This is a genomic window from Mycobacterium cookii (assembly GCF_010727945.1).
GTDB lineage: Bacteria > Actinomycetota > Actinomycetes > Mycobacteriales > Mycobacteriaceae > Mycobacterium > Mycobacterium cookii.
In genome coordinates this window covers 3,887,033-3,944,703 of record NZ_AP022569.1, presented here as the reverse complement: position 1 = coordinate 3,944,703, position 57,671 = coordinate 3,887,033, and the positions used below count along the sequence as shown (strand labels likewise).

Genomic DNA, 57,671 nt, shown 5'->3' with positions numbered 1-57,671 from the left:
CGAGATCTGCTGCGACGCCAACGGATAGAGAACGTCGTGCTCGTACTCGTCGAGCTCCAACAGCACCTTGCGAAGCCGGTCCGCTTCCTTCTGCGCTGCTGCCTGCTGCCGGGGCGTCCCACCGGCGCTGACGAGGCGTTCGTGATGTTGGAGGCTGGACTCCAGCTTCGCTTTGAACTCCCGCAGGTACTCGTTCAGCACGGTCGAAACCGTCGACGGCGTATAACGATGCATGTAGATGAGTGCGTTGAACGAGCCCTTGGGGCTTGAGAAGAGCCAGTAGATCGGCCGCTTCTTGTAGCGCTGAACGTGGTCCTTGTAGAAGGACTTCACGAAGTAGTCACGAAGATCCTTCACCCCGAGTGACTCGGTCAGGAAACGGAGGTTCTCTTCGAATTTCTCCTCGCCGAAGGCAACACGGAGGAACTGGCGGAACCGCGCCACGATATCGTCCTCAAACCAGTCGCCGTCAACGACGGGGATCACGTTGTCATGATCTGGCTGGTAAGACATTTGGGGTAGCTTCGCCAAGTAATCGTCAAGCGCACCTCGTTGACTCGCCAGGACGAGACCCGCTTGGTCAAGGCTATACCGGCCCAGCATGCAGCCAACTGCATACGAGACCAGGTCTTTTGCCGCATCCAAAGCCGCCAACTTGGCATATTCCGCCGGGAGTTTCTCGTCGCCATACCGAAACGCATTGTTGTTTAGAAGCGAGACACGAGAGATCGGCACATCAATAGGGACCTCGTCAGACAGACCATACAGACCCGCCACCAATCCGTTTAATTCAATTTCAAGACTGCGCAGCTCCTCGGCTTCTTCGTACGCCAGTTTTTGATGTTGAAGCCACACCTCATCAAGAGGCCCTGACCTCTTTCTGTACTGCAGAACAAGCGCATTTTCGCGAAAATCAAATGATGTCTCACTGCTGCACCAATCCTGACTAGATATTTCTACACATCTAGCAGCCAATTCATATATGTTGGTTGCGAATATGCCGTCAATGACCGGGAGGCGCCCGATTGCACCTTCGCCATAATCCATCGTCGGTGATGTGGCTTCTAGTAGAGCTGCGGTGACAGATGAGTTGAGTAAGCCCAAAATGCAAAGCAACTGGCGCCTATCCGGCACGTAGCAGATCGCACCCTTCGATTCTGAAATAAAGCCTATAGGCGATAAACGGAAAGATACCGGTCCAGACGAGACTGTTCCCCACGTAACTCCCCCGCCAAACAGCCAGTCCAAATTCTGCGGTCGAGATAGCAACTTACCATTATCATCGCGAAAGTTTCGTATTTCACTGCCATCGGCAGCCCAATTGACAATCTGCTCATCGTTCCCGTACCACCGTCTAAAGCGTCCACCCTTTTGGCAGGGGAACCATTTCCGTCTCGAGTCTAACGCGGATGCTCGATTCTCGATACCTGTGCCAATTGAGGTGTTGTCCACCTCATACCAAAATCGCAAGAAGCGCTCGTTATTTCCAGTTTTTATCCCTTGCCTCGGAGAAGCAACCGCATCTAACGACCTACCGAGAGCGAATGCATCTAATACTCGTTTTGGTAACCAATAAGCCATAACGGAGCCGGGCAAGACTGTAAGGTCTGAATTCCGTATCGTATATACGTCTTTCTGCGCCGATTTCATATTTGCCGCGACGTGGCGTAGCTGGTTCATTTTCTCAGACTCGTTCTTGGAATGAACCAGGCGCAAGTATGTCGACGGCCTAAGATCGTTCGATCTCCCTACCCGCAGTACAAAAGCAGTCGTCGATAGCACCTTGCTATTGATGCTGTCAAACGCGTTAATGCCGAGATGCGCCATTGATAAGAGTTCGTATCGGGCGATTATCCTCTGCCTCAAGTCCGCAAACGAAGAAAGAAACATCCAAGATTGCATGGTAACCATGGCTACGAACCCTTTTGGTACAGCCATCTCCAGGTTACGCTCGATAAATGCAGCGCATATGTCTGCCCGCGATCGAGGGTATTCCTCCCTGAGGAATTCACTCAAAGTCGCATCCATATTACCGGCGCCCATGTAGGGCGGATTGGCGACGACCACGTGGTACCGAGTCGAAAGGTATTCAGCCTGGGTGATTACTTGGTAAATGCGGTCAAACAGATCGCGGCTAAACAGATCATTCGGGCGAGGGTGCGATTTTGCAACATCACGACGGACGGTCTCGATAATCGAGCTGTCAACCCTGAGAAGCGCGCCAAAGGTGTCTGAGTTTTGGAACTGGTTCCAAAACTCTTGGCCCACACCGCTCTCCCAAGCGATCGAAGCGAATTCATTCGTTTCAGCCGAGGCGAACGAGATCGGTTTCAATACGCAAATCTTCGGTTCGACCTTCTTATTGAAGAACATGCGTTGTCGCTTGCGTGCCTTCATGGCCAGCGCAAATGCGGCAAGTGCTCCTGCCCGGGCGTCGATCTCCGTGCCAAACAGATTGTTGGCGAGAATCAGGGCGGGGATGTCGGAAGGCGCGTACCCCTCTTCTTGGTAGATCGCATGTAGGAGGTCGAATGCATAGGTGAGCATGTGTCCCGACCCACATGCGGGGTCGATCAGCTTGATTTCCTCGGGGTTGTTGATCTTGAGGAAGTCGCTCTCCTCGTCGACGGGCGCGATGTAGTACTCCATCTGGTCGACTAGACGCGACGTCGGGTGGTTGAGCATCCAGAGCCGCCCGAGTGAGTTCTCGACGAGGTAGCGGACGATCCAGTGCGGGGTGAAGAGCTGGGTGGCCGCGGGGATCTCTTCTGCGCCAGCCTTCTTGTTCATCTTGAAGCCGGCGAAGACTTCGTCTTTCCGCTCCGAGATGTAGAACTGGTAGAGCCAGCCGATCACCTCGACGTCCTGGCAGGCGTCCTCGGTCAGAACCTTGACCGCTCGGTTAAGCACGGAGTAGTCAGCGAGCAGGTTGGCCGGGATGAGCAGCTCGGTGAAGTCGCCCTCACGCTCGAACATAAACGGCATGGAGCGATTCCAATGACGGCAGTACTCAGCGAGCAATAGCGCGTAGGCCTCGCCCTGCGGGTCATCACTGCGGCGGGTTCCGTTGAGCAGCCCCGCGACGGTCTCACGGACCTTCTGGCTGACCACGTCAGGTTCGACATTGCCTCGCTTGGCTTCAGAAAGGATCTCGGGCTGGCCGACGTCAACTCCAGCTTGGGGGGAGACGACTCCAATGCCGGTGTAGCCGTTGGAATCCATGAAGCGCAGAGCGATGATCCGGTTGAACCAGGTGTAGGCGACCCGCTCGGCCATCGTCGCACGGCCCTTGTCACCGCCGCCTGCGGCGTTGACCGCCTTCTCCAGGGCGGCAACAGCTTTGGGCTGTTCGACGCGCTCCGGCGAGGCCGGCGCCAGCACGACGGCGATTCGCGCGGTGACCTCACGGATGAGTGCAGTGCGTGCCAGCGTCGCGAAGGATTTCAGCGGTGCAGTCTCCATCAGAGTGAGATCCTTTTATCTTTCAGGGTCTGGAGCAGCGCAGCGCGGAGGGCGGTGAGGTAGTTCTCGACGTCAGTGGGTGTTTCGAGGACGCCCGAGGCTCCGGGGACAGTGACGGTCTTTATCGAGACTGTCTGCTTCTGCGGCGGAGGATTTCCACCACTACCCGGTTGGGAGGCGGTGAGCTGATCGAGCAGCGACGGGTAGACGCTGGCCTCGAAGTCCGCTCCTATATGCAGGATAAGGGCGACCTGGCTCTCTGCGCCGACTCGCAAGAGCGTGTGGTCAACCCTCTCGAAGACGCTCTGCTGGGCGGCAGCCGTGGCCTTCTCGTAGAAGTCGCTGGCGGCAAGCTCAGCCTTGCGGCCTTCGATCGACGTGGTGACGCTCGCCCGGTTCGCGGTGACAACGTCGTCGATTTGGCTGCGGAGTTCGTCGGTGGCCTGCTTAAGTTGCGCCATCCGGTTGCCCCGGAAGGCATTCGGGTCAGCGAGCGCGGCTCGGACGGTTTCGTCACTGCCCTTTGGCAGATAGCTGAGATTGCTGCCGTGTGTGGCGATCAGTGCCACGGCCTCGTCGTAGATCGTCCGTTGCGCACCGCTGAGGAACGACTGGATCGGATCGATGACGCTCTCCTTGGCGTCGAGTAGATCGTCGCCAACGTTGAAGTCGGTGAGGTACCACTCGTCGCTCTTGCCCACCGCCTGTTCAAGCAAGCCGATGGGTTGGCTTAGCTGCTCAACGAACGGGTACTTCGAGCCGGTGACGGTGGCCTTGAGTTCGTCGAGCTTGCCCTTGAGTTTGTCAGCGCCGTAGCGGGCCAGCTCCAGCGGATCCTTGGGCGCGTTGGCGTCGTCGAAGAAGTCCGTGCAGAATTTCCGGAATGCAGTGACTTTGCGTTCGTCGAACGTTTTCTGCGGAGCGACGACCGCGTGGGAGTGCTTCTGCGTGTTGCGTAGCGCGGTGGCCACTTCGCTTCGCTTGAGCACGTTGCCGTCGACTGTCAGGGTCACCTTCGACGCACCGATCAGAAAGGCGACGAACACCTCAATCGAGGCAAGGTCCCAGCCGTAGGGCTTTGCCTGGAAGGCATCGACAATCGTCTTGACGGTGACTTGCTCGCCAAGTGCTTGCTTGCGGAGAATGAACGACAGCACCTCCTCGCCGGGAGTGGAGAGCTTCGTCCATGCTGCGGCATCGAACAGACCGCTGTCGGGGTTGGCTGCCCCGGCTACCTGTTGCTCGCTGTAGGTGACGCCATCCAGCAGCTTGAGCTGGGTGTAGGTGCGGCTGATGAGATCCTGGAAACCGTCCGTCACACGCGCGAGCGCGTCTGACGAGCTGGAAGACACGTCGGTGGCGTTGATGATCAGTGCCGCTTTGCCCACGGCGCGGCGGATGCGCTCGATGAGTTCTTTCTCGCGGTCGACGTTCTGCGCGGCCTTGGACCGCAGGATCTGATCTTCGATCGCCGAGAGCGAGGTGGTCTGCTTGCGTTTCGTGTACTTCGCCGTCTTGATGAGCAGGCGAAGATCCGGCAGCACGCGCTCATCGGGTTCGAGGATGACGCGCAGTTCGTCCTTCCCGGCGCTGTGCATCCGCGTCTCGTCTGGCGTGTACGGGTACTCCGGGGTGATGAAATGGATCGACAGTTCGCGCTGGGGGCCGTGTACCTGGTCGTCGAGCTTGAAGCCGAACGGGAAGTCCTGGCCGTTCTTGGCGTAGCGCAGTTTGTTGGTCTTGATGACGTCGCCGGAGAGGATCTTGAACAGTCGCCCACCCACTTCGGAGGCGTCGATGTCAACGTTCTTGATCTCTTCTTCGATGACCTGCTCTTCGTTAGTCAGGTACTCATAGACGTTGCCATTGCGCTGGACGTAGGTCTGCGTCTCCAGAAGCGTCAGCGCTTCCTTGACCTCTTCTGACAAAGCGGGCAGGTCGAGGCCGAAGCGGTCGTAGACAAGCACAGTGAGGTTGCGTGGCGTGGCCTGGAAGCTCTCGACGTACTTGACGAGAAAAAGTGCCTTGAGCAACCGGATTGCCAGCGGGTTGTCGAGATTGCGCTCGGCGACGTCGACGGAGCGTTGGGCGGCGGACTTCAGCGATGCCCGGATGCCGGCAAACATGTGGTCGAAAGTCGCTAGGCGCCCAACCTCCACGTTGCCGATGTCCTTAGCAACCTGCTGAACGACACCGAGCATCGACCGCTCGCCGACGGAGCGATTGCGACCCTCGAAGACGTTGTGGTCGGAGATGCCTTCGATTGCCGCTTGGAATAACGGGAACTGGTAGCTAACAAAGGGATAGGTGCCGACGAAGTGAGCTTCGTCGATGTAGTTGCGGTAGGACTTGGCACCGTCGACGAAGTCAAACAGTGTCTTGAAGTTCGCAGACTCCTTGGCATAAATCGCGCCGAGCGCAGCGGCGCCGGCCTCGTTCTTCTCTAGCAGGCGCTTGCGGATGACTTCTTCGACGTCTGCGCTGGTGAGCTTCACACGGGTGTTGAAACGGGCTTGGATCTTGGAGAAGTCGCTGCTCTGCTGCTTGGTACGGTCTCCGACGACCTTGTCCATGTCCTCCTGCGAGGTCACGAATACCCATGCGCGGCCGTGGCACTTCGTGTTCAAGCTTTCGGCGATCGTCTGGAGGTTGAGCATCAAGTGCGTGTTCGAGCCGATGAACTGGCCCACCTCGTCGACGAAGAAATTCAGCCGGAAACCTTTGGGCCGCTTGTCCAGCCAAGCTTTGACCGCGTCCGCGAAGTCTTCGATGGAGACGGAGTACTCGTTGCGATACTTGGTGAGGATATTGGTGGGGGTGCCTCCACTTTGACCGCTGACCTCGGCGTAGGCCTTCGCCACGTTGGGCTCTTCGAGGACGCCCTCCTCACGGCCTTCGGTCCAGTCACGGCCGGAGATCCGCTTGTAAGCCACCTTGAAAGCTTCGAACTGGCCCCGGTTGTCGAGGTCGCGCTCGAAGCGGGCGACGTGGCCTTGGTTTCCGTAGTAGCCACGGCTTTCGTCGAATACCTTGACGAACACCTTCAGCAAGGCGTCGGTCTGGTCCTTCGTGATTAGCGTGGCCTTCTGGTCGATGTTGAACAGCAGGCTCTTCGCTGGGATGCGCTCGGCCTTCGTCAGCAGGGCGGGCAAAAAGGCGCCAGTTGCCTTGGAGCGAAAGCTATCCGTGACGTCGGCACGATCGAACTCCTGGCCCTCGACGTCGCCGAGGAGATGGGCGAGCATCTTCAACAGGTGCGACTTACCGGAACCGAAGAAGCCCGAGATCCACACACCGTTCGCGTTGGTGTAGTTCGTGTAGGCCTCAAGGAGAAGCTCAAGGCCTTTGGCCACCTCATTGGTCAGGACGTACTCGTCCACCTCGGTGCCCAGGTGCGCAGTGTCGTCCGCCTTGATGACGCCCTCGATCGGGCGCTGCACGTTCTTGGCGAAGATCTCGTTCAGCAACATGTGAGTCACGCTTCCTGTTCCAAGATGTTCTTGGCTCGGTAGTACTGGTCGTCTTTCAACCGCCCGAAGAGAACGAGCGAGGAGCCGAGGGTGTCGGACTGCTCGTAGCGGCCAGGGAAGAACATGAGCATGGGCTTGGCGGTCACGACGCTCTGGAGGTTGTTCAGCACGTTGTGCGACCGGACATAGGGGAACACCTCGCCGATGCCAGTGAGGAAAAAGATGTCGAATGCGCCGTCGTCGATCTTGGAGCGGATCGCCGGCGCGATGTGCAGTTGCGGATCGAGCATGCCTTGGAGGAGCTCGCGGAAGTCTTCCTTGTCTTGGTCGGGCTCCGCGGTGAGTATTCGTTCCCAGACGCCGCGTTCTTTGAGGATCTCGACGGAAAGGTCGTAGAGGTTGACTTCGCGAACACTGATGCCTTTCTGGCTCAGCTTGTTCTTGATCCGCTTCTTGGCCTGCGCGACGGCAAGGGCGTCCTCCGGCGCATACGGGTAGATGAAAAAAGGCACCTCGTTGCTCAGACCCTCCATCTGGAGGAATCGCTTCCCGCTGAGCACCCTAAACAGGTGCTCCTCTTGCTTGGTCAGGTCAACGCGGTTCATCGCACCCCACCTCCCATCGGGAAGAAGCGGATGTCGCTCGGCGTGCGGGCGGACAGCGCGTCGGAGACGCGGGCCGACAGGACTGCCTGGAGGATGCGGCCATCCTCGCTCAGGAGCCCTGCCTCGACGAGCATGCGAAAGACATTGGAGCGAAGCTTGCGCAGGGTGGAGTCCTTGAGATCAGCGACTTCTTCGTGCCAGAGTGCCTTGCTCCGGATGAAGCTGTCGAAGTCGTCGTGACTGAGCGTGGGTGTCAGCAGGAGAAAGCGCTCGCGAAGCACCTCCTCGGCGAACTCACCGATCAGGTCATACCGGCGGCAGGCGGCAGCCCACAGCAGGTGATCGCGCTCTGATGTCGTTGAGTCGACCAGCAACTCAAGTTCGTCGTCGGTCAGGACGGCCAGACGCTGGGCGACCTCACGTGCGCGCCGGTGTCGGGTAGAGACGGTGCGGGCCTGAAGGAGGTTATCGTCTTCGATGACCTGGCGGACCTTGGCCCAGTCGTGTTCGCGAAGGTAGATGGGCGCGGCGATGAGAGCCTCCCGCATGAGAAGGGCGCCGCTGGTGAAGGACAGCGCGTAGCGCGATGTGCGCGGCCTGTCCGTCATCGTGTGTACCCCCTCCAGGCCATGAGCAAAGTCGGTCACGATATCCCCACCGTCAGATACTCCCGTCTACCTGTGACCAGCTGCGGGTGCATCTGGCGGGAGCGGCTCCTCAGAGATGGCTGCTCCGCCGTTGCGGACCCACTCGTCGATCTCGCTCGCCTGGAACTTCCATAGGCGACCGATCTTGTGGGCAGGCATCGCCTTATCGGCGATCCACGAGTAGACCGTGTCCTTCGTGACGCCCAAGTGGGTAGCGATATCGTCGGCAGACAGCCACGGTTCGGACATAGCGATGCAGACCCCTCCGCTGCGGCTGACCCAATTAATCCGGGTTTGACCGAGCGTAATGGAGTGTGTGCCGGTTTTGTGGCGTACGGATGTTCAGACTCCGCGCCCGAAGCGAGCAACGCAACACACGGCCCCGGCCCGCCATTTGGGAGCGGGCTTACTTTTGCTGCGCTTGACCGTGGTTTGACCGGCATCAGGGGTCTACATAGCTAAGTTGAAACCCTTCAGAACTCTCCGGAAACTGATCGCATCCATAGCTGAGCTGCACACACATTCCCGATCGTGGGAGACTATCGGTGACTAGCGAACGAGCCCAGATGTGACAGATCAGCTTCCCAAGCTGAATACGCGGGTTCGATTCCCGTCATCGGCTCCACAACTGAGCTGCGGCAACACCGCTGTCCGATTCTTCGATGAAGGCCGCTGTTTCGGGCTAGATTTCCCGCAAGCCTTCCCGTGCTGCCGAATAGGGGCGCATCGTGACTCGGATTCTGGTGACCGGCGGATACGGCCGGGTTGGCAGGGCAGTGGTGGAGCGCCTCGTCGCTGACAAGTTTCAGGTGGTCGTCACGACGCATAAGACCGTGAAACCGTCACTGCCGGTCGGTGTGGATGTCCGTCCCGTGGATCTGAGCCAACCCGATCAGGTCAAAGCCCTCGTCGACGATCTATCGCCGTCTGTGATAGTCCACTTGGCCGCGGTCATCCCGCCACGGTGTTACACCGATCGCACGTTTGCTCGCGCGGTCAACGTCGACGCCACCGCCGCCCTGGTACGTGCCGCGACGGAACTCCCGTCGCCTCCTCGTTTCGTGCACGCATCCACCGGGGCAGTGCACGGTATTCGAAACCCACACCGGGTCACCAATCCGGTGACACCCGACTCACCGCTGGCGCCGGTCGACCTGTACGGCTGCCACAAAGCCTTGGCCGAGAACATCGTTCGATCATCGGGTTTGGAGTGGTCGATCCTTCGGCTCTGCAGCGTCATTGCGCTTGATCAACTTACCCACTTCCGGAATACCGACGCGCTCTATTTCCGTGCGCTGGTACCCGAGGACACCCGAGTCCACACCGTCGACCCTCGCGACGTCGCGGCGGCGTTCGCGGCAGCGATCACCACCAACGCAGTGCGGGAAGTTTTCATGATCGGCGGAGACGACTCCCATAAGCGAGTATGGGGCGAATTAGCCTGGGAGAACGCCGAAGTGATGGGACTCGCCGCAGCGATGTTTCCGGGCCGATCGGGCAACCCGGACAGCGACGCGGACTGGTACCCGTTGGGCTGGTTCGACACCGCCCGCGCACAGCAAGTCCTGTCTTTTCAACGCCACTCCAGCGCGGACGCGCACGCCGAGATTCGCGCCAGAGTGGGCTGGAAGTCGCGCCCGCTACGCATCGCGGCGCCGGCGTTGCGCGTACTCATGCGGCGCCAAGCGCCTTACTTTGAGGCACCTGGTCGTTACGCCGACCCCTGGGGCGCGATCCGGAAGAAGTGGGGCGATCCAGCACCGGACGCGTTGACGGTTTAATCGGGTCGCTCTCGTTACCGATATCGCTGCGCGGTTGCGCAGCCAGCCTTGTGGCCTGCGCCGGTTCAGAACATTCCCGCTAGGTTGAAGAGCTGGTTACCGACGTCGTCCCAGCCGATCGACTGCGCGATAGCCTGTCCCGTCTCGAGCAGGGAGGCGATCGGCCCGACCATCCCGGCCGGATCTCTCAAGAACGCCGAGGCAGTCAAGCTGATATCGCCGAGTATTCCGAGGTCGTAACTAGAGGTGCCACCAACCTCAAAGTCGAAGCCGAGGGCATTAAAAAACGAGCCGGCCGGGCTGAGTAACCCACCCAGGTCGAGCTCGGGTGTGGTACCGAGGATGGGGCCGATCCCTAATTCCTCCAGCAAGTTGTAGGCATTGCCGTACCCCTCGAAGAACGCGTTGGTGGTGTTGATCGGCATATCCAGCAAATCGTTGAATGCGGTGGTGTAGTCACCGGCCTGGAGCGCGTCGGCGAGGTGGATGCCGTCATCGAGGAACTGCGCTATCGGGCTAACGACGGTGCTGACACTGCCCCACAGGACGCCGCTCGCAGGTGAGCCCACGAACTCGAGCAACGGCCGGATTTCGGCTTCCAGTTGGTCGTTGCCGCCGACAAGAATATTGAGGAGATCAAGGGTGCCGAAGTTGATGGAGCCGAGGTCGATTGAGCCGAGGAACCCGAGGTCGATTGAGCCCAGGTTCAGCACCAGCGGGAAGCCGTGTATCAGCCAGTTGAGGATGTCGGAATGGCCCCCCAACGTAATGGACGGGTTGATGTCGAGACAGCCGATAGGGCTATAGCAAGCTCCAACGTCGAAGCCCGCGGTAACGGGCGTGTTGCTAAGGGACGGAAGGAGATACGGTGCCGAGCCGGTCGGATAGAACGGCTGGAACGGCGCGTTGAGCGCGTTGTTCAGATTGTTCTGGATTTCGGTCGGAATGTTGCCGATTTGCGAAGGGTCGGTGAAGACGCTGCTGAGGTACCCCAAGAAGTTTTCAGCCACCTGCTGACCCACCGGGAACGGGGCACCTTCAAATGGATGCAAGATGTTGTTGGTGAAACTGGTCGACACGTTGCTCAGGAGCTGGCCCAACGAGACGTCGTCGAAGCCGCCCGCCGTCAGCTGCACCGCCGCGGTCTCGGTCTGGATGTCGGGCACGGCCCCGGCCACCGGGGTGACGGTGATGAGGCCAGCTGCAACCAGGGCGACCGTTGTGGTGACCCTGGCGCGCCAAGTGAGTTTCATGACCGCCTCCTCAGACACACGTCTAATTAAGACCTAGACATTAACTGAGGAAAAGCTGAGAATCTATAAGATTCGCAAAAGGAATTTCGGCGGAGCGTCTGATCCGGAGCGTGGTCGATATCGGACCAAATAATGGTCCGATAAAAGACACATGTCAGATGCGCGATGACACGATAGCGACGTGAGCAACGGCGGGCTGGCGGCGATATGACGGCTGCAGCTTTGGTGTGCCAGCCGTGCGGTGCTGAACTCCCGCCGAACTCGAAGTTCTGTAACGAGTGCGGCGCGCCAGTCGCCGCCGCCAGACCGGCCGAGTACAAACAGGTCACCGTCTTGTTCGCCGATGTGGTGCGCTCAATGGACATCGCTGCGGCGGTGGGTGCCGAGCGGTTGCGCGAGATCATGGCCGAGTTGATCGGCCTCGGCGCGGCGGTGGTGCGCCGCTTCGGCGGCACGATGGAAAAGTTCACCGGTGATGGCCTGATGGCATTGTTCGGGGCGCCGGTCGCGTTGGAGGACCATGCGATCCGGGCGTGCCTGGCTGCGCTGGCCATCCAAGAGGAAACCAATCGCCTGGCGGTTGATGTGCGACGCCGTGACGGCGTGGATCTGCGATTGCGGGTGGGTCTGAATTCAGGCCGAGTTGTTGCCGGCGAGATTGGTTCGGGTGTATCGAGTTACGCCGCGATCGGGGAGCAGGTGGGGTTTGCGCAGCGAATGGAGTCGGTGGCACCGCCGGGAGGAGTGATGCTCAGCGAGGCCACCGGTCATTTGGTCGAGCAAGCCGCGGTGCTCGCGGACACTGAGCTGGTGTCGATCAAAGGCAGGGTCGACCCGGTGCCGGCGCGCCGACTGCTGGCGATCGAGCCACGCCATGCCATGGGGGGTGGCACCGAATCGCGTTTAGTCGGTCGGCGTTGGGAGATGACCGCTGTGGAGGCCATTGTCGACCAGGCGGTCGGCGGTCGGGGTGGCGTGGTGAATGTGGTGGGACCGCCTGGCATCGGCAAGAGCCGGGCGGCGCGTGACACCGCAGCCCTGGCGGCCGCTCATGGGGTCGAGGTGTTTTGGACGTTCTGCGAATCCCACGCCCGCGATATCCCTTTTCAGGTGGTGGCGCGGCTGCTGCGGGCAAGCATGGGCGTGACTGATCTTGAGGGCGGAGCGGCCCGCGCTCGGGTCCGGGAACAAGTTGCGGATGCCGACCCGCAGGATCTGCTGTTGCTCGATGATCTGCTCGGCATCGCCGACCCTGATGTGCCACTGCCACAGATCGATCCGGAGGCGCGGCGCCGTCGGCTGACTGCACTGATCAACACCGCATCGCTGGGACGTACCCAACCCGCGGTCTACATCGTCGAGGATGCGCATTGGATCGATGCGGTCAGCGAGTCGATGCTGGCCGACTTCTTCACGGTTATCCCGCAGACCAAGTTGATGGTATTGATCACCACTCGCCCGGAGTATGCGGGAGCACTGATGCGGGTGCACGACGCGCAGACGATAGCGCTTGCCCCACTGGCCGATTCGGACACCGCGGCGTTGATCGGTGAGCTGCTGGGTAAGCATCCCTCGGTCGGCGGGTTGGCGGCGGTCATCGCCGAGCGGGCCGCGGGCAACCCGTTTTTCGCCGAGGAGATGGTGCGCGAGTTGGTCCAGCGCGGGGTTCTTACCGGTGAACGCGGTAAGTATGCCTGTCGGACGGATGTCGCCGAAGTGAGCGTGCCGGCAACGGTGCAAGCGGCCATCGAGGCACGCATCGACCGGCTCAACGCCGCAGCCAAGAAGACGTTGAACGCGGCATCGGTCATCGGGGCCCGCTTCGAGGGGGAGCTGCTTGCTGCGCTGGGGATCGATGCGGCGGTCGATGAACTACTCAGCGCCGAGCTCATCGATCAGGTGCGGTTCACCCCGAGTGTCGAGTACGCCTTCCGGCATCCGCTGATCCGCGCGGTCGCTTACGAATCGCAGTTAAGCGTCAGCCGCAAGGAGACCCACCGCAAGCTGGCGGCCGCCATTGAGTCCCTCGACCGCGGCGCCGCCGACGAGAACGCAGCTCTGATCGCCACCCATCTGGAGGCGGCTGGGGAATTGGCCGAGTCTTGCCGCTGGTACCTGCGTGCTGCGGAATGGCTTCGGCCTCGTGAGCTTCGTGCCGCACGCGCACAATGGGAGAACGCACAACGCATCGCCGATCAATTGCCCGATGACCACGACGACATCATCGCCATGCGAATCGCGCCACGCACCATGCTGATCTCGACAGCGCTCTACACAGGCAGTGATGCGGACATCGACGCGCGTTACCGCGAGTTTCGTGATTTGGCATCGCAGACCGATGATCTGACGTCGCTCGCGATTGCGACAGCCGGACTCATCTTTTCGTTCGCCGTCAACGAAAACCGCGTTCCCGAGGCGGCGGCACTGGTGTCGGAGCTCGAGGATATGGTCAGCCGCATTGACTGCGATGCCGAAACGAGGAGCATCATCCTCAATGCGGTGGCATTCGTACGGTTCGCGAATTGCGAATTCGATGCCGCGCTCAAGGCTATCGACGCGATACACGCACTATCGACGGAAGTATCGGCAGGCGAGCTTTTCTCGGCGAACGCCCTTCTTGGTGCCATCGAGACGTGCGCCGGCCGCTACGAGCAGGGCAGGCGTTGCCTCCGAGAGGAACTCGAGCACGCGCGCGCGATCCGATCCGAGCGCTACGCGGTGATTCTGATCTACGTGGCGCTAACGACCACGCTGGGTATTGACCATGCTGATGAGATGGTCGACCACGTCCGCGAGGCGTTGCGGCGTGCTGAATCAGTCGGTGCGATCGCCGGACTCATCACCGCGCAATTGGCTTGCGGCACAGTGCTGCTGCGGGTCAAGGACGCGGCGCCCAACGAGGCGATCGACCTGCTTGATAAAGCCCACGCGAACATGCGCAAGCACAAAGGCGTGACCATCGCGCTGCCGTCCGTCTGCGCCGACCTGGCGATCGACGCTGCCCGCCACGGGCGAATTGACGAAGCGATCGATGACCTTCGTGCCACGTTTGGGTCACACATTGCTGGTGGCTCTCGCGTCTTCGTGGGTTGCGCCGCTGAGGCGCTGGTCGGCCTTCTCATCGAACGGGGATCCACCGACGACCTCACTGAGGCGCACCGAATCGTTGATCAGTGGCAGGACAGTCGGCCGGGCATTCCGGCACTGGACCTGTGGTGGCTGAAATCCCAGGCGCTGTTGGCGAAGGTGGAGGGCGACTCGGAGGGGTACGCCGAGTTCGCCACGCACTACCTTGAGCTGTGCCAGAGGCTCGACGCCCGTGGGCGAATCGATGAGGCGCGCCAGATGATCAGCCAAATTGCCTGAGCGACTGTGCAGAAGATGGCGACGATACTGGCCTACACCTCCCCCGCGCTTGGTCACCTATTGCCAACTGGCGCACTGCTATCAGAGCTGGCCCGTCGCGGCCACGCCATTCATCTGCGCACGCTTTCCACCGGTGTCGAGATTGGCCAACGGCTCGGATTCACCACTGAGGCGATCGACCCGCGGATCGAGGAGATCGAGCTCGACGACTGGACGGCAACCAATCCTGTTGCGTCGCTCAAAATTTCAGTTGAGGTTTTCGGCTCCCGCGCCATGCACGAAGTCGCCGATCTGGCCGAATCGGTGGCGCATACACGCCCTGACGCACTACTTGTCGATGTGAATTGCTGGGGTGCTCAGTCAGCGGCTGATGCCGGTCCCATCCCGTGGGCTTGCTTCTCCCCGTTCACACCGCCGTTGCGGTCGCCGGGAGTGCCACCGTTCGGACTTGGTCTCAGACCGATGTCAGGTGCGGTGGGCCGGATGCGTGATGCCGCCGTGCGGACAGCGGTGGTGAAACGTCTCGAAAAGGTAATGCTGTTGCCGATCAACATGATTCGCGCGAAGGTCAATGCAGGGCCGGTCGGGTCGATGGACGAGTTCTTGCGCCGGTCGCCCCTGTTACTCGTCGCCAGCGGCAAGCCGTTTCAGTACTCACAGACCGATTGGGGCGCTGGGGTGCAGATGATCGGACCCTGCGTGCTTGACTCCGATCCGAACCCGGATCCCGACTGGCTGGCCTCGATCGACCGGCCAATCGTGCTCGTCACCACATCGTCGGAGAAACAGGCCGACGATAACCTTGTCCGGACGGCAATGACTGCATTGGCCGACGAGCCGGTGCACGTGGTCGCAACCCTGCCGGCTGGGCTGCCAGACGGAATTGTGACGTCGCCCAACGCGACGGTGTGCCAGTTCGTCTCGCACGGCGCCGTTCTCGACCGCGCGGTGTGCGCGGTGACCCATGGTGGGATGGGCGCGACTCAAAAGGCGCTCGCCCATGGTGTACCCGTGTGTGTCGTGCCCTACGGCCGTGACCAATTCGAGGTCGCCCGGCGCGTGGAGGTAGCCCGATGCGGTACCCGTCTACCGGCCAAGAAACTTTCGCCGTCGCGGCTACGAGCGCAGGTGCGAAAAGCGATGACTATGACTGACGGTGCAAAACGGGTCGCGGCAGGTTTCGCGGCCACCGGCGGGGTGGCCCACGGCGCTGATCTCTTCGAGCACCGAGTCCTTGGCATCAGCAAAGGCTGAATCTCTGTGTCCGACGGTGTCACAAACCCAGCCTCGGAGGCGAAGGCGAGGCTACGCCCAAGGACCGGTTCTCCTCGATGACGGCTCGCGGCAATCACCCAGGGATGCGGGCTGGCTCGGTCGATCGAGTTCGTCGGCGGCAGCCATCTCCGCCCAGGCTCGATCCCGCACGGCGGCGGCGCTGACCGGCTCCGCGGATACCGTGACGACGATATGACGGTCGGTGACGGTGCCATCGGCTTGTTGATAACCGCGAATCGATACCTCCCCGCCCGTAGTTCTCCACACGCGGCCAATGAAATAGCGCTGGACCACACCGCCATCGTTTTCCCACGCGTGGCACGCGGTGGCTTCGTCGGGCAGCGCTACGCCGCGGTAAATCGTGTTCAACAGATTGTGCCGGGCGAACCTTCGCGCGGCGGCCAGCACGCCTGCGTAATGTCCGGCGCTTGGGTCCTCGCCTTCCAGTCCGGTCAGTTCAGCGAACTGCTTGGCACTGAGTTCGTCCGCGAAGTCCCGCCAGTCGAGGGCGTTCTCAGTCACCGGCCGACTCCTTTCGATTCCGCGGCGGCTTTGGTTGCTCACGCACCAACGCTGGAGTTTCGAAAGCTTAGGTTCGCCGCTTAGCGGCGGCCTAGGGCAATCGTTCTCAGCAATCGAGGGACTTTCGGCCCTCGATTGCTGAGAACGGCTTTGATTTAGAAGCGATCTCGATCGCTCATCGTGCGCCGATCAGCTCAGGGACCATCGAGGCGGCAACGGGTGCTCCGAAGTAGTAGCCCTGCCCGATGTCGCAGCCGTGCTCGCGCAGCCAATCGGCGGTGCCAGCGTCTTCGATGCCCTCGGCGACCACGGTGACGTCCAGCTCGTGGGTGAGGTCGATCACGGCACGCACCACCGCGGCGGCACGCGTGTCTTCCGTGATCGACGAGATGAATTGGCGGTCCAGCTTCACCTCGTCGATGGGCAGGTCGCGTAGGTAGGACAGCGCCGAAAAGCCGCTGCCGAAGTCGTCGATCGCAACGCGAATGCCTTGTTCGCGCAACCGGTGCAGCACAGCCGTCACCCGGTCGATGTCGCTGAGGATCACATCCTCGGTGATCTCGACAGTTAGCAATGAAGGTCGAAGACCGCGGCTCCGCAGCGCCCCGCACAGCGCATCGGGCAATCCAGCATCCTGCAGGTCCGGGGCAAACACATTCACCGCGACCGCCACATCCACCCCCGCGATCTCCCAACGCACCGCATCGTCAAGAGCCCTGGTCACCACGAATTCGGTCACTTGTCGCATCAGTCCGTGCTGGCGCACGAGCGCCATGAACTCGTCCGGTCGCAACACACCCAGCTGCGGGTGCGGCCAACGTAATAAGGCCTCCAGCCCGACGACCCGGCCAGAACGCAGATGCATTTTCGGTTGGTACACCAGATCCAGTTCGGCGTGATCGATCGCTCGGCGCAACTCACCAAGCAGACGAATCTGCGCAGCCCCGTCACCGGCAGGACGATCGGTGGGGCGCCGCGCCAGTGCCGTCACGTCGAGCCCGGCCAGCGCCATGTCCGGGCTGAATGAATGCAGGCCCAAAGAGCGCGAGCGCTTGGCGGCGTACATGGCCACGTCGGCGCGCTTCATCAGTGCCTCTGGCACGAGATCCGGCTCGTCCGACGACGCCACCGCTATACCGACGCTGGGATGCAAGAGCATCTTTTCACCTTCGACGACGAACGGCTGGTCGAAGGCTTCAACGACGCGGCCGGCCACCACATAGGACTGGTCCTCCTCGCCCTCGAGCAATAGGGCGAATTCGTCGCCACCCATTCTCGCGACGGTGTCACCCGGCCGCACGCTGCCGACGATGCGCTCGCCGACGCGGACCAGAATGGTGTCGGCAACCGGGTGACCCAGGCTGTCATTGACCATTTTGAAGTCGTCGATATCGACCGATACGACGGCCACCGAGCGGGCGTCGCGCTGTCGAAGCATCATCGCGTGGGTGAGCCGATCGTGGAAAAGTGTGCGGTTGGCCAGCCCGGTCAGGGGATCCCGGAGCGCTTGGTCGGCAGTGGCGGCCAGCAGTCGCCGGTTCTCCCAAGCGGCCACCGACTGCCGCACACACACAGCGGTCATGATGAATGGCACGATGATCGCCTCCAGACCCGACATGACGATCGCCGGTCCTATGGTGCCGGCCAGCAACAGAGGAACGTACGGCAGCCATAGCGACGAATTCGACGGGACAGAGGCCGGTCGACGCGCTGCCGGCGGACGACAACTCAGATGTGCCGCGGCAGCGAACGCGATTGATCCAGCAGCCCAGCCGAGATCAACCAGACTGCCGGTGTGAAAGCGGCCAGTCCCGATGAGATGGCCGTAGCCGGCGTCGGTGGCCGTCACCAAAGCTGTCGCCGTAGTGATTAGCCACAGCGCGCTCCGATACCGCGGCTCGGCGCGCCCGATGACCAATAGGGCCGTGGTCAACACCACGAGGTCGCCCATCGCGAAGAGCAGCCGCAGGACGGGTACGCCTTGATGCGAGATGTAGCTGTTGTATAGACCGTGTAGCGCGGTCATCCACATCAGCAGAAAAAGGCACAACGTCGCCGTGACGCCGTCAAGGACGGTGCGCAGCCGTGACCCCTGTAGCGGCCCACTCGGGAACAGGATCATCGCCACCGCTGTCAGCAGAGTGAATGCGACGTACCAGAGGTCCGGCGGCGATGGAATAGTGTTGGGCCTCAGGGCGATTACGCGAAAAGCCCAAATCATGCTTCCGACGGTCCGGACGGTAAGTGCCAGCGCCATCATCGTCCACGCCCTGCGGCCGGGCCCAGGGTCAGACCGAGCAGCCTGTACCGCGCAGACCGTCGCATACATCGACAACGCCACCAGGGTCAGGCTGTCGACGGTACGTACCGCACCCTCGCCTCCCCACCGGAAGATCGGCAACAACGCCAATGCAACGCCGACGGCAACCGACAGGGCCAGCAGTGGCGCCATGCGCTGCAGCGGTCGACGAATGCTCACGGACCCCACGACCTCCCAACATTGCCGATCGATCCTCGCAGAGTGCCAGATCCGGCTTGGATTAACGGGGCATTGGTATGCCGGCGCGGGTCGGCTGCGGGCAAACTGAGGCCGCACCGAAGGTGCGTGCTAGCCGTCAGTCCGTCGCCGACAAGTTACCGACGTGTCGCGTCGGCAAGGAGCTTAGCTAAGAGCTGGCGAGCCGGTTCGGCAGCTGAACGCCTCCTTGATCCAGTCTTGACTTCTACGATTCTCTGTCTAACGGCCGACCGTGCTGAAGGGAGGTTGCACTGAAGCGCAGGAAGCTGTCGGCCATCGGACAGCGATTCGAGCACTCGCGAGTCGGCGAGTTCGCGATCAGCGCCGTGGTCGTGCTGGCACTGACAATCGGCGTGGTGTGGAGCATGCCGGACGCCGAATTCAAGCGACGGCTTCTACCGGTGCTGCAACCGGTCGCTGTGGCGACGGGGTTGGAGCAGGACTGGCGGATGTACGCCCCCGAACCGCTTGGGCGGCTGGAATTTGTCGAGGTGCGGGTCATCATGGCCAATGGCGTCCAGCGGGTGTGGACCCCTCCGCGCGGCGACCGGGTGCTGGGAGCGTTCACCTGGTATCACTGGCAGAAGTTGAAAGAAAACCTCGTTCGGGAGCCGACGATCCGAGTTGATATGGCGCACTGGGTAGTTCGTCAGGTCACCGAACTTACTGAGCGTGCCGCACGGGTCCAGATGGTCCTGCGCACCGAGTTACTGCCGGCCCCGGGAACCGACGGCCCCCGCACGGTCACCGAGGAAATCCTGTACGACGAGATCCTGGCCGGCGGGCAATGACCGAGCCACCAAGCCGGCGTTGGCCGGCGACCGCGGTGGCCACCTGGCGGACGTTTTGGTTTCGACCGCAGCCGGCATACACCCTCGGCCTGATCAGGATGGCGTTCGGAGCGGTGGCGATCGGCTGGACACTCTCTCTGCTCCCTGATCTATATGCGTTGTTCGGCCGGCACGGAGTCGAGCCGCAGCAGCCTGAGAGTGCCTATCAGTGGAGTGTTTTCGCGATCTGGACCAGTGACCGTGTGCTGCTTATCGGATGGATCCTGCTGCTGCTGTCTTCGGTGGCGCTGACGATCGGTTGGCACAGCCGACTGGCCGCTCTGGCGGTATTTGTGCTGATTCTGTCGTTCCAGCACCGCGACGTGTGGGTGTTCAATTCCGGCGATCTCGCTGTGCGCATCGAGGCCTTGTTCCTTGCGATCTCGCCGTGCGGGGCGGCGCTTTCGCTCGACCAAGCGCGCAGCACCGGCAAGTTCTGGTCGGCGCAGCAGCGCCCGCAATGGCCGGTGCGGTTGATGCAAGTGCAGCTGTCGTTGATCTATCTCGCCTCGGCGCAGGCCAAGTTGAATGGCAATGCGTGGCCGCAGGGCACCGCCGTGTCCTACGCTCTGCGGCTGCCGGACATGCTGCTGCTGCCTATACCGCACTGGTTTACGACCAGCGCGCTCCTGATAAACGTCGTCACCTGGGCCGCGCTGGCCATCGAGCTGTCAATTGGGATTCTGTTGTGGAACAAGCGATTACGGCCTTGGGTGCTGGCGGCGGGCGTCGTGATGCACACCATGATCATGGTTACCATCGCGGTTGGATTCTTTACCCTGGCCGTGTTCGTCCTCTATCTCGCGTTCGTCCCACCCGACTTAGTGGAGCGTCTTCCGCGAAGCGCCAAAGATATGGCGAGGAAGCTGGTGGCGCTTGCTCGGCCTGGGCCGAAATCCAGGAATCAGAAGGAGATTTCGGACGCGGCAGCAGACGACGGAGCTGCCGCCGAATTCCGGGCCGAAAGTCCGAGTGCCGCTGGGACTATCGCCGAAGACTAGGCGAGCGGCGACACCGAGGTCGGCTGGACTATACGTGACCGCCACCGGTGGTCAATGCATGGCCGGTGGTCAACCCATGGCCGGTTCCGCCACCTGTCGTGCCACCGCCGGTCGTGCCGCCACTCGTCGTGCCGCCACCGGTGGTGGTTCCGCCGGTCGTGGCAGTGCCCGTTGTTCCGCCGGTCGTGGCGGTGCCCGTCGTTCCGCCGGTCGTAGTTCCACCCGTCGTGCCGCCGGTCGTACCACCGGTCGTCGTTCCGCCGGTTGTCGCACCGGTCGTTCCGCCGGTCGTAGTTCCACCCGTCGTGCCGCCGGTCGTTCCACCGGTCGTACCCGAGGTGGTCCCACCGGTCGTTCCGCCCGTGGTTCCACCCGTCGTCGTCCCGGTCGTTCCACCCGTCGTCGTACCGGTCGTACCACCCGTGGTGCCGCCCGTCGTCCCGGTCGTACCACCCGTCGTCGTACCGGTCGTTCCACCCGTTGTCGTTCCGCCGGTGGTACCTCCCGTCGTCATACCGCCGGTCGTGCCCGGGTGTGGATGCGGAAACGGGATCGGAATAGGAACGGGGATCGGAACCGGGATCACCCCGGGCGCCGGTGGCGGCCCGGCGTCAGGCGGGGGTACCGGCGGTGGCGCTTGATCTGCTCCACCGCCACCTCTGACCGCAGGCCCCGGACCACCTTGGGGGACAACGGCATTCGGAGCCGGCACTTGTGGTACCTGGACAACCGGTGCAGGTTGCGTATTCGGCGCCGGCAAAGCAGGCACGAAGTTTCCCGGAACCGACTTCTGCTGCGCCGGCGGCGGCGGTTGTGGATGCGTCGCGGCGGTCGGGCGGACGCCGATCGTCACCGCGACGGCCAACGCCGCAATTCCAGCGACCAGCATTCCACCGGCCGCGCTGCCCACCAGCAAGGCCCGGCCGGCTGGCACGGCGGCAGCATCGAATTCCTCCTCATCATCATCGCCGCCGTATTCCATCGGGAGCAGTTCGGAGTCGTCGTCCTCCATCGAGTACGCCAACTGCGACTCCATAGCCGCGGCCCTCGTCGCGACCTCGTCACCCGTGAACGCCTCGGTCATCGGCGCTGCAGCTGACACCATGGTTGGGTCGCCGGCCGGCGAGGAGAACGGGCCGGTCGGCGCCGGTGCCAACGCGGTCGCGTCGCCGGCGGGGTAGGCCAGCCGGCCCGTCGCCGCGTCTAACGCTGCGCCGCGGGCAACCGCGAAGTCAGGGTCGTCCGGCACCGCCAGCGGCAGAGAAGACATCGCCGTTGCTGCCTCAGAGTCGGACAGCACCGCGACGTTCTGAACACCGGAGTCGTTCAACACCTGCCTCAGCTGATTGGCCAGGTCTTGATCCGACCAGCACAGCCGGGTAGCGACCAGCCGGTGATATTGGTCTGCCAGCGACCGGCTTGTACCGACCACCGTCTCGGTCAGTCTCGCGATCGGATCCTCCGCGAGGTCGACGACCGACTCATCGATGACCCCTTGGGCACCGTTTCCCGTTTCGATGAGGGCCAAGCGGGCAACCGGACCGTCGACTGCGACCCCTAGAGCCAGGTCCACCGCGGACCTCCTCTCCACTGCTGCCGCATCGGCATGGTCGCCAGTCAATCACGATCTACCAGGGCAAGCCGAGGCAAGATGCCGAGCTTCGCTATACCTCGGCGATTATCAGTCATTGGCGAGAAAATGCCAGCGCATTTGTCAGATTTTGCTTCGCCTCGGATGTCTGCCGAATTAGCCGGTACAACCTCGTGCTGGATCGTCGCACAGCGGATACCGTCACAGACGAGCCGCGCACTTTGCCGAACATTGTGCTAACTCGGCGCACAACTAAACCGGTGCCGAACCGCAGTTTCACATCCCAGGGAGATCTCGTGAGCCAAAGGCACGATGACCCGGCCACCCAGAACTTCGCCACCCAACGTCTCTCAGCCGGACAGGGTGCACCGCCGCCCCCGAGACACCCCGCTCCGAACGAGCCCTCGGCGAAGCGATGGAATATCGGTCGCGACGTCGTCGCCGGCGTGCTCTTGCTCATCGCGCCCCTCTTCCCGTGGAACCTGTATTTCGGCATCGGTATCCCGCACAGCAGCGGTGCGTTGTTTGCGCTGCTGGCTGTGGTGACCGTGCTCTCGCTGGCAGCTGTCGCGGTGACCTATGCGATCGGCTCACGCCCGGGCAATAGCCTCGCCGGTCGACTCCGAGTGGCGCTCAGCGCGCCATACATCTTGCTGGTGGCGGGCGTCGTCGGTTTCGACGTCGTGCAGACCATCCGCTACGGCGGCAGCGGCAATGTCCCGGGTGGCGTGGGTCCAGGCGCGTGGCTCGGGATCAGCGGCGCACTGTTGAGTGCGCAGCCTTCAATCACCGGCACTGCCACCGACGATGGCAGCCTCCGAAAATGGCCGATGTCGGCTCGGATCGTGGGCTACACGTCCATAGCCCTTGCGGCGCTGGCTGTTTTGTTCAACCTGTTCTGGCGGACAAAAGCCGCCTTGCCAGGCTCGGCAGACTCGTCTGGCTTCGGCAAACAGAATATGGCGATCATTGCGACGGCAGTGGTGTACGGCGTTGTGGCACTGGTCCCCGTCGTCGTGGCAGCCAGGTGGATTCTGCAGAGCAGCAGCAGGTCCTCTCGGCTGGCGACCATAGCTCTCGGAGCGTCCACGCTGACCGCCGGCGTTGTCGTCTGGGTCCTTCCCGTCGGCCGCGAGATCGACGGATTTCATGGCATCGCACAGAACACGTCGACGGCTGGGGTGGGATTCGAGGGCTATCTGGCGTGGGTTGCGGCCGCGGCCATATTCGCGCCGCTGACCCTGCTCAGGGTGGCAACCAACCAGCAGATCGACCGAGGCATCTGGCGGGTAGCCGCACGAAAAGGCTTGCTGCTGATTGCTATTTGGTGCCTGGCTTCCGCATTGATGAGAGCAACCGACGTCATCGTTGCCGCCGTTTTGCATCTGTCGCGCTCGCCCTACGACAGCGCGGCAATGGCCACTTTCGATGTTTTGACCGCGGCGCTAGCGATTTGGCTCCGCGGGAACCTCCTCAGCCGCTTCTTCCCGGTCGCCGTCATCTCATCTCTGTGCGGAGTTCTTCTGGTACTCAGTGTTTCTCGCATCGTGCTGGGCATCGCCCTATCTCCCCGAATTGCAGGTACGCCCACCGGGGGCGGCAACCCGGTCTACGGAAACAATCTCGCCCAGCAGATCACCAGCACCTTCGATGCCGTGCTCAGCGGGCTAGCCCTGTGCATTCTCGTCGTGGCCATCATCACCGCACGCTTTGTACAACGTCGCCCACCCGCTAAAGGCAAGGGGGACAACCAGATCCGGCCTGTTGGCTCGGATGCCGAGACGACGCGACTGCGCATCCCCGGCGCAGCGGAATCAACCGCCCCACTACGGCAACAGCCAACTCCCCCGCCGCGGATCCATCGTCCAACGGAACAGCCCACGCGCCGGATAGACGTCCGCTCCGGGCGTGAGGACGCGACACAACAGCTATCGACCCGTGCGCCCCGCATCTTCCGGTCCGACGACCGGAGGCAACGCCCCATCGCCCCGCCGCCGCAGCGTCCCGGCCAGCAATCATCGACAAGCGCGCCGAAAATTCATCGGCCGCAACCAAATCCGAACGAGCGCCCTGGCCGTGGACCAACGCGTGACGGTGGTTTCCCAAGCTGAACACGCGGGTTCGATTCCCGTCACGGCTCCGCTCAGATATCGGCTTTCACGATGCTCGCCACCGCACTCGGCATCAGACTCTCGGGAATGTGGCGCGTTGTGCTTCCCGACGCGTTCTCTCGCCGCACGACGTAGGTGTAGCGGTCGTGGCCGGTGTCTCCCGCAAAGGCTTCCTCGCTGTCGAGCAGCTGCTCCAGCGTCTGGCGATCATCGGGATTCAGGGCATCACCATCGACGGCGCCGCTGGCCTTGAGGCCTGCCAAGCCGCCGTAGCGTTCGATGAAATACCGATCGCCCATTGTCAGGCCGATGCATCGGGGTTTGGGATACCGACGTGCGTCCATGCATCGTCGACGCCGCGGTAGACCTTGGTGTCGCTGGGGAACAGCGATTTGGCGGCGGCACGAGTCAGCGCGGCGAAGTCGCCGAAGCCGGTGGACGGCCGGGCCTTATCACTGGTGAGCGCCGCGTACCAGACTTTTCCGGCTTTCTCCCAGGCATTTCCGCCAATAGCCTTGGCCGCCAGATAGAAGGCGTGGTTCGGGATGCCACTGTTCTCGTGCGGGTCGCCTCCGGCGACATAGTCGCGATAGCGTGACGGCTGCGGCGAAAGGCATTGCCGCGAACCGGGATCAGCCATGTTGCGCAGGCACGTGTACCCCTTTGCGAGGGCCACTGGACCGAGTACGCCCGGTCCGATCAGCCAGTCCGCTTTCGCGACGGTCTGCTTTGCCCGCCACTGGTGGAACATTGCGCCGAATACGTCGGACACACTTTCGTTGAGTGCGCCAGGCTCGTCCGAGTAGTCCAGGCCGGCGGTGAATTGGGTGACGCCGTGGGTGAGTTCGTGGCCGATGACGTCGTCGGACTTCGTGAAGTCGGTGAAAACCCTGCCGTCGCCGTCCCCGTACGTCATCTGGCTGCCGTTCCAGAAGGCGTTGTCGTAGCGCACGCTGTAGTGAATCGACGACATCAGCGTCATGCCGGCATCGTCAACGGAATTCCGTCCGAAGCATTCCCGGTAGAAGTCGACGACCGCGGTGGTCGCATCGAATGCACGTCTCGCCGTCAAGTCCGGGCTTTTGCCGGGATCCGAAACCGGCGCACCGGGCAGTGATTCGGTGTTTTTGCAGTCGTAGACGGTCACCGCCGGGACAGGCGCGAGCACACCCGCGAGACGAAGGCTGGTGATCCCTTTTGCGACGAAGCCGGCCTGCGTCGCGTCCGTGTGGGCCTTCCGTAGTTCTCGCCACGAGGCCTCCGCCGCCGCGCTGTCGAGGAGCGCTTGCCGCGACTCCTGCGGGATGGAGTCATCGTCGGCGAGCCTGCGCAGGACAGCTGCGGGAATGATGAAGCGGCCGCTCGCAGTGCACATCAGAAATCCCCCTGAGCTTGCTTTATCGACAAAAGGTTGACGTCCCGCTTCGGACAGCTTCGCCGCCCTCGCGACCGCGAGCGCCTCTAGGCTGCTGACTTCTCCAGGATGTGCACGCCGCAAGCCGATCCGAGCCCAATCACATGGGCCAGACCGACTTTGGCGTTCTCGATCTGGCGGTCGCCGGCCTCGCCGCGGAGGTGATGGCAGATCTCCCAGATGTTGGCGATCCCGGTCGCCGCGATGGGATGGCCCTTGGACTGCAGGCCGCCCGACACATTCACCGGTGTCGTGCCGTCGCGCCACGTCGCACCGGAGTTGAAAAAGTCTGCCGCGCCGCCCTTTTCGCACAACATCAGGTTGTCGTAGTGCACCAGCTCAGCGGTGGCGAAGCAGTCGTGCAACTCGACGAGGTCGAGATCGCTCGGGCCGATACCGGCCTGCTCGTAGGCGGTCGCAGCGGCGTTGCGGGTCAGCGTGTTGACGTTCGGCAGCACCTGACAACCCGCCTCGTAGGGATCGGTGGTCAGAATCGACGCCGACACTTTCACCGCGCGTCGGCGTTGTTCCAGCGACAGCGACTTCACTGTCTCGCCGTTGCACACCACCGCAGCAGCGGCGCCGTCGCAGTTGGCCGAACACATCGGCCGGGTGTTCGGGTAGGCGATCATGACGTCGTTCATGATCTGCTCGAGGGTGAACTTCTTCTGGTAGGCGGCCAGCGGATTCAGCGTCGAGTGAGCGTGGTTCTTCTCGCTGATCTTGGCGAACAGCTCGAAACTCGTGCCGCCGTACTTGTGTCCGTACTCCGTGCCTATCTGCGCGAAGACTCCCGGCATGGCTTCGGTGCCGATGCGTCCGTCGACCGGCGCGACGGCGCCGTAACGACCTTTCGGCTCCCACACGTCGGCGGTGTCCTTCTTCTGGCCACCGGCGCCGAGCAATCCGGCGCCGGACAGCTTCTCCACGCCGACCGCCAATCCGTATTTCACTTCGCCGGCCTTGACCGCCATGATCGCGGTGCGCAGGGCGGTGGCTCCGGTCGCGCACGCATTGGCCACGTTGTACACCGGGATGCCGGTCTGGCCGATCTGCTTTTGCAGCTGCTGACCGATGCCGGCATTTGCCGCCATCAGATTCCCGGCCGCGATCACCCCGATGTCGGCCATCGTCACGCCCGCATCGGCGAGCGCGCCGGTCGCGGCCTCGGCCGCCAGATCGACGGTGTCCTTGTCCGCGTGCTTGCCGAATTTGGTCATCCGGATCCCAAGAATCCAGATCTCGTCGCTGACGCTCATCGCTTCTCCTTATTAATAGAGCTGGGTGGTCAGATCGCGGGCTCGAAGCCGAAGCCGATCGCCTCGGTCCCCGCCGAGTCGGCGCCGATCGGGAACGTTGCCAGCCGCACCTTCATTCCGTCGTGAACGTGTTCGGGGTCGGGCTCGACATTGACCAGATTGGCGCGCACTTGGGTGCCGTCGCAGTCGACCACCGAGGCGACAAATGGGGTGGGGATGCCGGGAGCGGCGAAAGTGACAATTGTGAACGCTCGCACCGTGCCTTCGGTCGGTATCGAAACCGTGGTGAATTCGGACGCAAAGCATGACGCGCAGGCGTTGCGCCGATCAAAGAATCGGGCGCCGCAGTTCACGCATTCCTGCGCTCGGAGATGCGGGTTGCCGTCGTCGAGCACCAAGTAGTCGACCAGCGGAATCTGCTCGCCCATCAGGACCTCCGTAGTTTGGGTACCATCGACCGTAGCGATTCCGGCAGCGCTGCAAAGCCCAAATATCAAGATCGGGCGAACACCCGAGTCTTCCGCAGCGACAAGCGATGTGCGTAAACTCGCTCGCGGGGGTTCGTTAAGTAGACACGACGATTCTTAGGTCGATTATTTATGCAAGATGGGTCCTCGGTACGGGTTGAAACCGACCACGAATCACTGTGGACCTACGTCGCGTGTCCAACACTTGTGGTCGATCGGGCCGGATCCATCCAAGCGCTGAGCGCCTCGGCCCAGTCCTTGATCCCCGAAGCGGAGCCCGGGGTTCGCCTCGATGTCGCCGTCGGGTGGCTGTCGCCCGTACACGATCGACTCGTACAAACCACCGCGATTCATGACAACCGGGAGTCGTTCAACGCCTCCGGCCCGGTGGGCGGGCGGCGGTTCGACGCACACCACGCCATGCTGCCCGGAGGAGAGGTGGCGTGGTCACTGGTCGAGGACACCGGCCAGGTGTTACGCGACGCGCAGCAAGCGCTGACCAGGGAACACGAACGCGCGGCTTTCCTGCTCGAGGCGTCGTCTGTGCTGATGGCGTCACTGAACATCGACCGCTGCCGCGAAGCGACGGTGCAGCTCGCGGCGCGGGACCTCGCCGACGCGGCAGTCGTCGTCGCTCCCGCGGGCCGCGGCCGTCGGATGCCGGTGTTCTACTGCGACGCATCAGGAGATGTCGAGCAGCGCAGTGTCGACGCCGACCCGATGTCGGTGACGGGTCTGAGCGAGGCGTTGCGGGGATTCCCGCCGGTTCCCTCGCGCTGGATCGACGCCGCGACGCTGCCGGCGTGGCTGATTCCGCACGGCTTCCAGGGGCCGGTGGGCTCGGTGATGATCACTCCCCTGCCCGGTCACGGCGTATCGGCGGGCGCACTGGTGCTGCTGCGGCACGCCGAGGAGGGCGTCTTCAGCGAGGGTGAAGAGGTACTGGCACGGTTGTTCGCGGCGCGCGCCGGCGCCGCGCTGTCGGCCGCACGGCTTTACGCCGAGCAGGCGGCGATCACCCGCACGCTGATGCGTGACCTGCTGCCTCCCCAACTGCACCCGGTGCACGGCATCGAGTTCGCCGGCGGCTACCGGGCCTCAGAAGACTATGAAGTGGTCGGCGGGGACTTCTACGACGTACACCCGGCGTCCACGCCCGAGGGCGAGACGCTCGTCGTCCTGGGAGACGTCTGCGGTAAGGGCCTGGAAGCCGCGATGCTGACCGGCAAAATCCGTAACACGCTGCAGGCGCTGACGCCGATGGCCGCCGACCATCAGGCCGTTCTCGAGTTGCTCAACGGCGCGCTGCTGTCGACCGAACACGCCCGGTTCACCACGCTGGTGCTTGCCTCGGCCGCCAACCGCGAGGGCGGGGTGGCGTTGCGGTTGACCAGCGCCGGACACCTGCCTCCGCTGATCGTGCGAGACGGTGGGCACGTGGAGCAGGCCGACACGGCGGGCACCCTGATCGGGGCGTTGCCGAACATCGAAACCCAATCGTTCGAGACCTTGCTGGCGCCGGGCGAGACGTGCGTGCTCTACACCGACGGTGTCACGGAAGCGCGCGGCGGCCCGCTGGGCAATTACATGTTCGGCGAAGAACGGCTGGCCGCCGCGCTGTCCGAGTGCTCCGGGATGCCCGCCACCGCGGTGGTCGAACGCGTGATGATGTTGGCCACGCAGTGGATCGGGCAGCAGGTGCACGACGACATCGCCGTCGTCGCCATCACCGCCCCGCGCCGCACCCACCTGAGCGCCGTCGACGGCCACACCCGGGGAAGGTTCACGGCTTGAGCTCTCACGACGTCGACTCCGCCGCCACGCGGGCCGTCGCCACTGATTTAGCTCAGGTGCGGGAACAACTCTGGGGAGCTGTCATCGACTGCGACGAATACGCAGCAGTGGCAACGATCTACGCGGCCATGGATGCAGGGGTGCCGCCGGAAGACGTGTTGCTCGAGGTGATTGCACCCGTCCAGCAGAAGATCGGCGCTGAATGGGCCGCCAACCGGATCAGAATCGCCCAGGAACACGCGGCCACGGCCATCAACGACCGCGCGGTCGCCGCGCTCGCTCATCACCCCGCCGGCCGCACGACCGCGCACACCGGCAAAGTCACGGTTGCCTGCGTCGACGGCGAGTGGCACGCGTTGCCAGCCCGTCTGCTGGCCGAGACACTGCGGCTGCGCGGGTGGCAGGTCGACTTTCTGGGCGCTCAGGTCCCCACCCCACACCTCATCGCCCACCTGCATCAGAGTGGACCCGACGCCGTCGCGCTGTCCTGCTCCATCCCCACCCGGCTGCCGACCGCGCACGCGGCGATCACCGCCTGCCAAGCCGCGGGAGTGGCGGTGCTGGCCGGGGGCGCGGCATTCGGCCCCGATGGCCGCTTCGCCCGGCAGTTGGGCGCCGACGCGTGGGCTCCGGACGCGCGCGCGGCCGCCGAGCTGCTGGCCGAGGGGTTTTTGAGCACGCATCTGTCGTCGAACCGTCAGCCCATCGACGACCTGCCGCACCTGGTCGACCAGGAGTACACCACGGTCAGCCAGACGGCCACGCAGCTGATCACGGAGACGCTCGCGACGCTGGAGAGCCGGATCCCCGCGATGCGCGAGTACAGCGACTTCGAGCGGCAGCGGACCGCCGAGGACATCGCCCATATCGTCGAATTCCTGGTGGCGGGCCTCTATACCGACGACGACGAGCTGTTCACCGGCTTCATGCTCTGGACCGCCGGCATCCTCGCCGCCCGCGGCGTACCGGCAGCGACGCTGTTTCCGGCACTCGAACTTTTGGGTAAACAACTGCTTGAGTTTCCCCGCAGTAAGCGTCTCCTCGACGCAGCGAAATCCGCCCTCGCCGGCGAAAAGAGGCCGGCGACCGACCCGCAATTGAATACATGAATTTTTCGATGACTATCACCACGAAGCCACGATCGGCCCGTATGCGCATCGCCGGTGACTTGGACTACGAAACCGTCGACGAACTCGTCGCCGCCGCGTCACAGGTGCTTGCCCAACAGTCCGATCTGGAGGAACTGCACCTCGACTTCAGCGAGCTGACCTTTCTCGACTCGGCTGCCCTGTCCGGCCTGCTTCTCATCCACCGCCGGACCTCGCACTCCGGAATCGAACTTCGTCTCGACCACCGCCCGCCGTTCCTCGACCGCGTCCTGCAGGTGACCGGGCTGTTCGGGCACTTCGTCTCGTCCGACTCTGACGTCGCGGCCGGCGACTCGGCCCTGTTGGGCCAGGTCACCACCGGCGAGACCAGCGTTCGTTGAACTCAATACCGAACTGATACAAGCAATCTCGGGGTTGCCTCAGTTTCGGCCGTAGCCGAACCGTGACGGAGGCTTTACCGAATTGCCTTCGCGCCCTTGGCGTCCAAGATTCCGGACACCCCTAGTATCCGTATTACAGTCTTGTCTACTAGAAGGAACTAAGGCATGCGGGCGGTTTCTCGGTCTGTTCTCGCGGCGCTCAGCGTTGCCGCGTCCCTCGTCGCCGACCCGACCGGCGTGAGCAGTGCCGCGACGAGCCCGTCGGTGAAGTCCGAGATCGCTTCGATACAACCGAAATCCGATCAAGTTGTGGGTGTGGCACACCCTGTGATCGTCAACTTCCGCGCGCCCGTCGTCAACCGGCGTGCCGTCGAGCAAGCCCTGAGAATCAGGGCCACACCGCCGATGTCCGGTAAGTTCGAGTGGCTCGATAACACTGCTGTGCAATGGGTTCCGGACCGATACTGGCCGGCGCACAGCACGATCGCGCTGTCGGTGGGCGGCTTGTCGACCGACCTCAGGACAGGTCCGGCCGTCCTCGGCGTCGCGGACATCTCCGACCACACATTCACCGTGAGCATCGACGGCGCCCACGCCGGACCGCCGCGGCCAGCCCCGCACCACCAGGCCCACTGGGGCGAAGACGGGGTGATGCCGGCTTCGATGGGCCGGCCGGAGTTTCCGACGCCTGTCGGTGTCTACACTGTGATGTCCAAAGACCGCTCTCTGATTATGGATTCGAGCACCGTCGGCGTTCCGATCTCCGATCCGGCCGGTTACCGGGTGCCAGTCGATTACGCCACCCGCATAACCAGCCGCGGACTGTTCGTGCATTCAGCACCGTGGGCAATCAATGCGCTGGGTCACGAGAATGTCAGCCACGGCTGCATCAGCTTGAGCCCCGCGGACGCCGAATGGTACTTCAACACCGTCAACATCGGCGACCCGGTAGTCGTCAAGGAATAGCGTCAGCGGTCGCTGATGCTGTTGTCGCACAATTACTTACAGATAGAAAGGCGCCCCGACATTTCGTCGGGGCGCCTTTTTCGTATTTCTTCTTACCCTGCCGGACCGGGCGTGATCGGCTGACCCGGCTGAGGCCCCTCTGCCGACGCCGTGCCGACCGGCGCACCCTTACCTCCCGCGGCACCGGCCGAATCGGTGATCACCGCACCGGGAGGGGCACCTGCTCCCCCGAGTGCGATCAGCGGTGCACCGGCCGGAACCACCGGGGCGCCAGCGGGCACGGGAGCGCCCACCGGAAGCGGGGCACCCGCCGGGATAGGGGCGCCCGCCGGAAGCGGTGCACCCGCAGGGAAGGGGAACGGAGCACCGGCGGGAACCGGCGCAGCGACCGGCGCACCGGCCATGTCAGCGATCGGTGCCCCAGCCGGCACACACGCGGCCGTGGCGGCCGGACCGGCGGCACCCGCCGCAGCGGCACCCGCGCCGCCGACCGCAGGCGCACCGGCGCCCACCTCGCCGGCGGCGCCATACATGCAGGCGGCGCCACCCGTCATCAACGGAGCGGCAGCCGATTCTGCGCTCAAAGCTATTGCGGCACCACATAAACCAACGCCGGCAACCACTCTGATGTTGAATCGATCGAAGGTTGCCATCGAGGTCAACTCCTTTGTCCACACGCGGGCATATCCCGCAGTATCCAGTCGGCGCGGCTCGCGAACACAGCCGTACCGAAGTCGTATTTGGACGACCGAATTAGTTTTAATGGACCGGTGTTCAACATGCACCTCGCCGCACCGCACTGTTTCCAAATAGTGACGTTTGACCGTGCGCCGGACGGATAGAAGCCGAATATCGATATGGCTCTTACTTTTTGGTGTTATCGAACCGAAACCTTGACGGCCTCAACGAAAACCCGATCCCGCTTAGCGGACGTAAACCTCGCCGCCGGTGGGATACCCGCCACCGTGGGTGGTGATGTGCACGTGGTCGTAGTGGCCGTAGCCCGAACCCGACGGCCCGCTAGGCGTGTAGTAGGTATTACGCCAAATCACGTCCTGCAACGCGAAACGGTCGGCGTTCTTGAACGCGAACCTGACGATCTCGTTGCCGAGCTCTATGCCCGCAGCGCTGGACGGGTTGGGAATCATGATGTCGATCGCCAAACCCCGCGGATGCCACGGAAGCGCATCAGGCCGGACACCACCGATGTTGGTGATCTCCGGGAATGCGGCGCTGACGGCACGAGCGGCCAGGATCGTTTTGACTTGCAAGCCCCGTTCGTTGGCGACTCCCACCGGCAGCATGCGTGGAGCGGCGTTGAGGGCAACGCGCCACCTGGCAGCGCGTGACGCCGGCGCCGCCTCGCCCGCACCATCGTTAGGCTGCACAGCGGATGCCGCCCACGAGGACGTGATCGGTGAGCTGGCCGTGACCTCGACGCAGCACGCCGGTTGGGCGCCAGCAACGGCCTCCGTGTCGTGGTGAGCCCCCAGCGCCTGGGCGCTTCCGCCGAGGGCAAAGACTGCCAGGGTCGGAGCAACAACGACAGCCTTCAGTACCGGCGACTTCGGCCGACTGCTGGCTAACTCATGGCGACCCACGGCAAGCAGCTTACGAGCAAATCAAGAAATAGTCACGATTAGATAACTACGCCGCAGGTGAGCGGCAATCGAAACCCCGGATTTACAGCGGCCAGCTGTCTGTTTCCGGCACAAATCGGAGCACCGGCGCCGGGGGCAACGGCCGTCGATCCGTGACGGATATCGCGTCCAGCATGAGCGCCACGTAGCGGCGCCAACCGTCGCTGCCCGGATCCATCGTCCACAGCACGCTGTGCAGCATCGCGACCAACCGCGGCAGGTCGGCGGGCACCAGGTCGGGCCGGACGGTCCCGGCTTGCTGGCCGCGCTGGGCGAGCTCCGTGAGCGCCTCGTCCAGCGCGGTCGACACGTCAGGGGTCAGGGACCCAGCCCTGCGGGCGGCGGTCAGCAGGTTGCGCTCCCGGGCGCCCAGCGATATCGCCGCATCGATCAGCTCCGCCAGACCGTGCAGCGGGTCAGTGGCGCCGCGAGCGTCCTGGATCGTCGGCACGAGGTCCTCGGCGATGCAGAGGTCCAGGGCCGCCCGGATCAGTTCGGCCTTCGTCGGAAATCTGCGGTAGAGCGTTCGTTCGCCGACGCCGGCCCGCTGGGCGATCGCCTCGACGGCGGCATCGGGCCCGACTTCGTCGTAGACCTGGCGTGCGGCCCGCAGGATCCGCTCGGCGTTGCGCGCAGCGTCGGCGCGTAACGGACGGTCGGTCACCGCGGTCATCGCATCAGCGTAACTGACAGTTGACTGCTAGTTAGTGGCGTTTTAGGCTCGGTTAATTGGCAACCATCTGCCACTTAACCGCAAAGGTCGCTGATGACAACAACTTCCGATCTGCCCGTGATTCCGGCGCAACGTGCCACGCGCTGCCCGCTCGCGCCGCCGACCGAGTTCGCGGACTGGCGGCAAGCGCCCGGCCTGCAGCGGGCCATCTGGAATGGCCAACAGGTGTGGTCGGTGAGCCGCTACCACGACATCAGGGCCGCTCTGGTCGATCCACGGCTGTCGGCGAAGACGCTGCCGGAGATATTCGAGCAGCCAAGCGAGGCACCGGTGATCTTCGCCCGGACGGACGATCCCGAGCATCAACGGCTACGGCGAATGATGACCAGCCAATTCACGTTCAGACGCACCGAGGCAATGCGGCCGCAGATCCAGGACCTGGTCGACAAATACCTGGACGCGATGATCGACAAGGGGCCGCCTGCCGATATCGTCCGCGACTTTGGCCTGCCGGTCCCGTCGCTGGTGATCGCGCTGCTGCTGGGCGTCCCACCGGAAGATCTCGAGATCTTTCATCACAACACCGCCGCCGGTTTGGACGTGAACTCCACCGACGAGGAAAGAGCGCAGGGCTTCATCGAGATGTACTCGTACATCCAGGAGCTGGTAGCGAGAAAGCAACGCGACCCCGGCGACGACTTGCTCAGCCGCCTCATCACCGACTATGTCGCGACCGGCCAACTCGACTACAACACCGTGGCCGTCAACGGCGTGATCATGATGCAGGCCGGGCACGAAACCACCGCCAACATGATCTCGCTGGGCACCGTTGCGCTGCTAGATCATCCGGAAGTTTACGAGCGTCTCGGTCAAACCGACGATCCCGCCGTCATCGCCAACGCGGTCGAGGAGCTCATGCGTTATCTCTCGATCGTGCACGCTCAAGTGGATCGCATCGCAACCGAAGATCTCACCCTCGGTGGTCAGCAGATCCGCGCGGGCGACAGGTTGCTGATGAATCTGCCGGCCGGTAACTGGGACAGCGAATTCGTCGCCAGCCCTGAGACATTGGACATCGCCCGAAGCGCCCGCGGGCACCTGGCTTTCGGCTACGGAGCTCACCAGTGCATCGGCGCCAACCTGGCGCGTGTCGAAATGCAGGTGGCGTTCGCCACGCTGGCTCGCCGACTGCCGGGCCTGCAACTGGCGGTGCCCGCCGACGAACTGAAGTTCAAGGATGCCGACATCTACGGCATGAAAGAGCTGCCGGTGACCTGGTGACAGACGACATGCGGTTCGACGGCCAGGTCGCGGTGATCACCGGCGCCGGCAATGGTCTGGGCAAGGAGTACGCGCTGTTGCTCGCCTCGCGGGGGGCCCGCGTGCTGGTCAACGACATCGGCGGCTCGGTCACCGGAGCGGGTTCGGACGCCCACGCGGCGACCGCTGTCGCCGCCGAGATTCGCCGGCGCGGCGGCGAGGCCATCCCCGACACCACCAGCGTGAACAGGCCCGAAGGCGGACAGGCGATTGTCGACGCCGCTGTGGACGCCTGGGGACGCGTCGACATCGTGATCAACAACGCCGGTATCGTCCGCGACGCGCCGTTCGAGGACATCACCGCCGACCGACTCGACCCGTTGCTCGACGTACATCTCAGAGGTGCGTTCTATGTCACCAGGCCCGCGTGGAAGGTCATGCGCGAGCAGCAATACGGACGAATCCTCAACACCTGCTCGGCCGCGGGACTGCTTGGCGCCGAACGGATGAGCAACTACGGCGCGGCGAAAACCGGGTTGGTCGGCTTGACCCGAGTGCTGGCCGCGGAGGGCGCCGAACGCAACATCAAGGTCAACGCGATCGCGCCGATCGCCTACACCCGGATGTTGGCGCACTCGGTCGACACCGCCCTGCCACCGGATGACCCGTCAGCGCAGGCCGTACTGGATGACCTTGTGGCGCAATATCTTCAGAAGCTTGACCCGGCATTGGTCGCCCCTGTGGCTGCCTTCCTCACGCACCGGGACTGTCCGGTGTCCGGCGAGATCTACACCGTCGGCGCTGGACACGTCGCCCGATTCTTCATCGGCCGCACGAAAGGCTTCTACAGTCGCGCGCTGTCCGTCGAGCAAGTTCGTGACCATCTCGACGAGATCCGCGACGAGGCCGGCTACACCGTGCCGGTCGGTCCGGCCGACGAGATGGCCGAATTGTTCGCAACGATCATGGCCGACCAGCCCGGCTGACGGCTAGAGGTGGCTGGCGGCGTAACCCGCGGCTTGCGCCGTCATGCCATTGGCCGGGTACGAGGCGTGGGCGAAAGTCGGCAACGCTCCGGAATCGCCGTTACAGATCGTGTCGCCGGCGGCGCACAAGTCGAGGGTCTTGGGCGCATACAGCGGACCGATGGTGATCGTGGGTGCGCCGTAATTCTGCAGCCACGCAGCTGACGGCTTCCCGAAGAGCGTCACTGCGGCAACGTGATTGGCGATCTCCGGTGGCATCGGCTTCGGCAGAAAGGACACGTATTCCGCTGGGATGCCCGCCGGGACAGCGGCCGACGTGACGAAGCCGGACACCACCGCGCCCTGGGAGTACCCGCCCAACACGATTCTGGTCTTGGGGCAATTCGCGGCGGTGGCCTCGATGTGATTGCTGGCGTCTTTGATCCCGTCGACGACGCTCTGGGCGAACTCGACGCGGTCGGAAAAGTTGCTGCTGGCCTCGTAGTTGACCGGGTACACGTCCAACGACTTGGGGGCGACCGCGGTGCGCAGTTCGTCGACGAACGGCTCCCCGATGCCTCCGACGCCGGCCGGCTCACCGGTGCCGCGGGCGAACACCGCCTCGACATCCGGACATGGCTGCGCAGCCGAGACCTGCGTGGGTGCGCCCAGCAACCCGCCAAGGATCACCAGCGCGGCAAGAAGGACACGACCGATCTGGACGACACACATGTTCAACATTGTGGCGTTGTACCCGCAAATATGTATCGCTATTCCGAGGTGACAAACTTCGCGGCTGCGCAGCGGGACCGCGACCAGGCCAGACGGTTACGACGCGTCATCTGAGCCGTCCAGCACGCTGACGGTCATCCCGTACGGCAAGAAACGGACTTTGCGGCTCGCGTCGACGTTGTTCTGGTTTGCCCGCAGCGCATCGAGCTCGGTGGCGTAGACCTCCTCGACCCGGGCGCCACCGTCGGCGTTCACGGTGTAGATCGCCCAGACGCCGTCGCCGGCTTCGCCCGCGGTCTCCGGCCTGGTACGGGTGCGCCGCGCCAGGTCCTCGAACACCGACGACCACCCCGACCGGTCACCCGGAACGAAGAACCGGCCCACTCCCCCGAACGCGTCGCGCAAGCCCTCGCTCGCGTCGCGGATCATTCGATCCAGATCTTCGGGATCGAATCCGAATCGTCCGTTGTCGTCCATTGCGCCTCCTGGCAGGTCACGGCATTACCACCAGTGTGCGCATATCGGCGGGGTTGCGCCACGACTAGTAGCCGTAACCCGGATTCATGTAGGGGTTCTGCTGCTGATACGGGCTCTGCTGATAGGGATTCTGCTGGTAGGGGTTCTGTTGCTGGTAGGGGTTCTGCGGCTGCTGCTGCGCCCCGCCCTGCCCCTCGGGCACCTGTACCGGGATTGGTACCGGCACGAACGGCAGGTTCAGATAGGTCGTCGTCATCGCCACCGTCGGCGACGTGCTCGTCGGCGGGGGCGGCGGAGGAGGCGTCGTGCTCGGGGTCGTGCTGCTGACCGGCGGCGTCGTGGTCGTCGGCTGCTGCGTGGTGGTCGTGACCGGCGCCCTGGTGGTCGGCGGCGGCTCGTAGGTGGTCACCGGCGGCGGTGGCGGGGGCGGCGCTTCGCTGGTGGCCGGCGGCGCTTCACTTACGGGTGGGGGCGGCGCTTGGGTGAGTGACGGCTCCGCGCTGGGCGGCGGCAACAGCGGGCTCGGCGACGGGAGCTGCGAGCTCACTGGTGGTCGCGGCACCGCCGTGGTGCTGCTCGGCAAGGTGGGCGCCCGGTTGCCTGGGCTACTGGTCAACGTGAACGCCACGCCGCCGATAGCGACCATCGAGACCAGCGCGGCAAGCCCCAGGAAGAGCTGCGGCAGCCGGTTTCCCCGCTGCTGCGCGTCGAGCGCTTCGATTCTCGGCAATTGCATTAGCTGTGACGGCGTCGCGCGGTCGTCGTCGTCATAGGGTTCGCCCGTGTAGAACACCGGCTCGTCGCCGGAATCGTCGGCCTGCGACCAGGCCAGCTCCTGAAGCGCCTCCGAGGGTGCGCCGTTGAAGAACGCATCGGCCGGGGCGGTGAACGTGCCGGTCGATGCGTCGAACGTGCCGGTGGGGGGACCGAGCGCATCCGTAGGCGCGGCGAACGTCCCGCTCGACGTCGCGAAGCTGCCGGTGGACGCACCGACCAGGGTGGCCATCGTCGGTACCTCGACCGCGGCCTCTTCCTCCTGCTGCTCGATCGGGTGCCGGGCCGCCAGCATCACCGCGCCGACCGCCATCGCGAATCCGGGCTGCACGGCGGTAATCACCGAAGCTTTGGTGTGCGACGAAAGACGCTGGGCGACAACCGGAATCTTGGCGCCACCACCGGCCATCGCCACTGCCGCGATGTCTTTGCAACGAATCCTGTTGGCACGCAACACGTCATCGAACGCCGAGAGCAAACCGCTGAGACGGTCCTCGATCACGTTGTCGAGCTCGGCCCGGCTCACCTCCACGTGGGAGCGCCGGCCGGACAGCTCAACCACGATCTCGGTGGACGTTTCTTTGGACAGTCGCTCTTTGGCCAGACGGCATTCCTCGCGCAGACCAGCGAATTGCGCAACGACACCGGTGCTCGCGGGATCGGCGCCGTTGACGTGACCGACGCTGTCCAGCACGTGCACCATGAGCGCCTGGTCGACGAGGTCGCCAGAGAATTCCGGATAACGCACGGTGTCGACGATCGGGGTGAAGCCCGATGCGGCGTCGGCCAACGTGATGCTCGTGCCGCTGCCGCCGAAATCAAGCAGCGCGACAACACCATTGGCCGGAAGGTGGGAATCGGCGTTCAACGCGGTTAGCGCGGCAGCGGAGTCCGTGACCAGTCGCGGCGAGATGCCGCTGTGCACGAAGCCGGCGTGCGTGCTCAACGCGTCTTGCAGGACACGCAACGCATCCGCGTCCCAATACCCCGGAACGGCCATGGTGATGTTCGACTTCGACGCAGCACCGCCAGTAGCGGTGATCAGCGCATCCAGCGCCTCGACCAACAGGAGCGCGGGGTCGTGCTTCGAACCGTCGGCCGGCTTGAGGTTGTCCGACTTCCCGACTCGTTCGACGAAGCCGGCCATCAAAGTCCCGGTATCGGCGCCATCGCTGTTCGCTGAATCTTTCTCGGGCAGGCCTAACTTCGGTGCGCGGTCAGGAAAAAGCGTCAGCACAGCGCGACGCGAGACGGGAGGATTCCCGCTGCGGACCGCGACTAGATTTGTGGTCCCGATTGACAACCCCAACGGGTCATACATAAAACGATTACTTTCGTCGATAGCAAGTCGGTGGCCAGGGTTAACCATAACGGCGGTCGCGCTACGACGATCGGGCCCAACGTCATCGGTATCCGGTCGATGCGGTTGCGTCATCGAAGCGAGACAACCGACGGCTTGACAGATGACGGGTGTCACACCACGGTGAGCGGCAACGACTTTCGCGGCTGGAATTCGAATGTTGATCCGCCGCTGACCTTGGCGATCGCCACCTCGGGCAACTCTTTTGCGGCAGTGTCGGTCTCAGTGAACTCGGCGACCCAGTCAGCCTCGTTCCCGCTGACCTCGACTGAGATGCGCGGATCGATGGCGGTGGCGATCGCCTGCAGCGGCTGGACGGAGTCCGGCGAGCACAACGAGATCCAGGCGGCATCGTCGTGGGCCGGCGAGCGATGAACGTGCAAGGCGGACCGCACCGCTGCGTCGACGTAGCCCTGCGGGTTCAGCAGCGGGTGCAACTCCAGAACTCTGCGTAAGCCGTCGATCCCGTCGGGTAGTGACAGCGCTCGATGGATGCGCTCAGCACCGAGTCCGGCAACGCCGGTCAGCCCCCGGGTGCAGATCGAATCGGCCAATGCGACGTCGGATCCTGCTCGGGCCCGCACCGCGATCGCGAAAGAGAGGTAGAGCAAATGCATCTGCAGGCACACTTCGTCGGCCATCCGCACCAGCGCCGAGTGCGAGTACGCACCGAAGTCGAAGTCGGACACCACCGGGCCCGAATAGTCGGCCAGACCTTCGCCGGACTCATCTATCGGGTCGAGTTCCCATGTCGCAGCACGGGTTTGGCTGACGATGTCCAGGGCTGGAATGCCTTCGACGGGCGGATACGACTCATCGATAACGACGGTCCAGGCGCAGTGCGGATGACGGTCGCTCGGGACCCGGGGCGGGCGGTGGATGGGCCGCACCTGCGCCCGGGCATTGGTCGCCACCGCCGTGGCGTCGAACGTCGGATCCTCGATGGTGTGGCACATTCCGAAGACGTAGTCGTGGCCCATCGGCTCGACGTCGAGCAGCGCGCCGCAGTGATCGAGGTGGAACTCACCGTGCCAGCGGTCGTGAATGGTATAGCGAAAGTCCATGAACTGGGGCGGAGCGCCGATGTCGAGCTGCAAGCCTTTGAAGATCGTGTGCACGTCGACGCCCTCGTAGTTCAGGGCCCGTTGCATGCGCCTGGTGTAGATCGGGCTGGCGCCGGCCCACTCCTCGATCGCGATCTGCACCATCTCGTCACGCCCGAACTCCTGGATGCACCACGCCATGCCCGAGCGGTCGATCATCTGCCCGATCAACAGCAACTCGGGAAGCAGAACCGCAAGTTCGTGGCGGGACAGCTGGGCGTATCGCGAGTTGCTCACCGACCAAAAATAGAGCTGACTATGTTATAAAGTCAACAATGTCCATCACCGCAGGCCGCAAGCCCCGCACGTCCGTCAGGCCGACCCGACGGACGACGGCGCCGCGCAAACGTGGGGACGACACCCGCGCGAAAATCATCGACGAAACGGTGCGCTGCATCGTCGAGGAGGGCTTCGCCGCGGCGACCGCGAAGCACGTCGCCGAACGCGCCGGGGTGACCTGGGGGGTGATTCAGTACCACTTCGGCGACCGCAGCGGGTTGCTGATGGCCGTCGTCGACGACGGGGTGGCCAGGCTGCTGGACAGCCTGTCGTCGGCCGAGGTCAGCGAACTGCCGTTACGGGAGCGCATCGAGGTCGTCATCGACACGGCGTGGAGTTGTTACAGCAGCCCCACGTCGATGGCGGCGTTCGAGATTCTGCAGGCCAATCGCGGCGGCTCGTCGCGGCAACACCTGCTGGAGATGAACGCGGCGATCAATCAGCTCGGTCGGCTGATCACCGACGACCCGGCCAACGCCGGTGTGGCCGAGGTGATTTGGGCGACGCTGCGCGGTGTGGTGCTGGCCCGGATGATCGTGGGCGCCGAAGTGGACTGGCAGCGGGAGCGACGCGCGCTGATCGACATGGTCACCCACTACCTGCGCTGAGCCGGCGTGTGCTGCAATGACGTGATGAGCTCAAATGGTCACGACGCCTGGCTCGCCGACGTCGCTGCGATAGAACTGATCAAGTACCGCTACCTACGTGCACTGGACACCAAGCACTGGGACGACTTCTCCGAAACCCTCACCGAGGACGTCGTCGGCGACTACGGGTCGTCGATGGGCGAAGAACACCACTTCACCAACCGCGCCGACCTGGTCGAGTACATGCGCGCGTCGCTAGGGCCCAACGTGATCACCGAGCATCGCGTCACCCACCCGGAGATCACGATCAACGGCGACGAAGCCACCGGCACCTGGTATCTGCAAGACCGGGTGATGGTGGCCGAATTCGACTTCATGCTGATCGGCGCGGGCTTCTACCACGATCGGTATCGTCGCACCGCTGACGGATGGCGGATCAGCGCGACCGGATACGACCGCACCTACGACGCCACCATGTCGCTGAAGAACCTCGACTTCAAGTTGACGCCCGGTAGCGCCCTAGCGTGAATTCGGTTGTGGCTATTGGGTAATCGCCATCACCGCGCCGGGCCGTAGCCACTGGATGATCTGCACCAGCTTGGCGTCGTCGATCGCCACACACCCTTCGGTGGCTCCGCCATCGGTGGTGTGGAAGAAGAACGCCGCGCCCTTGCCCGGCTCGCGGTTCGGGTTGACGCCCATCACCACGGCGTGTTTGTACTGCGGAATCTGCAGATTCTCACTCGCCGACGTCGAGAACGGGCACTGCGCCTTCTGGCAGACCTGCATCGTGTTGAACGTCGGGCTGCCGTCGTCGCCATTCCACCAGTGGTTGGAACCGACCTGGACGTATTGCAGTCCGCCACCGGGGTTGGGTGCGGTCCCGAAGGCGAACGGCAGCGTGAAAACACCCATCGGTGTCGCGGGATAGCCGCTCTTGGCCTCCTGGGCCAGACCCGCCGATCCGATGTGTGCCGGAATACCGGCCTCGACGGGCTGCCAGCCCGAGGGAGTGCGTTGGTAAACGTCGAGTTTCGCGTTCGAACCGCCGACGCCGACCACCGAGATCACCTGCGGCGCGTTACCGACCGACGGTGCAAACCAAGGTGCGCCGACTGCACCCCCCTTCGGTGCCGTCGCCAGGGGTATGACGGCTGCGCACATCGCAGCGCACATCAGACCTAGCAGTCGGCGCACCGTCTTATCGTCAACGCCGTGTGATCGTGAGGTCAAGTCAAGGTTTAGCGTCGATCAGGTCACCGGGCGGGCGCGGCATCAACGCCGCCCACCCGTCGGTGCTGGCAGCGCTTATAAAGTCGTATGCGTCGCCCCCCACAGTGCCGGGGTATAGAAAGCAGGGAATGTCACCAACAGATCGCAGCCGTATACCGCCCCCCGACGACCGCACGACCAAGCTCACCGTCGGGGGCGGAGTCGGCGTGCCGCCGCTGACGGTCTGGCTGGGCTCGGCGATGTACACCTTCCCGGTCGGCCGGGACGTCATCGTCGGTCGTGACCGCAGCTGTGACATCAGCTTCCAAGACATCCACCCCGACGATCTGACGCTGATATCGCGGGTGCATGCGATTCTGCGATTCGACGGCGCCCAGTGGGTGATCGTCGACAAGAGCCAGAACGGGCTCTACGTCTCCGGTTCGCGCGCCAACGTAATGCCGATTCGCGACCGCCTGAGCGTCTCCCTGGGCAGTCCACGCGGGCCGCAGTTGATGTTCCGAGTGGCCGCACCGGCACCGCGCGCCAGCAGGACCGACCAGCCGCCGGGCGACAGCTCGAAGACGACGATGTTCCGGCCGGCCGCCCCGCCTCCCCCGCCGCGGACGCGGACGCAGCCGCAGCCGAGCAGGCCCAATCCACCGATCTCGTCGCGGCCGATGGCCCAGCAGGGCTCGGCAACCGTCGGACGCGCGAAAACCAACAACATCGTCATCGAGGACGCGCTGGCATCCCGCGTGCACGCGGTGCTGGTGTCCGGTCCGGCCGGTCTGGAAATCCGCGACAACAACAGCAGCAACGGGACTTTCGTCAACGGCGCGCTGATCACCACGGCAAGGCTGCGTGACGGCGACGTCGTCACGATTGGCAACACCGACCTGCTCGCCACTGGTAACACGTTGGTGCCCCAGCCCGTCGCATCCCGCATCAGTGGGCTCACCGCACAGGGGCTGGCGTTGACCGTCGATGGCCGACAACTGTTGCAGGACGTGTCTTTTACCGCCAAGCCCGGAACACTGACCGCGGTGATCGGGCCGTCCGGGGCCGGAAAGTCGACTCTGGTCAAACTGATCGGCGGTGCGATGCCGCCAACTGCCGGTGTCGTCGCGTTCGACGGGCACGACGTGCACGCCGAATACGCCTCGATGCGTTCACGAATCGGGATGGTGCCGCAGGACGACGTCGTGCATCGCCAGTTGACCGTCGAGCAGGCTCTGCATTACGCAGCCGAACTCCGGTTGCCGCCGGATACCTCCATCGACGACCGTCGCCAGGTGGTCGAGCGAGTGCTCGATGAGCTGGAGTTGGCCCCGCACAAGAAGACTCGCGTCGACAAGTTGTCCGGCGGGCAACGCAAACGCGCGTCGGTGGCGATGGAACTGCTGACCGGTCCGTCGCTGTTAATCCTCGACGAGCCGACGTCGGGACTCGACCCGGCACTGGATCGGCAAGTCATGACGATGCTGCGCCGGCTGGCCGATGCCGGTCGTGTCGTCATCGTTGTCACGCACTCGCTGACCTACGTGAGCATGTGCGACCAGATCCTGTTGCTGGCGCCCGGCGGCAAGACCGCCTTCGCCGACCCGCCCGCCCAGATCGGGCCGGTGATGGGCAGCACCGACTGGGCCGACATCTTCGCCAGGGTCAGCACCGATCCCGACGGCGTGCACCGTGCCTATCTGGCGCGTCACCCCGCCGCCCCGCGCAGACCGTCGCCCACCGCGGGCGCTAAACCGTTGGGCCACCCCCCGCAGACCAGCCAGTGGCGGCAGGTAATCACGTTGGCGCGCCGCCAAACTCGGCTGATCACCTCCGACCGCGGCTATTTCGCTTTCCTCGCAGTGCTTCCGTTCGTCTTGGGCGTGTTGTCGCTGGCGGTTCCCGGTAGTACCGGCCTGGGACCCGCCGGCTCGACGGAAGAGCCCATCGACATCCTGATCCTGCTCAACATCGGCGCGGTCTTTTTGGGTACCGCCCTGACCGTGCGCGACCTGGTCGGCGAGCGGATGATCTTCCAACGCGAAAGGGCGGTCGGACTTTCGGCGTCGGCCTACCTAATGGCCAAAGTCGTGGTGTTCAGTGCCGCGGCGTTGATCGGCACCGCGGTCATGGTCGCCATCACGACGATCGGTAAAGGCGCACCGGCACACGGCGGAGTGTTGTTGGGGCACGGCGCATTTCCCGCTGTCGTGGAGTTATATCTGGGCCTGGCACTGACCGCGATCACCTCGGCGATGGTGGGCCTTGTGCTCTCGTCGCTGGCCCGGTCCACCGAACAGGTGCTGCCGATGCTGGTCGTGAGCATCATGGTGTCGATGGTGTTGGCCGGCGGTTTGATTCCGGTAACGGGACGCCTGGTGTTGAACCAATTGTCGTGGTTGGTGCCGGGCCGTTGGGGTTTCGCGGCCTCGGCGTCGACGGTGGACCTGAACAACGTCGAGGCGGGACTGCCCGCCGATCGGCTGTGGCGCCATGCCGCGGGCGCGTGGCTGCTGGACACCGGAATGCTTGCGGCGCTGGCCATCGCCCTGGCCGGCCTGGCGCGGTTTCGGCTGCGACTGGGCGCGCGGAAGTGAATTGACGGCTCGGCAGTCCTACCCTCCGGCCGGCTCGACACCGGCTTCATACCAGCGATCCGCGTCCCCGGTGCTGGTGACCGTTGGAGCATTGAGGTAGTCGATCAAATCGTCGATCACAGACCCGAACTCGCCGGCGCGTAGCTCCTGAATCAGGAATTCCGAAGCGTCGGTGTCGCATTGCAGCGCGTCGCTCGCCAGTTCTGCTGTCTCTTCCGCGATTGCATTCTCACGGTCTGTCCGCTGCTCGGCCTGCGCTTCGACAGCCCGCGCTTGCTCTATTCGTACATTTTGTTCGCCGATCATTTTCGTCACCCGTGCGCCCTGGGCCTGCTCGCGAAGCCAGGTCAATCCGACCGACTCAGCAACGCCCTCTGGACGTTCTTGGCTGCTCAGTGCTTGCTCGTTCGTTGCCGGATCACGGAGCACCAATGCGCGGACCTGATATCTCGCGAATCGTGTTGTAGCGCAATCGATGAGATAGTTCAGGACGAGTCGATCGAGCCCGCCGCCGAGAGCCTGTCGCCAGCTCGCGAACCATTGCCACTCAATCGGTGTCAGGACCTCGAGTTCCTCTTCGACAACTGTTGTGTATTCCACGAGATCGCTTAACAGCCGCCCGCCGCCATCCGACTCTCTTCGCTCCGACTCGACGGCCGCGAACAGTTTCTGCTCCTCATCCTCGTCACCGGCGGCGCGCTGAATCTTCTCTGCAGCCAGCGAGACCAGTCTCATGACTTCACCCGCAAAATACAGTGATTCCAGTACGCGTTCGCGACGTCCCACGGCGCCAAGACCGGCGGCTTTCCGCTGAGCTCCAGCTGGGCAGAGCGCGGCGGCGGATTGTGCGGTGGGCGGACCTGGACCGGCTTGGGGTGGGCGACGAACTCTTCTTCCGGAGCGACCGTGATCCGTACATCTTTGAAGACAGTCGAATGGCCGCTCGCCAACTTGCGCTTCCCAGTTCTGTGGTTCACTGTCGCGTCCCAATCGCTGACACACATCCAGGTATCACTGATGTGGGTGTATCGCCAGCGGGAATCGTTCTCGTCCGGGTTGCACAGGACGACGTCGATTTGAAATTCTTCGCGAAAATCGTTGCGCATCCCGTGCAGCCAGTGGTTGGTATGCACCGTCGTAATCGCTTTGCGGTAATTCTTCTGAAGCTGCAACCAATGCAGGTAGAGATCTGCCTTGCTCTGGTCGCGGGCGTCGAACACCTTCCAGTCGGGGTCGGGCTTGAAATACGAAACCAAGCCCACCCGGCCGTAAATCGCTGTGGACAGGGGCTCCCGATAACCGGTGACGTAGACGGCCCTGCCCCACGTGTAGTCCTCGTTTCCCATGAAAAGGCCGGAGTTGGGCTGCTTGATGAAGCTCTTAGCCCACTTGGATTCCGTGTACTTCACCGCCAGCGGGCGACAATCCGGATCGATTTCGGCGGGCGATAGGTTGTGGTTGACGAAATCGATCCACGCAAATTGTGAGTCGGCGATCGCGTTGTTGATGGCCTGCGTTACTTCTGCTTTCGTGCGCTCGGGCATGCCCTCCCACCTGTCTTGACTGGGCAACCTGGGATCGCTCTAGTGCGCACTGTACCGACGCCGGCCAGACCAAAGAAGGTTTCATCCGGGATCTCTTCTTGACTGTCGATCTCGGATCGTCACGTAGACAGCGACGCCCAACTGCGCTGACACCGGCCACCGTCATACTGGACCCATGCCGGTCTTCGTCCGCAGGCTCTTCGGCGTCGGCAAGCTCCCCGCCGAACTGCGATCCGAGGTCGAGACCGAGGGCATCATCTACCTCGCCGAGTACGTCGCCGTCACCCGACGCTTTAACGGCGCCATCCCGGGCTTACGCTCGCCGAGCAGCGTCTCCAGCTACGTCGGGTCGCTGGTGTTCACCCGGCGGCGAGCCTTGGCCACCTTCTCGTCGCTGCCCAAATTGGCCGGCCGCGCCGTCGATGTGCCTTGGGACGCAATGCAACCCGGCCCGGCGATCACCGATATCTCCTCGACCGGTCTGCGCGTCGACCTAAACCTCGATGCGGTGAATCCCGCGTTCACCGGTCACCTCTCGTTGCACTACAAGGCCGCCGTTCCCGGTGACGTGCTGGCCGGGTTGCCGCGTCGATCCTTCACATTCGACGTGCCACCGGAATACGTGTTCCGTGCGGTCGGCGTCCCCTACCGGCCGTGATCGGTCAGCGGTGTGACCAGGCCGCCGACGTCGCTGACAAGTCCGGCCACGGCGGGCGGCGCAGCAACGCGACGCTGGCGATCACCGCCGAGAGCAGCCCAGTGGTCACCCCGATCAGCGCGATCCGATTCGAGTCCATCGCGGGCACCCAGCGTGCCTCGCCGCCATGCACGACGAACACTCCGAACGGAGTAGCAGCGCCGCCACGCACCTTGGCGACGGGGATGACCATGCCGCCGTCTGCGGTCCGATAGGGGTCGCCGTAGACGCGGCCACGAGAGCCGTTGGTTGGTAATTGCTCCACTGATTCAGAAATGTTCATCAGGTTGATCCTCTGCTCAGTTGATAGGTCAAGTCTGACCGATCTGGCCGCAACCCGAAACGTCGACTTGCGCATCGCTGGCTGGTTTCACCGCGAACCGTTTCTACGATGACTGTGTGGACGATCATGCATTCACTCCGGATGAGCGGCGGGCCGTCTACCGCGTGATCTCCGAGCGGCGGGACATGCGCCGGTTCGTGTCCGGCAGCAAGGTTGCCGACGACGTCCTCGCTCGCCTGCTGCAGGCGGCGCACGCCGCACCCAATGTGGGGCTGATGCAGCCGTGGCGATTCATCCGCGTCACCGACGAGCAACTGCGGCGACGCATACACGCGCTCGTCGACGAGGAGCGCCTGCAGACCGCCCATGCGCTGGGCGAACGAGCGCAGGAATTTCTGGCGCTGAAGGTCGAAGGCATCCTCGATTGCGCCGAACTGCTGGTAGTTGCGCTCTCCGACGGCCGGGACAGCTACGTGTTCGGCCGTCGGACCATGCCACAGATGGATCTGGCATCGGTATCGTGCGCTATCCAGAACCTCTGGCTCGCGGCCCGATCCGAGGGCCTCGGGATGGGTTGGGTGTCGCTGTTCGATCCGCTGAAGTTGGCGCCCTTGCTCTCGATGCCCGCCGACGCCGAGCCGGTGGCAATCCTGTGCCTCGGCCCGGTCCCCGATTTCCCCGATCGACCGTCGCTGGAGTTGGACGGTTGGGCGCTCGGGCGCCCGCTCGCGGAGTTCGTCTCGGAGAACAGGTGGGGAAAGAACCCGACCTGAACGTCGCGCACGGCCGGGCCACGATGCCGATGCCAGATACGATGCCGGGGTGCAACCACCTCCACCAGGTTTCCCGCAATGGGGCAGTCAACCCGGCGATCCTCGGGAGCACAACGAGCCGGGATACAGCGGGCAGCCCAGCCCGGAGGATTACGGCCAGCAACCGCCCGTGCCCGGGTACGCCGGGCCGACGCCGCCTGGCCCCGGCTATCCACCGGCCGGCTACGGTCAGCAGCCTGGCTACGGCGCGCAGCAGTGGGGTGGATACGGTGCGCCGATTCCGGCCCCGACGTCTCAGCAGAAAATCGGCTGGATCACTTTCGCCATCGTCGGATTGCTGGGATTGCTCGGCGCCGTCCTCACGCTGACCCTGTGGATCAACCTCGACAGCGCCGTCAATCGTGCCGGCGAAATGTGCAATCGGTTCAGCGGCGAGTACGCCAGTTCGTGCCGGGCGTCGGTCAAGAACCTTGTGCCCACGCTTCCGCCCGTGTTGGTGGTCTGCCTGTTCCTGATCATCGGGGCCAGTCTCGCGGCGACCGCCGGCGCGGTGATGCTCTTCCTCAAAAAGCACCTGGGGCAATTCCTGATCCTCGGCGGCGGACTCGTGATGCTCATTCTGTCGATCGGTTGCGAAGCTCGTTACGGTGCCACCAGTCGAGTCACCTACGACCTGATTGCCGGTCTGGTCGTCGCAGTGATCGGAGGCCTGATGTTCGTGCCGGCTTTCCGGCTGCTCCTCGGACTTCCGGCGAAACTCACCGCCGGCCCCGGACCGGGCGGCGGGCCATGGCCATACGGTCCGCCGCAACCGCCGCCTTACGGACCGCCGGCACCTTCGCCGCCGCAGCAGTGGTAGGCCGGGTGACAACGACCGGCGGCACAGCCGAAAAGCGCCCGCCGCGCGACAACGTCCTGCTCATTCACTGGCACGACCTCGGTCGGTATCTCGGCGTCTACGGTCACGCCGATGTCTCGAGCCCGCGACTTGACCAGCTGGCCGCCGAGGGCATCCTGTTCACCAGTGCGCATGCCACGGCACCCCTGTGCTCACCGTCGCGCGGATCTCTGTTCACCGGCCGCTATCCGCAGAGCAATGGACTTGTCGGGCTGGCCCACCATGGTTGGGAATATCGCCCGGACGTCCGGACGCTCCCACAGATTCTCGCTGAAAACGGTTACTACTCAGTGCTGTTCGGCATGCAGCACGAGACGTCGTATCCGCCGAGGCTGGGTTTCGACGAGTTCGACGTGTCGAACTCGTTCTGCGAATACGTGGTGGAACGGGCTCAGCAATGGTTGCGCGACGACGACCGCAGCCGGCCATTCCTGTTGACAGCGGGCTTTTTCGAGACGCACCGGCCCTATCCGCGGGAGCGCTACGAGCCGGCCGACATCGCCGAAGTCGAACCGCCCGACTACCTGCCGGATACCGTTGAGGTACGCCAAGATCTGGCCGAATTCTACGGATCCATCAGCACCGCCGACGCGGCAGTCGGCCGGATCCTGGACACGCTCGCCGAGACCGGACATGACGCCAACACCTGGGTTATCTTCCTCACCGACCATGGCGCACCGTTCCCACGGGCGAAGTCCACGCTCTACGAAGCGGGGACCGGAATCGCGATGATCATCCGCCCACCCAACCGGATGGCATCGGCGCCAATGGTTTACGACGATCTCTTCAGTGGTGTAGACCTGCTTCCGACGGTGCTCGAATTGCTCGGTGTGCCGGAACCTGCTGATGTCGAGGGCATCTCGCACGCGAAAGCGCTTCTTGCATCGGACCGCAGCGAGCCGGTCCGCGATCACGTATACACCAGCAAGACCTACCACGATTCGTTCGATCCGATCCGCGCCATCCGCACCAAAGAGTTCAGCTACATCGAGAACTACGCACGACGGCCCCTTCTGGACCTGCCGTGGGATATCGAGGAAAGCCCGTCCGGCCACGCCGTCGCACCGTTGGTCACCGCGCCGCGCGCGGAACGGGAACTCTACGACCTGCGCGCCGACCCGACCGAGAAGAACAATCTGCTGGCCGGCGACGGTCTTGACGGGTCCGATTCGATCGCCGCTGATCTCGCTGTGCGCCTGCATGATTGGCGTCAGCGAACCCATGACGTCATTCCATCCGACTTTGCGGGCACCCGGATCGCCGCACGCTACACCGAGACGTATTTGAGAATTCACGACAAAGCCCCGACCAGTCGCTCGGCGATCGCCGGCGACCGCGGCATCGAACACGAGGTCGGTCTGACCGAACGATAGTTCGATGTTCGGTGTGAATACAGGCCCTTCGAGACGCGGGTTAGGCTCACCGGATGCCCGAGCATCCGACCTCCTATCTCGTGCTCGCATCACAGCGCTGTGGCAGCACGCTGCTGGTCGAATCGTTGCGTGCAACCGGCAGCGCCGGGGAGCCGCAGGAATTCTTCCAGTACCTGCCGACGACGGGGCTGGCGCCGCAGCCGCGACAATGGTTCGCCGACGTCGAAGACGACACCGTGCTGGAATTGCTCGATCCGCTGGAGCCGGGAACCCCGGATACCGCGTCATCGGTCGCCTGGCGGGAGCACATCCGCAGTTCGGGCCGGACGCCCAACGGCGTCTGGGGCGGTAAGTTGATGTGGAACCAGACGCCGTTGCTGGAGCACCGGGCCGCGTCGCTGCCCGATCGGTCCGGTGATGGTCTGCGGGCGGCCATCCGGGACGTGATCGGAAGCGAGCCGGTCTACGTCCACGTCTACCGACCGGACGTGGTTTCGCAGGCGGTGTCATTCTGGCGTGCCGTGCAGACGCGGGTGTGGCGCGGACGGCCGGACCCGACACGAGACTCGCGGGCCGCGTACCACGCCGGGGCAATCGCGCACGTCGTCAAGATGTTGCGGGAGCAGGAGCAGTGCTGGCGTGGCTGGTTCGCCGACGAAGGCATCGAGCCGATTGATGTGGCCTATCCGGTGTTATGGCGCAATCTGACCTCGATCGTGGCCACGGTGTTGGAGGCACTGGGGCAAGACCCCCGGTTGGCTCCGGCGCCGGCACTGGAGCGCCAGGCCGACGAACGCTCCGATGAGTGGGTGGACCGGTACCACAACGACGCAAAAGAATTGGGTCTACCGGTATAGCCCTCAGCCATCAGCCGCCGACCTGCGCGACGACGAACACTCGCCGGAAGGGGAAGAACGTAATGCCGTCCGGCCGGGCTGGATACGCTTCGGCGAGCAGCGGGATCAATTCCTGCCGAAAGTGTTGGTATTCCTCGTCATTGAGTTGCTCGCGCACCGGCAGCAGCGCGGTGCCGCTGATCCAATCCAGCACCGGATGCTCGCCGCTGAGTTGGTGCTCGTAGGTCGTCTCCCACGCGTCGACGGTGCACCCGGCGTCGATCAATAGCTCGGCGTAGTGCGCGGGCGTGTCGACGACCGTGCCCACCAGAGACAGGACCTCCCGCAGAGCCTTTGCGAACGGTTCACGACGGGCCACTGCCCGCACTGCGGCGTGCGACGGGCTTTCGAAGTTGCCGGGCATCTGGACGGCGATCCACGACCCGGCAGCCAGTTGCCCGGCCCATCGGACGAACAGCTCGCGATGTTCGGGCACCCAATGCATGACGGCATTGCTGAACACAACGTCGGTATCAGGCTGCGGCGTCCAGGTTCCCACGTCTCCGACCGACGCGTCCACGCCATGCTCCCGGGCGGCCTGCACCATCTCCGGTGAGCTGTCCAGTGCCTCGATCACCGCGTTCGGCCAGCGGCGGGCCAACTGCGCGGTCAGGTTGCCTGCGCCGCAGCCCAGATCCACGACCCGACGCGGTGTCCGTGCGCCTACCCGGGACAGCAAGTCGACGAACGGGCGACCACGGTGGTCGGCGAAGGCGAGGTAGACATCCGGATCCCACACGCTGGTCCTCCTGTCCGACGGCCCGCACGGCGACTGATAGACAAAGGTATTACCCGATGCATGCCGAACGAGTCGAGGATGGACGATGACCGACGACCACGAGGTCGCCGAGGTACGGCAGATCTGGTCTGCGCTGGGCTTACCCGGTGTGATCGATGTGCACACCCACTTCATGCCGAAGTCGGTGATGGACAAGGTGTGGAATTACTTCGACTCCGCGGGACCACTCGTCGGCCGCGAATGGCCGATCGCCTACCGCGCTGTCGAGTCCGAGCGCCTGCAGACGTTGCGGGAGTTCGGCGTTCGCGGGTTCACCGCTCTGGTATACGCGCACAAGCCGCAGATGGCGGCGTGGCTGAATCAGTGGGCGCTCGAATTTCGCCGGTCGACGCCGGATTGCCTTGCCACCGCCACGTTTTACCCCGAACCCGATGCGGGCAACTACGTCGACGCAGCGATTCGCGATGGAGCGCAGGTCTTCAAAGCTCATGTCCAGGTTGGCAGGTACGACCCGAACGATCGGCTGCTCGACCCGGTCTGGGGAGCCATCGAAGACGCCCGGATACCCGTCGTCATTCACTGCGGCTCCGGGCCGGTGCCAGGCGAGCACACCGGACCTGAGCCGATACGCCGACTGTTGCGACGCTACCCGCAACTGCGCTTGATCATCGCGCACATGGGAATGCCGGAGTACGCCGAGTTCCTCGACATCTGCGAGGCTTCGGTCGACGTACGGCTCGACACCACAATGGCTTTCACCCCGTTCGTCGACGAGACCATGCCGTTCCCGCCGCCGCAGCTGCGTCGGTTGCCGCAGTTGGGTGATCGCATTCTGTTCGGCAGCGACTTCCCCAACATCCCCTACGGCTACCCCGAAGCGATGCGGGCGATCACCGAGATACCCGGCATCGACGACCGCTGGCTGCGCGCGGTGTTCCATGACAACGCCGCAGCGCTGTTCGGTCTGTCCGAAAGCTAACGGCGGTTAGGCAATGACCTGCGGCTGCGGCACTGCGGTACTGGCCCAGCGCAACCGCTCCAGCAACAGCGCCTCGGGCAGCGCGACGTGACCGTCGAGCCGCTGACCGGACAACGGGTCCAGAGCGCTCAGCGCCGCACGCTGAATTCCGGCCTGCGAAATCAGCCCGGGAAGCGGGCCCGTCGCGCCGGGTGCCGCGTCAGTGCGGAACGCGCACCCGACGGCCAGGGTCTGGTCGGCGCCGGCACCGGCGACTTCGAGTACCGTCCAGACCTCGCGGACCGGATACGACCAGATCGCCGCGAGCGTGTTCGGCAACGCCGTGTCGACCTTGACCTGATGTGCGGCAATGTAATCCGTGCTACCCAGGCTGATTCCCGACCAAGTCTCGCGGGCCGACCGCGGGTAGGGCGTCGGAACGTCGTCGGGGGCGGCGAGGGATGCCGTCCAGCCGCTCTCGCGCAGGTGGTCGGCCAGCCGACGAGCCGCCACCTCGGCGGTCTCCTGAAGCGGGATCTGCGGCGAACGGGCCTGCAGCGCCGCGAGATTGGCTGCGGCCGACAAGGTCACGCCGATCCAGGTCTCACGCTCTCGGGTGCCGACCTCGGATGTGCTGTCGCGGCTGGTGACCCGAATGGCATGCGCGTGCAGGCCGTAACGTTCGGCGTAGCCGGCGATCAGCGGCAGCGGCAGCGCGTCGGCATCGGACAACGGCGGCGTCACGCGCAGCAGCGCGGTCGTCCGCACGTCGGTAACCGAGTCGTCGGCCCGGCGAATGCCCCGGTTGGGGCGCAAGATCGCCAGTCGGCGACGCAGAATCGTCGTGGCAGCCAGTCCGCGCCACCGCGCCACCAGCACGATCACCGCGGCGATGGCGACGCCGAGCACCCAACGCTCCCGGACGGAATGCCACGGGAAGGCGAAAGCGGCCGCCGTTACGGCCAACAACACCAGGCTGATCCGTCCGGTGGGCAGCGATACCGATTGAGGCGCACTCATAGCGAGGCTTCCTTTCGTCGTCGTGCGGCGATCGTGGCGGCGGCTACGACGGCCAAGATGAACGCGGCGGTCCCGCCGAACGCGACGATTCGCGGGACGGGGCTCTTCGGCGCCGGTTCCGGTGGCGCCGCAACGTGTTTCACCGGCGATGCATCGGTATTCGTGGCGGGCAGCTCCCAGGTCAGCGCCGCCACCGGGTCGACGGTGCCGGCGCCGACGACGTTGGACGGCGCGCGTGCCCCGTTGCGAGCGGTTGCGGTGATGCGATGGATCACCTGAGTGGCGTTCAAATCCGGGTACTTGCTGCGGACCAGCGCAGCGGCACCTGCGACATATCCGGCCGCATAGCTGGTTCCGACCAGGGGCACCAACTGCTGGTGCTCGTTCGGCAGCCCGTTGGCCAGTCCCCCGTCGTCACGGTTGCTCACCGAAACGATGTTCTCCCCTGGCGCGGCGATACCCACCCACGGGCCGGCCATGGTGAACTTCGACGGCTGATCGTTGGGTGTCAGTGAACCCACCGACAGCACGTACGGCTGCCACCAGGACGGCACCGAAACCGACGTCACACCCGCCCAGTTGCGGGGATCGTCAGGGCGACCCAAGTCGGTGAGCGGGTTCGAATCACACGCTGTTCCGCCGAATCCCGTTCCGTTGGAGCCGGTGTTGCCCGCTGCCGCGATGATCACCGCATCCTTGTCGACCGCCGCGTAACGGATGGCCGCACCCAGCGCGCCCTGGTCGATGTTGCGGTCGGCGGGCAGGCAGGTGATGCCCGAGACCACGATCACCCGGGCTCCGAGGTCAGCGGCGTGCACGATCGCCCGGCCCAGCGCGGTCACGTCGACGGTGGCCCGCGCCACGGCGGGGTCGCCGCCGGGGGTACGCGCCGAGAACTTCGCCGACGTCACACGCAACGACACCAGCCGGGCCGCAGGCGCGACCCCGGCGAAGCCGTCGTTACCGGGCTGACCGGCGATCAGGCCGGCAACCGCTGTCCCGCGTCCGTCGCAGTCGGTGAGGCCGTCGGTCGACTCGATGTAGTCACCCCCCGGTTGCACACCGGGTAGCCGCGGTCCCGGCCGCACTCCGGTGTCCAGGACCGCGACGAGTTGCCCGTCGCCGCGGGAAAACCGCCATGCCGCAGACGGATCCAGCAGCTGTTGACTCGGCGCCGCAGCGCTGAAGTCGGTACCCGCGACGGCACCGGTCACACTGCACTCGCCGTTCTTCTCCATCGGCGCAACCGGTCCGGGCGCGCCGTTCGGCGGCGCTGCACCCGGGTCGACCTGCGGGCGGCTGATCGCCCCAGCGGGCGGGCAGGTCCACAGCGCGGCGACGAGAATCGCTGCGAGGCAACCGGATCGGCGAGTGCGGGGAGAGCTCATCGATTGAGCACCCAGGCGAAGATACCGACCAGGTAAGCGATCACCGGGATCAACGACGCGTCGATACCCGACGCGGCGAATCCCACCAGCCTGCGCAGCGGCAGCGAGTAGCTGTCCGGCGAGGCGATCGACGGGCTCACGGCGACCACCAGCCACGCCGAGACCAAGGCGGCAAGGACCACCACGGCGATCAGCGCGGCCAGGTAATGCGCGGTCGCGGTGTAGAGCACCGCGAGCGCGGCGGCCACCAGATACGGCTGAGCCAGCAGCCACGCCTTGCATGCGGCCGAGTCCCACACCCGCGCCCGTAGCGCCGCCGCGGCCGAGGTGGCCGCGACGACATACCAGCCCCAGCCGGACAGGGTATGCGGCTGCCACGCGATCGCCAATGACCCCAGCGCGCTGAGTAATACGGCGCCCGCGATGAACCCGTTCTGGTGCGCGTCGCTGATCCGGACTCGCCGCGGCAAGTCCGCGAGTACCCGAGACGACGGCGCCGACGGAGTCGGGTCACCGGGGGCCGGGATGACCGGCAGCGGGAAGCGCGCCCACAGCGCGGACAATTGCGGGGCCTCGACGGTGACGAGCAGGGCCACCACGATCAGCACGGCGCCCAGGCTGAGCAACGGCAGCTGCCAAAGCGATTTCACACCGGCGGCGACGAGCACACCCGCACCCACGACTGCGGTTGCGGTGAAAAGCCCGATAGCGCTGTCGCTTTCGCGACGGGGAAGAATCAAGCTGATCAACGACCACGCGGTGACGCCGGCGGCAGCCAACGTCACCTGCGCCGCGCCGAAGCTGCCTGGCACCGCCAGGATCAGCGCCGCGGCGAGCGGCACCAACGCGGCGGCGGACAGCGCCGCGGCGGCACGCGGTGACCGCACCGCCAAGCCGGCGACCACACTGAGCACGGCGAGTGCCGCGACGGCGAAGAGCCCGACCGGCGAGCCAGTGATCAGCCGATGGGTGACACCGAGACCCGTTGCCGCCCAGAGCAATCCGATGAGACCCGCAACCGCCCCACGCTGGATCTGCGCAGTGCCCCAGGGCCTCAACCGCGAGGCCGAGAAGATGACGGCCGCGTCGGCGATGTCCTCGACGATGCCCGGGGCGGCCGGCCCGACCGGCACCGGCTGCAGCGCCAGCAGGTCGCCGTCGACGACGCCGACCGTTCCCAGACTGGCGTCGAGACTGAACGGCGCACCGCCGATCGGAGCGAGGCTGAGCCGCACGGGTGTTGCGACGTCGTCATCGGAGACGGTAGGAACCACCAGACGCTCCACTGCGGGCAGGATGTCGCGCAGCGGAAGATCGGCGGGCAGTGCTATCTCGGTCAGCCGACTGTCGGCGAGGATCGCGACCCGCACGATGGGTATCACGGCGCTGGACATCACTGACTCCTCGAGCTTCTGCGCGACATTGCTTCTCTTTCTCTTGAATTGCTGATGTTCTAGAAGGGGTTACACGGCTTGCGTGTTGGGCTCGGTGCTGAAATCCCTGGACAGCCGGTTCCCCTCGAACCAGTGGCCGTCCGGTAACTGCCCGGTGAGCTGCTCGACCGCGACGCCGATGGCGAACGGGGTTCCGGGGCTGAACGTTGAGATCCATTCGCCGTCGAA

Annotated in this window: 49 protein-coding genes, 1 tRNA gene and 1 pseudogene (2 of these 51 running past the window's edge); 22 read left to right on the top strand and 29 right to left on the bottom strand. The window is 64.1% G+C overall.

Annotated features, from left to right (window positions below):
- The 5 genes in view from pglX to G6N27_RS18535 are tightly spaced (at most 27 nt apart) and all read right to left on the bottom strand, a layout consistent with a single transcriptional unit that may run on beyond the window.
- Nucleotides 1-3,462 carry the 5' portion of a BREX-1 system adenine-specific DNA-methyltransferase PglX gene (gene pglX, locus G6N27_RS18555; protein WP_163778783.1) on the bottom strand. 87 nt of this gene lie to the left of the window's left edge, so the window shows 3,462 of its 3,549 coding nt (coding positions 1-3,462); its start codon is at nucleotides 3,460-3,462; the stop codon falls past the left edge of the window.
- Nucleotides 3,462-6,932, bottom strand: a complete 3,471-nt coding sequence (gene brxC, locus G6N27_RS18550) for a BREX system P-loop protein BrxC (protein WP_163778779.1) — start codon at nucleotides 6,930-6,932, stop codon at nucleotides 3,462-3,464. The genes pglX and brxC overlap by 1 nt, the downstream gene beginning before the upstream one ends.
- 5 nt (nucleotides 6,933-6,937) lie before the next feature.
- Nucleotides 6,938-7,537: a DUF1788 domain-containing protein gene (locus G6N27_RS18545; protein WP_163778776.1), complete on the bottom strand. Its 600-nt coding sequence runs from the start codon at nucleotides 7,535-7,537 to the stop codon at nucleotides 6,938-6,940.
- Nucleotides 7,534-8,184, bottom strand: a complete 651-nt coding sequence (locus G6N27_RS18540; protein ID WP_232064675.1) for a DUF1819 family protein — start codon at nucleotides 8,182-8,184, stop codon at nucleotides 7,534-7,536. Before G6N27_RS18540 ends, G6N27_RS18545 begins: the two co-directional genes overlap by 4 nt.
- Nucleotides 8,185-8,211: 27 nt before the next feature.
- Nucleotides 8,212-8,433, bottom strand: coding sequence for a helix-turn-helix domain-containing protein (locus G6N27_RS18535; protein ID WP_163778773.1), 222 nt, complete (start codon nucleotides 8,431-8,433; stop codon nucleotides 8,212-8,214).
- A 311-nt stretch (nucleotides 8,434-8,744) separates the two neighbouring features.
- On the opposite strand from G6N27_RS18535, the gene G6N27_RS18530 reads away from it, so the two are divergent.
- Nucleotides 8,745-8,809 (top strand) — tRNA-OTHER (locus G6N27_RS18530).
- Between the two features lie 103 nt (nucleotides 8,810-8,912).
- Nucleotides 8,913-9,965: an NAD-dependent epimerase/dehydratase family protein gene (locus G6N27_RS18525; RefSeq protein WP_308207607.1), complete on the top strand. Its 1,053-nt coding sequence runs from the start codon at nucleotides 8,913-8,915 to the stop codon at nucleotides 9,963-9,965.
- 65 nt (nucleotides 9,966-10,030) lie between these two features.
- On the opposite strand, the gene G6N27_RS18520 is transcribed toward G6N27_RS18525, so the two are convergent.
- A complete protein-coding gene (locus G6N27_RS18520) occupies nucleotides 10,031-11,218 on the bottom strand; it encodes a hypothetical protein (protein WP_163778771.1) in 1,188 nt (395 codons plus the stop codon).
- 207 nt (nucleotides 11,219-11,425) lie between these two features.
- On the opposite strand from G6N27_RS18520, the gene G6N27_RS18515 reads away from it, so the two are divergent.
- Both G6N27_RS18515 and G6N27_RS18510 read left to right on the top strand, forming a co-directional pair.
- Nucleotides 11,426-14,584: an adenylate/guanylate cyclase domain-containing protein gene (locus G6N27_RS18515; RefSeq protein ID WP_163778768.1), complete on the top strand. Its 3,159-nt coding sequence runs from the start codon at nucleotides 11,426-11,428 to the stop codon at nucleotides 14,582-14,584.
- Nucleotides 14,585-14,599: 15 nt separating this feature from the next.
- The gene (locus G6N27_RS18510) at nucleotides 14,600-15,838 is read left to right on the top strand and encodes a glycosyltransferase (protein WP_163778767.1); all 1,239 of its coding nucleotides are present in this window, start codon (nucleotides 14,600-14,602) and stop codon (nucleotides 15,836-15,838) included.
- Nucleotides 15,839-15,889: 51 nt separating this feature from the next.
- On the opposite strand, the gene G6N27_RS18505 is transcribed toward G6N27_RS18510, so the two are convergent.
- Entirely contained in the window at nucleotides 15,890-16,381 is a 492-nt protein-coding gene (locus G6N27_RS18505; protein WP_163778764.1) for a hypothetical protein, read from the bottom strand.
- A 175-nt stretch (nucleotides 16,382-16,556) separates the two neighbouring features.
- A complete protein-coding gene (locus G6N27_RS18500) occupies nucleotides 16,557-18,860 on the bottom strand; it encodes a putative bifunctional diguanylate cyclase/phosphodiesterase (protein WP_232064673.1) in 2,304 nt (767 codons plus the stop codon).
- Between the two features lie 371 nt (nucleotides 18,861-19,231).
- Between G6N27_RS18500 and G6N27_RS18495 the strand changes: the two genes are divergently transcribed.
- Nucleotides 19,232-19,690 carry a hypothetical protein gene (locus G6N27_RS18495; protein WP_163778761.1) on the top strand — a complete coding sequence of 153 codons (459 nt, stop codon included), beginning with the start codon at nucleotides 19,232-19,234 and terminating at the stop codon, nucleotides 19,688-19,690.
- A gap of 98 nt (nucleotides 19,691-19,788) precedes the next feature.
- Nucleotides 19,789-20,730, top strand: a complete 942-nt coding sequence (locus G6N27_RS18490) for an HTTM domain-containing protein (RefSeq protein WP_232064671.1) — start codon at nucleotides 19,789-19,791, stop codon at nucleotides 20,728-20,730.
- 28 nt (nucleotides 20,731-20,758) lie between these two features.
- Here G6N27_RS18490 and G6N27_RS18485 read toward each other — a convergent pair whose 3' ends face one another.
- Complete coding sequence (locus G6N27_RS18485; RefSeq protein WP_163778757.1) at nucleotides 20,759-22,303, bottom strand: hypothetical protein; 1,545 nt, start codon at nucleotides 22,301-22,303, stop codon at nucleotides 20,759-20,761.
- Nucleotides 22,304-22,743: 440 nt separating this feature from the next.
- On the opposite strand from G6N27_RS18485, the pseudogene G6N27_RS18480 reads away from it, so the two are divergent.
- A pseudogene (locus G6N27_RS18480) lies at nucleotides 22,744-24,204 on the top strand (DUF7937 domain-containing protein); the annotation flags it as partial.
- Nucleotides 24,205-24,464: 260 nt separating this feature from the next.
- On the opposite strand, the gene G6N27_RS18475 reads toward G6N27_RS18480, so the two are convergent.
- From G6N27_RS18475 to G6N27_RS18460, 4 genes are all read right to left on the bottom strand, one after another.
- Nucleotides 24,465-24,731 (bottom strand): protealysin inhibitor emfourin, encoded by a 267-nt coding sequence (locus G6N27_RS18475; RefSeq protein ID WP_163778754.1) that lies wholly within the window; start codon nucleotides 24,729-24,731, stop codon nucleotides 24,465-24,467.
- Nucleotides 24,732-24,733: 2 nt separating this feature from the next.
- Nucleotides 24,734-25,807 (bottom strand): M4 family metallopeptidase, encoded by a 1,074-nt coding sequence (locus tag G6N27_RS18470; RefSeq protein WP_163778752.1) that lies wholly within the window; start codon nucleotides 25,805-25,807, stop codon nucleotides 24,734-24,736.
- A gap of 86 nt (nucleotides 25,808-25,893) precedes the next feature.
- On the bottom strand, nucleotides 25,894-27,105 hold the full coding sequence (locus G6N27_RS18465; RefSeq protein ID WP_163778747.1) for a thiolase family protein: 1,212 nt from the start codon (nucleotides 27,103-27,105) through the stop codon (nucleotides 25,894-25,896).
- Between the two features lie 29 nt (nucleotides 27,106-27,134).
- Nucleotides 27,135-27,533 carry a Zn-ribbon domain-containing OB-fold protein gene (locus G6N27_RS18460; RefSeq protein ID WP_163778744.1) on the bottom strand — a complete coding sequence of 133 codons (399 nt, stop codon included), beginning with the start codon at nucleotides 27,531-27,533 and terminating at the stop codon, nucleotides 27,135-27,137.
- A 171-nt stretch (nucleotides 27,534-27,704) separates the two neighbouring features.
- On the opposite strand from G6N27_RS18460, the gene G6N27_RS18455 reads away from it, so the two are divergent.
- The 4 genes from G6N27_RS18455 (at nucleotide 27,705) to G6N27_RS18440 (ending at nucleotide 31,821) form a co-directional block, all read left to right on the top strand.
- Nucleotides 27,705-29,366, top strand: coding sequence for a PP2C family protein-serine/threonine phosphatase (locus G6N27_RS18455; protein ID WP_163778740.1), 1,662 nt, complete (start codon nucleotides 27,705-27,707; stop codon nucleotides 29,364-29,366).
- Complete coding sequence (locus G6N27_RS18450; protein ID WP_163778738.1) at nucleotides 29,363-30,475, top strand: cobalamin B12-binding domain-containing protein; 1,113 nt, start codon at nucleotides 29,363-29,365, stop codon at nucleotides 30,473-30,475. The genes G6N27_RS18455 and G6N27_RS18450 overlap by 4 nt, the downstream gene beginning before the upstream one ends.
- A gap of 8 nt (nucleotides 30,476-30,483) precedes the next feature.
- Complete coding sequence (locus G6N27_RS18445; protein WP_232064670.1) at nucleotides 30,484-30,855, top strand: STAS domain-containing protein; 372 nt, start codon at nucleotides 30,484-30,486, stop codon at nucleotides 30,853-30,855.
- Between the two features lie 165 nt (nucleotides 30,856-31,020).
- Nucleotides 31,021-31,821 carry a L,D-transpeptidase gene (locus G6N27_RS18440; protein ID WP_163778732.1) on the top strand — a complete coding sequence of 267 codons (801 nt, stop codon included), beginning with the start codon at nucleotides 31,021-31,023 and terminating at the stop codon, nucleotides 31,819-31,821.
- 92 nt (nucleotides 31,822-31,913) lie between these two features.
- Here G6N27_RS18440 and G6N27_RS18435 read toward each other — a convergent pair whose 3' ends face one another.
- The 3 genes from G6N27_RS18435 to G6N27_RS18425 form a co-directional block, all read right to left on the bottom strand.
- Nucleotides 31,914-32,474: a hypothetical protein gene (locus tag G6N27_RS18435; RefSeq protein ID WP_163778728.1), complete on the bottom strand. Its 561-nt coding sequence runs from the start codon at nucleotides 32,472-32,474 to the stop codon at nucleotides 31,914-31,916.
- Between the two features lie 270 nt (nucleotides 32,475-32,744).
- The gene (locus G6N27_RS18430; RefSeq protein ID WP_163778725.1) at nucleotides 32,745-33,422 is read right to left on the bottom strand and encodes a hypothetical protein; all 678 of its coding nucleotides are present in this window, start codon (nucleotides 33,420-33,422) and stop codon (nucleotides 32,745-32,747) included.
- Nucleotides 33,423-33,504: 82 nt separating this feature from the next.
- The gene (locus tag G6N27_RS18425; RefSeq protein WP_163778722.1) at nucleotides 33,505-34,134 is read right to left on the bottom strand and encodes a TetR/AcrR family transcriptional regulator; all 630 of its coding nucleotides are present in this window, start codon (nucleotides 34,132-34,134) and stop codon (nucleotides 33,505-33,507) included.
- A 93-nt stretch (nucleotides 34,135-34,227) separates the two neighbouring features.
- On the opposite strand from G6N27_RS18425, the gene G6N27_RS18420 reads away from it, so the two are divergent.
- Nucleotides 34,228-35,415 carry a cytochrome P450 gene (locus G6N27_RS18420; protein WP_163778720.1) on the top strand — a complete coding sequence of 396 codons (1,188 nt, stop codon included), beginning with the start codon at nucleotides 34,228-34,230 and terminating at the stop codon, nucleotides 35,413-35,415.
- An 8-nt stretch (nucleotides 35,416-35,423) separates the two neighbouring features.
- Nucleotides 35,424-36,380, top strand: coding sequence for an SDR family NAD(P)-dependent oxidoreductase (locus tag G6N27_RS18415; RefSeq protein WP_163781981.1), 957 nt, complete (start codon nucleotides 35,424-35,426; stop codon nucleotides 36,378-36,380).
- Between the two features lie 3 nt (nucleotides 36,381-36,383).
- On the opposite strand, the gene G6N27_RS18410 is transcribed toward G6N27_RS18415, so the two are convergent.
- From G6N27_RS18410 to G6N27_RS18395, 4 genes are all read right to left on the bottom strand, one after another.
- Nucleotides 36,384-37,100, bottom strand: a complete 717-nt coding sequence (locus G6N27_RS18410; RefSeq protein WP_163778715.1) for a cutinase family protein — start codon at nucleotides 37,098-37,100, stop codon at nucleotides 36,384-36,386.
- 87 nt (nucleotides 37,101-37,187) lie between these two features.
- Complete coding sequence (locus tag G6N27_RS18405; protein ID WP_163778712.1) at nucleotides 37,188-37,568, bottom strand: hypothetical protein; 381 nt, start codon at nucleotides 37,566-37,568, stop codon at nucleotides 37,188-37,190.
- A 64-nt stretch (nucleotides 37,569-37,632) separates the two neighbouring features.
- Nucleotides 37,633-39,489 carry an Hsp70 family protein gene (locus G6N27_RS18400; protein WP_232064668.1) on the bottom strand — a complete coding sequence of 619 codons (1,857 nt, stop codon included), beginning with the start codon at nucleotides 39,487-39,489 and terminating at the stop codon, nucleotides 37,633-37,635.
- 326 nt (nucleotides 39,490-39,815) lie between these two features.
- On the bottom strand, nucleotides 39,816-41,042 hold the full coding sequence (locus tag G6N27_RS18395) for a hypothetical protein (protein ID WP_163778706.1): 1,227 nt from the start codon (nucleotides 41,040-41,042) through the stop codon (nucleotides 39,816-39,818).
- 38 nt (nucleotides 41,043-41,080) lie between these two features.
- Between G6N27_RS18395 and G6N27_RS18390 the strand changes: the two genes are divergently transcribed.
- Both G6N27_RS18390 and G6N27_RS18385 read left to right on the top strand, forming a co-directional pair.
- Nucleotides 41,081-41,692, top strand: coding sequence for a TetR/AcrR family transcriptional regulator (locus G6N27_RS18390; RefSeq protein WP_163778703.1), 612 nt, complete (start codon nucleotides 41,081-41,083; stop codon nucleotides 41,690-41,692).
- Between the two features lie 6 nt (nucleotides 41,693-41,698).
- A complete protein-coding gene (locus tag G6N27_RS18385) occupies nucleotides 41,699-42,199 on the top strand; it encodes a nuclear transport factor 2 family protein (protein WP_372512974.1) in 501 nt (166 codons plus the stop codon).
- Between the two features lie 12 nt (nucleotides 42,200-42,211).
- Here the strand turns inward: G6N27_RS18385 and G6N27_RS18380 are convergent, their stop codons facing one another.
- Complete coding sequence (locus tag G6N27_RS18380; protein ID WP_163778698.1) at nucleotides 42,212-42,868, bottom strand: L,D-transpeptidase family protein; 657 nt, start codon at nucleotides 42,866-42,868, stop codon at nucleotides 42,212-42,214.
- A gap of 275 nt (nucleotides 42,869-43,143) precedes the next feature.
- Here G6N27_RS18380 and G6N27_RS18375 point away from each other — a divergent pair, with 275 nt between their 5' ends.
- Nucleotides 43,144-45,480 (top strand): ATP-binding cassette domain-containing protein, encoded by a 2,337-nt coding sequence (locus G6N27_RS18375; protein ID WP_197746542.1) that lies wholly within the window; start codon nucleotides 43,144-43,146, stop codon nucleotides 45,478-45,480.
- 18 nt (nucleotides 45,481-45,498) lie between these two features.
- Here G6N27_RS18375 and G6N27_RS18370 read toward each other — a convergent pair whose 3' ends face one another.
- Both G6N27_RS18370 and G6N27_RS18365 read right to left on the bottom strand, forming a co-directional pair.
- Nucleotides 45,499-46,215, bottom strand: coding sequence for a hypothetical protein (locus tag G6N27_RS18370; protein WP_163778691.1), 717 nt, complete (start codon nucleotides 46,213-46,215; stop codon nucleotides 45,499-45,501).
- Complete coding sequence (locus G6N27_RS18365) at nucleotides 46,212-47,024, bottom strand: hypothetical protein (protein ID WP_163778689.1); 813 nt, start codon at nucleotides 47,022-47,024, stop codon at nucleotides 46,212-46,214. Before G6N27_RS18365 ends, G6N27_RS18370 begins: the two co-directional genes overlap by 4 nt.
- A 175-nt stretch (nucleotides 47,025-47,199) precedes the next feature.
- On the opposite strand from G6N27_RS18365, the gene G6N27_RS18360 reads away from it, so the two are divergent.
- On the top strand, nucleotides 47,200-47,682 hold the full coding sequence (locus G6N27_RS18360; RefSeq protein ID WP_163778687.1) for a hypothetical protein: 483 nt from the start codon (nucleotides 47,200-47,202) through the stop codon (nucleotides 47,680-47,682).
- Between the two features lie 4 nt (nucleotides 47,683-47,686).
- Here G6N27_RS18360 and G6N27_RS18355 read toward each other — a convergent pair whose 3' ends face one another.
- Nucleotides 47,687-48,004 carry a hypothetical protein gene (locus G6N27_RS18355; protein WP_163778684.1) on the bottom strand — a complete coding sequence of 106 codons (318 nt, stop codon included), beginning with the start codon at nucleotides 48,002-48,004 and terminating at the stop codon, nucleotides 47,687-47,689.
- A 185-nt stretch (nucleotides 48,005-48,189) separates the two neighbouring features.
- Here G6N27_RS18355 and bluB point away from each other — a divergent pair, with 185 nt between their 5' ends.
- From bluB to stf0, 4 genes are read left to right on the top strand one after another with little or no spacing between them, the layout of a single operon-like run.
- Complete coding sequence (gene bluB / locus G6N27_RS18350) at nucleotides 48,190-48,777, top strand: 5,6-dimethylbenzimidazole synthase (protein WP_232065125.1); 588 nt, start codon at nucleotides 48,190-48,192, stop codon at nucleotides 48,775-48,777.
- Nucleotides 48,778-48,826: 49 nt separating this feature from the next.
- Nucleotides 48,827-49,636, top strand: a complete 810-nt coding sequence (locus G6N27_RS18345; RefSeq protein WP_163778678.1) for a hypothetical protein — start codon at nucleotides 48,827-48,829, stop codon at nucleotides 49,634-49,636.
- Between the two features lie 5 nt (nucleotides 49,637-49,641).
- Nucleotides 49,642-51,048: a sulfatase family protein gene (locus G6N27_RS18340; RefSeq protein ID WP_232064667.1), complete on the top strand. Its 1,407-nt coding sequence runs from the start codon at nucleotides 49,642-49,644 to the stop codon at nucleotides 51,046-51,048.
- 53 nt (nucleotides 51,049-51,101) lie between these two features.
- Entirely contained in the window at nucleotides 51,102-51,905 is an 804-nt protein-coding gene (gene stf0, locus G6N27_RS18335; protein WP_163778671.1) for a trehalose 2-sulfotransferase, read from the top strand.
- Nucleotides 51,906-51,915: 10 nt separating this feature from the next.
- On the opposite strand, the gene G6N27_RS18330 is transcribed toward stf0, so the two are convergent.
- A complete protein-coding gene (locus G6N27_RS18330) occupies nucleotides 51,916-52,683 on the bottom strand; it encodes a trans-aconitate 2-methyltransferase (RefSeq protein ID WP_163778667.1) in 768 nt (255 codons plus the stop codon).
- Between the two features lie 85 nt (nucleotides 52,684-52,768).
- Here G6N27_RS18330 and G6N27_RS18325 point away from each other — a divergent pair, with 85 nt between their 5' ends.
- Entirely contained in the window at nucleotides 52,769-53,662 is an 894-nt protein-coding gene (locus G6N27_RS18325; protein WP_163778665.1) for an amidohydrolase family protein, read from the top strand.
- A 6-nt stretch (nucleotides 53,663-53,668) separates the two neighbouring features.
- On the opposite strand, the gene eccE is transcribed toward G6N27_RS18325, so the two are convergent.
- The 4 genes from eccE to G6N27_RS18305 form a co-directional block, all read right to left on the bottom strand.
- Nucleotides 53,669-54,661 (bottom strand): type VII secretion protein EccE, encoded by a 993-nt coding sequence (gene eccE / locus G6N27_RS18320; RefSeq protein WP_163778663.1) that lies wholly within the window; start codon nucleotides 54,659-54,661, stop codon nucleotides 53,669-53,671.
- Nucleotides 54,658-56,049 carry a type VII secretion-associated serine protease mycosin gene (gene mycP / locus G6N27_RS18315; RefSeq protein ID WP_163778660.1) on the bottom strand — a complete coding sequence of 464 codons (1,392 nt, stop codon included), beginning with the start codon at nucleotides 56,047-56,049 and terminating at the stop codon, nucleotides 54,658-54,660. The genes eccE and mycP overlap by 4 nt, the downstream gene beginning before the upstream one ends.
- A complete protein-coding gene (gene eccD, locus G6N27_RS18310) occupies nucleotides 56,046-57,443 on the bottom strand; it encodes a type VII secretion integral membrane protein EccD (protein WP_163778657.1) in 1,398 nt (465 codons plus the stop codon). The genes mycP and eccD overlap by 4 nt, the downstream gene beginning before the upstream one ends.
- Before the next feature lie 69 nt (nucleotides 57,444-57,512).
- Nucleotides 57,513-57,671, bottom strand: partial view of an ESX secretion-associated protein EspG gene (locus G6N27_RS18305; RefSeq protein ID WP_163778654.1) — the final stretch only. It continues 714 nt past the right edge of the window; only the last 159 of its 873 coding nucleotides appear in the window; its start codon lies off the right edge, out of view; its stop codon occupies nucleotides 57,513-57,515.

Bases quoted from the DNA above. Each gene is read 5' to 3' on its own strand.
- brxC (WP_163778779.1), bottom strand. From the start codon at position 6,932: ATGTTGCTGAACGAGATCTTCGCCAAGAACGTGCAGCGCCCGATCGAG.
- G6N27_RS18545 (WP_163778776.1), bottom strand. From the start codon at position 7,537: ATGAACCGCGTTGACCTGACCAAGCAAGAGGAGCACCTGTTTAGGGTG.
- G6N27_RS18535 (WP_163778773.1), bottom strand. From the start codon at position 8,433: ATGTCCGAACCGTGGCTGTCTGCCGACGATATCGCTACCCACTTGGGC.
- G6N27_RS18520 (WP_163778771.1), bottom strand. From the start codon at position 11,218: ATGAAACTCACTTGGCGCGCCAGGGTCACCACAACGGTCGCCCTGGTT.
- G6N27_RS18515 (WP_163778768.1), top strand. From the start codon at position 11,426: ATGACGGCTGCAGCTTTGGTGTGCCAGCCGTGCGGTGCTGAACTCCCG.
- G6N27_RS18510 (WP_163778767.1), top strand. From the start codon at position 14,600: ATGGCGACGATACTGGCCTACACCTCCCCCGCGCTTGGTCACCTATTG.
- G6N27_RS18490 (WP_232064671.1), top strand. From the start codon at position 19,789: ATGGCGTTCGGAGCGGTGGCGATCGGCTGGACACTCTCTCTGCTCCCT.
- G6N27_RS18475 (WP_163778754.1), bottom strand. From the start codon at position 24,731: ATGGGCGATCGGTATTTCATCGAACGCTACGGCGGCTTGGCAGGCCTC.
- G6N27_RS18470 (WP_163778752.1), bottom strand. From the start codon at position 25,807: ATGTGCACTGCGAGCGGCCGCTTCATCATTCCCGCAGCTGTCCTGCGC.
- G6N27_RS18465 (WP_163778747.1), bottom strand. From the start codon at position 27,105: ATGAGCGTCAGCGACGAGATCTGGATTCTTGGGATCCGGATGACCAAA.
- G6N27_RS18460 (WP_163778744.1), bottom strand. From the start codon at position 27,533: ATGGGCGAGCAGATTCCGCTGGTCGACTACTTGGTGCTCGACGACGGC.
- G6N27_RS18455 (WP_163778740.1), top strand. From the start codon at position 27,705: ATGCAAGATGGGTCCTCGGTACGGGTTGAAACCGACCACGAATCACTG.
- G6N27_RS18445 (WP_232064670.1), top strand. From the start codon at position 30,484: ATGACTATCACCACGAAGCCACGATCGGCCCGTATGCGCATCGCCGGT.
- G6N27_RS18440 (WP_163778732.1), top strand. From the start codon at position 31,021: ATGCGGGCGGTTTCTCGGTCTGTTCTCGCGGCGCTCAGCGTTGCCGCG.
- G6N27_RS18435 (WP_163778728.1), bottom strand. From the start codon at position 32,474: ATGGCAACCTTCGATCGATTCAACATCAGAGTGGTTGCCGGCGTTGGT.
- G6N27_RS18425 (WP_163778722.1), bottom strand. From the start codon at position 34,134: ATGACCGCGGTGACCGACCGTCCGTTACGCGCCGACGCTGCGCGCAAC.
- G6N27_RS18420 (WP_163778720.1), top strand. From the start codon at position 34,228: ATGACAACAACTTCCGATCTGCCCGTGATTCCGGCGCAACGTGCCACG.
- G6N27_RS18415 (WP_163781981.1), top strand. From the start codon at position 35,424: ATGCGGTTCGACGGCCAGGTCGCGGTGATCACCGGCGCCGGCAATGGT.
- G6N27_RS18410 (WP_163778715.1), bottom strand. From the start codon at position 37,100: ATGTTGAACATGTGTGTCGTCCAGATCGGTCGTGTCCTTCTTGCCGCG.
- G6N27_RS18405 (WP_163778712.1), bottom strand. From the start codon at position 37,568: ATGGACGACAACGGACGATTCGGATTCGATCCCGAAGATCTGGATCGA.
- G6N27_RS18400 (WP_232064668.1), bottom strand. From the start codon at position 39,489: ATGGCCGGCTTCGTCGAACGAGTCGGGAAGTCGGACAACCTCAAGCCG.
- G6N27_RS18390 (WP_163778703.1), top strand. From the start codon at position 41,081: ATGTCCATCACCGCAGGCCGCAAGCCCCGCACGTCCGTCAGGCCGACC.
- G6N27_RS18375 (WP_197746542.1), top strand. From the start codon at position 43,144: ATGTACACCTTCCCGGTCGGCCGGGACGTCATCGTCGGTCGTGACCGC.
- G6N27_RS18370 (WP_163778691.1), bottom strand. From the start codon at position 46,215: ATGAGACTGGTCTCGCTGGCTGCAGAGAAGATTCAGCGCGCCGCCGGT.
- G6N27_RS18365 (WP_163778689.1), bottom strand. From the start codon at position 47,024: ATGCCCGAGCGCACGAAAGCAGAAGTAACGCAGGCCATCAACAACGCG.
- G6N27_RS18360 (WP_163778687.1), top strand. From the start codon at position 47,200: ATGCCGGTCTTCGTCCGCAGGCTCTTCGGCGTCGGCAAGCTCCCCGCC.
- G6N27_RS18355 (WP_163778684.1), bottom strand. From the start codon at position 48,004: ATGAACATTTCTGAATCAGTGGAGCAATTACCAACCAACGGCTCTCGT.
- bluB (WP_232065125.1), top strand. From the start codon at position 48,190: ATGCGCCGGTTCGTGTCCGGCAGCAAGGTTGCCGACGACGTCCTCGCT.
- stf0 (WP_163778671.1), top strand. From the start codon at position 51,102: ATGCCCGAGCATCCGACCTCCTATCTCGTGCTCGCATCACAGCGCTGT.
- G6N27_RS18325 (WP_163778665.1), top strand. From the start codon at position 52,769: ATGACCGACGACCACGAGGTCGCCGAGGTACGGCAGATCTGGTCTGCG.
- eccE (WP_163778663.1), bottom strand. From the start codon at position 54,661: ATGAGTGCGCCTCAATCGGTATCGCTGCCCACCGGACGGATCAGCCTG.
- mycP (WP_163778660.1), bottom strand. From the start codon at position 56,049: ATGAGCTCTCCCCGCACTCGCCGATCCGGTTGCCTCGCAGCGATTCTC.
- eccD (WP_163778657.1), bottom strand. From the start codon at position 57,443: ATGTCCAGCGCCGTGATACCCATCGTGCGGGTCGCGATCCTCGCCGAC.